At 71.0% G+C, this 54751-nt stretch carries 58 protein-coding genes (1 of these 58 cut by a window edge); 30 read left to right on the forward strand and 28 right to left on the reverse strand.

What is annotated here, in order from left to right:
* Positions 1-184, reverse strand: a 184-nt coding sequence (locus ACFQQI_RS04100) for a transposase (RefSeq protein WP_378558362.1), incomplete at its 3' end; no start/stop codon positions are given.
* A gap of 377 nt (positions 185-561) precedes the next feature.
* Between ACFQQI_RS04100 and ACFQQI_RS04105 the strand changes: the two genes are divergently transcribed.
* From ACFQQI_RS04105 to ACFQQI_RS04115, 3 genes are all read left to right on the forward strand, one after another.
* Complete coding sequence (locus tag ACFQQI_RS04105) at positions 562-987, forward strand: DUF5994 family protein (RefSeq protein ID WP_378558365.1); 426 nt, start codon at positions 562-564, stop codon at positions 985-987.
* Positions 988-1129: 142 nt separating this feature from the next.
* Positions 1130-1327, forward strand: a complete 198-nt coding sequence (locus ACFQQI_RS04110; protein WP_378558368.1) for a hypothetical protein — start codon at positions 1130-1132, stop codon at positions 1325-1327.
* A 359-nt stretch (positions 1328-1686) separates the two neighbouring features.
* The gene (locus ACFQQI_RS04115; RefSeq protein WP_378558371.1) at positions 1687-1812 is read left to right on the forward strand and encodes a hypothetical protein; all 126 of its coding nucleotides are present in this window, start codon (positions 1687-1689) and stop codon (positions 1810-1812) included.
* Positions 1813-2039: 227 nt separating this feature from the next.
* Here ACFQQI_RS04115 and ACFQQI_RS04120 read toward each other — a convergent pair whose 3' ends face one another.
* From ACFQQI_RS04120 to ACFQQI_RS04135, 4 genes are all read right to left on the reverse strand, one after another.
* Positions 2040-2540 (reverse strand): hypothetical protein, encoded by a 501-nt coding sequence (locus ACFQQI_RS04120; RefSeq protein ID WP_378558374.1) that lies wholly within the window; start codon positions 2538-2540, stop codon positions 2040-2042.
* A gap of 182 nt (positions 2541-2722) precedes the next feature.
* Complete coding sequence (locus ACFQQI_RS04125) at positions 2723-3487, reverse strand: response regulator (RefSeq protein WP_378558377.1); 765 nt, start codon at positions 3485-3487, stop codon at positions 2723-2725.
* A gap of 572 nt (positions 3488-4059) precedes the next feature.
* Positions 4060-4383 (reverse strand): STAS domain-containing protein, encoded by a 324-nt coding sequence (locus tag ACFQQI_RS04130; RefSeq protein ID WP_378558380.1) that lies wholly within the window; start codon positions 4381-4383, stop codon positions 4060-4062.
* A 54-nt stretch (positions 4384-4437) separates the two neighbouring features.
* Complete coding sequence (locus ACFQQI_RS04135; protein ID WP_378558383.1) at positions 4438-4971, reverse strand: LuxR C-terminal-related transcriptional regulator; 534 nt, start codon at positions 4969-4971, stop codon at positions 4438-4440.
* Positions 4972-5240: 269 nt separating this feature from the next.
* On the opposite strand from ACFQQI_RS04135, the gene ACFQQI_RS04140 reads away from it, so the two are divergent.
* The 3 genes from ACFQQI_RS04140 to ACFQQI_RS04150 all read left to right on the forward strand — a co-directional run bounded on the left by ACFQQI_RS04140 (position 5241) and on the right by ACFQQI_RS04150 (position 7575).
* Positions 5241-5414, forward strand: coding sequence for a CsbD family protein (locus tag ACFQQI_RS04140; RefSeq protein ID WP_378558386.1), 174 nt, complete (start codon positions 5241-5243; stop codon positions 5412-5414).
* A 17-nt stretch (positions 5415-5431) separates the two neighbouring features.
* Positions 5432-5704, forward strand: a complete 273-nt coding sequence (locus ACFQQI_RS04145) for a GlsB/YeaQ/YmgE family stress response membrane protein (protein ID WP_378558389.1) — start codon at positions 5432-5434, stop codon at positions 5702-5704.
* A 1163-nt stretch (positions 5705-6867) separates the two neighbouring features.
* Positions 6868-7575 carry a prepilin peptidase gene (locus tag ACFQQI_RS04150; protein ID WP_378558392.1) on the forward strand — a complete coding sequence of 236 codons (708 nt, stop codon included), beginning with the start codon at positions 6868-6870 and terminating at the stop codon, positions 7573-7575.
* A gap of 85 nt (positions 7576-7660) precedes the next feature.
* Here the strand turns inward: ACFQQI_RS04150 and ACFQQI_RS04155 are convergent, their stop codons facing one another.
* The 12 genes from ACFQQI_RS04155 to ACFQQI_RS04210 form a co-directional block, all read right to left on the reverse strand.
* Positions 7661-8875, reverse strand: a complete 1215-nt coding sequence (locus ACFQQI_RS04155) for a peptidoglycan DD-metalloendopeptidase family protein (protein WP_378558395.1) — start codon at positions 8873-8875, stop codon at positions 7661-7663.
* A 412-nt stretch (positions 8876-9287) separates the two neighbouring features.
* Complete coding sequence (locus tag ACFQQI_RS04160; RefSeq protein WP_378558398.1) at positions 9288-9461, reverse strand: Flp family type IVb pilin; 174 nt, start codon at positions 9459-9461, stop codon at positions 9288-9290.
* A gap of 86 nt (positions 9462-9547) precedes the next feature.
* Complete coding sequence (locus ACFQQI_RS04165; RefSeq protein ID WP_378558401.1) at positions 9548-9754, reverse strand: Flp family type IVb pilin; 207 nt, start codon at positions 9752-9754, stop codon at positions 9548-9550.
* A gap of 372 nt (positions 9755-10126) precedes the next feature.
* Entirely contained in the window at positions 10127-10771 is a 645-nt protein-coding gene (locus tag ACFQQI_RS04170; RefSeq protein ID WP_378558404.1) for a response regulator, read from the reverse strand.
* Positions 10743-12332, reverse strand: coding sequence for a sensor histidine kinase (locus ACFQQI_RS04175; RefSeq protein WP_378558407.1), 1590 nt, complete (start codon positions 12330-12332; stop codon positions 10743-10745). The genes ACFQQI_RS04170 and ACFQQI_RS04175 overlap by 29 nt, the downstream gene beginning before the upstream one ends.
* A 16-nt stretch (positions 12333-12348) precedes the next feature.
* A complete protein-coding gene (locus tag ACFQQI_RS04180; RefSeq protein WP_378558410.1) occupies positions 12349-13287 on the reverse strand; it encodes a type II secretion system F family protein in 939 nt (312 codons plus the stop codon).
* Between the two features lies 1 nt (position 13288).
* A complete protein-coding gene (locus tag ACFQQI_RS04185; RefSeq protein WP_378558413.1) occupies positions 13289-15187 on the reverse strand; it encodes a type II secretion system F family protein in 1899 nt (632 codons plus the stop codon).
* Positions 15184-16584, reverse strand: coding sequence for a CpaF family protein (locus tag ACFQQI_RS04190; protein WP_378558416.1), 1401 nt, complete (start codon positions 16582-16584; stop codon positions 15184-15186). The genes ACFQQI_RS04185 and ACFQQI_RS04190 overlap by 4 nt, the downstream gene beginning before the upstream one ends.
* Before the next feature lies 1 nt (position 16585).
* Positions 16586-17797 carry a CpaE family protein gene (locus tag ACFQQI_RS04195; RefSeq protein ID WP_378558419.1) on the reverse strand — a complete coding sequence of 404 codons (1212 nt, stop codon included), beginning with the start codon at positions 17795-17797 and terminating at the stop codon, positions 16586-16588.
* Complete coding sequence (gene cpaB, locus ACFQQI_RS04200; protein WP_378558422.1) at positions 17794-18570, reverse strand: Flp pilus assembly protein CpaB; 777 nt, start codon at positions 18568-18570, stop codon at positions 17794-17796. Before cpaB ends, ACFQQI_RS04195 begins: the two co-directional genes overlap by 4 nt.
* Positions 18571-18604: 34 nt before the next feature.
* Positions 18605-20254, reverse strand: a complete 1650-nt coding sequence (locus ACFQQI_RS04205) for a pilus assembly protein TadG-related protein (protein ID WP_378558425.1) — start codon at positions 20252-20254, stop codon at positions 18605-18607.
* Positions 20255-20256: 2 nt separating this feature from the next.
* Positions 20257-20676 carry a TadE/TadG family type IV pilus assembly protein gene (locus ACFQQI_RS04210; protein WP_378558428.1) on the reverse strand — a complete coding sequence of 140 codons (420 nt, stop codon included), beginning with the start codon at positions 20674-20676 and terminating at the stop codon, positions 20257-20259.
* Positions 20677-21053: 377 nt separating this feature from the next.
* Here ACFQQI_RS04210 and ACFQQI_RS04215 point away from each other — a divergent pair, with 377 nt between their 5' ends.
* Entirely contained in the window at positions 21054-21734 is a 681-nt protein-coding gene (locus ACFQQI_RS04215) for a TetR family transcriptional regulator (RefSeq protein ID WP_378558431.1), read from the forward strand.
* A 241-nt stretch (positions 21735-21975) separates the two neighbouring features.
* Here ACFQQI_RS04215 and ACFQQI_RS04220 read toward each other — a convergent pair whose 3' ends face one another.
* Positions 21976-24012 carry a collagen binding domain-containing protein gene (locus tag ACFQQI_RS04220; protein WP_378558433.1) on the reverse strand — a complete coding sequence of 679 codons (2037 nt, stop codon included), beginning with the start codon at positions 24010-24012 and terminating at the stop codon, positions 21976-21978.
* A 383-nt stretch (positions 24013-24395) separates the two neighbouring features.
* Here ACFQQI_RS04220 and ACFQQI_RS04225 point away from each other — a divergent pair, with 383 nt between their 5' ends.
* Positions 24396-25919 carry a hypothetical protein gene (locus ACFQQI_RS04225; protein ID WP_378558435.1) on the forward strand — a complete coding sequence of 508 codons (1524 nt, stop codon included), beginning with the start codon at positions 24396-24398 and terminating at the stop codon, positions 25917-25919.
* Here the strand turns inward: ACFQQI_RS04225 and ACFQQI_RS04230 are convergent.
* Positions 25906-26265, reverse strand: coding sequence for a hypothetical protein (locus ACFQQI_RS04230; protein WP_378558438.1), 360 nt, complete (start codon positions 26263-26265; stop codon positions 25906-25908). The two genes, ACFQQI_RS04225 and ACFQQI_RS04230, sit on opposite strands and share 14 nt — an antisense overlap.
* A gap of 55 nt (positions 26266-26320) precedes the next feature.
* Here ACFQQI_RS04230 and ACFQQI_RS04235 point away from each other — a divergent pair, with 55 nt between their 5' ends.
* Genes ACFQQI_RS04235 through ACFQQI_RS04255 form a run of 5 tightly spaced genes read left to right on the forward strand, consistent with a single transcriptional unit; the run spans position 26321 to position 30384 of the window.
* Entirely contained in the window at positions 26321-26731 is a 411-nt protein-coding gene (locus ACFQQI_RS04235; RefSeq protein ID WP_378558441.1) for a MerR family transcriptional regulator, read from the forward strand.
* A gap of 36 nt (positions 26732-26767) precedes the next feature.
* The gene (locus tag ACFQQI_RS04240) at positions 26768-27343 is read left to right on the forward strand and encodes a TetR/AcrR family transcriptional regulator (RefSeq protein WP_378558443.1); all 576 of its coding nucleotides are present in this window, start codon (positions 26768-26770) and stop codon (positions 27341-27343) included.
* A gap of 44 nt (positions 27344-27387) precedes the next feature.
* Positions 27388-28527 (forward strand): aromatic ring-hydroxylating dioxygenase subunit alpha, encoded by a 1140-nt coding sequence (locus ACFQQI_RS04245; protein WP_378558446.1) that lies wholly within the window; start codon positions 27388-27390, stop codon positions 28525-28527.
* Positions 28524-29450 carry a 3-keto-5-aminohexanoate cleavage protein gene (locus ACFQQI_RS04250; RefSeq protein WP_378558449.1) on the forward strand — a complete coding sequence of 309 codons (927 nt, stop codon included), beginning with the start codon at positions 28524-28526 and terminating at the stop codon, positions 29448-29450. The genes ACFQQI_RS04245 and ACFQQI_RS04250 overlap by 4 nt, the downstream gene beginning before the upstream one ends.
* Complete coding sequence (locus ACFQQI_RS04255; protein ID WP_378558452.1) at positions 29437-30384, forward strand: 3-hydroxyacyl-CoA dehydrogenase NAD-binding domain-containing protein; 948 nt, start codon at positions 29437-29439, stop codon at positions 30382-30384. Before ACFQQI_RS04250 ends, ACFQQI_RS04255 begins: the two co-directional genes overlap by 14 nt.
* Positions 30385-30390: 6 nt before the next feature.
* Here the strand turns inward: ACFQQI_RS04255 and ACFQQI_RS04260 are convergent, their stop codons facing one another.
* Positions 30391-31869: an amidohydrolase family protein gene (locus ACFQQI_RS04260; protein ID WP_378558454.1), complete on the reverse strand. Its 1479-nt coding sequence runs from the start codon at positions 31867-31869 to the stop codon at positions 30391-30393.
* Positions 31870-31897: 28 nt separating this feature from the next.
* Complete coding sequence (locus tag ACFQQI_RS04265) at positions 31898-32974, reverse strand: LCP family protein (RefSeq protein WP_378558457.1); 1077 nt, start codon at positions 32972-32974, stop codon at positions 31898-31900.
* Between the two features lie 141 nt (positions 32975-33115).
* Here ACFQQI_RS04265 and ACFQQI_RS04270 point away from each other — a divergent pair, with 141 nt between their 5' ends.
* Complete coding sequence (locus ACFQQI_RS04270) at positions 33116-34600, forward strand: AlkA N-terminal domain-containing protein (protein ID WP_378558460.1); 1485 nt, start codon at positions 33116-33118, stop codon at positions 34598-34600.
* 1 nt (position 34601) lies between these two features.
* Positions 34602-35084, forward strand: coding sequence for a methylated-DNA--[protein]-cysteine S-methyltransferase (locus ACFQQI_RS04275; RefSeq protein ID WP_378558463.1), 483 nt, complete (start codon positions 34602-34604; stop codon positions 35082-35084).
* A 150-nt stretch (positions 35085-35234) separates the two neighbouring features.
* On the opposite strand, the gene ACFQQI_RS04280 is transcribed toward ACFQQI_RS04275, so the two are convergent.
* Both ACFQQI_RS04280 and ACFQQI_RS04285 read right to left on the reverse strand, forming a co-directional pair.
* Positions 35235-35852 carry a histone deacetylase gene (locus tag ACFQQI_RS04280; RefSeq protein WP_378558466.1) on the reverse strand — a complete coding sequence of 206 codons (618 nt, stop codon included), beginning with the start codon at positions 35850-35852 and terminating at the stop codon, positions 35235-35237.
* Between the two features lie 13 nt (positions 35853-35865).
* Positions 35866-36588, reverse strand: a complete 723-nt coding sequence (locus ACFQQI_RS04285) for an IclR family transcriptional regulator (protein WP_157340523.1) — start codon at positions 36586-36588, stop codon at positions 35866-35868.
* Positions 36589-36707: 119 nt separating this feature from the next.
* On the opposite strand from ACFQQI_RS04285, the gene leuC reads away from it, so the two are divergent.
* From leuC to ACFQQI_RS04300, 3 genes are all read left to right on the forward strand, one after another.
* Entirely contained in the window at positions 36708-38165 is a 1458-nt protein-coding gene (gene leuC, locus ACFQQI_RS04290; RefSeq protein ID WP_378558469.1) for a 3-isopropylmalate dehydratase large subunit, read from the forward strand.
* Between the two features lies 1 nt (position 38166).
* Positions 38167-38775: a 3-isopropylmalate dehydratase small subunit gene (leuD, locus tag ACFQQI_RS04295; protein ID WP_378558472.1), complete on the forward strand. Its 609-nt coding sequence runs from the start codon at positions 38167-38169 to the stop codon at positions 38773-38775.
* 301 nt (positions 38776-39076) lie between these two features.
* Complete coding sequence (locus ACFQQI_RS04300) at positions 39077-39748, forward strand: HU family DNA-binding protein (RefSeq protein WP_378558475.1); 672 nt, start codon at positions 39077-39079, stop codon at positions 39746-39748.
* An 11-nt stretch (positions 39749-39759) separates the two neighbouring features.
* Here ACFQQI_RS04300 and cofC read toward each other — a convergent pair whose 3' ends face one another.
* Positions 39760-40443: a 2-phospho-L-lactate guanylyltransferase gene (gene cofC, locus ACFQQI_RS04305; protein WP_378558478.1), complete on the reverse strand. Its 684-nt coding sequence runs from the start codon at positions 40441-40443 to the stop codon at positions 39760-39762.
* A 91-nt stretch (positions 40444-40534) separates the two neighbouring features.
* Here cofC and ACFQQI_RS04310 point away from each other — a divergent pair, with 91 nt between their 5' ends.
* On the forward strand, positions 40535-41320 hold the full coding sequence (locus tag ACFQQI_RS04310) for a lysophospholipid acyltransferase family protein (RefSeq protein ID WP_378558481.1): 786 nt from the start codon (positions 40535-40537) through the stop codon (positions 41318-41320).
* On the forward strand, positions 41317-42318 hold the full coding sequence (locus ACFQQI_RS04315; RefSeq protein ID WP_378558484.1) for an NAD(P)H-dependent glycerol-3-phosphate dehydrogenase: 1002 nt from the start codon (positions 41317-41319) through the stop codon (positions 42316-42318). Before ACFQQI_RS04310 ends, ACFQQI_RS04315 begins: the two co-directional genes overlap by 4 nt.
* Positions 42319-42526: 208 nt before the next feature.
* Here the strand turns inward: ACFQQI_RS04315 and ACFQQI_RS04320 are convergent, their stop codons facing one another.
* Positions 42527-43603 (reverse strand): trans-sulfuration enzyme family protein, encoded by a 1077-nt coding sequence (locus ACFQQI_RS04320; protein ID WP_378558487.1) that lies wholly within the window; start codon positions 43601-43603, stop codon positions 42527-42529.
* Positions 43604-43635: 32 nt separating this feature from the next.
* Here ACFQQI_RS04320 and ACFQQI_RS04325 point away from each other — a divergent pair, with 32 nt between their 5' ends.
* Positions 43636-44769 (forward strand): D-alanine--D-alanine ligase family protein, encoded by a 1134-nt coding sequence (locus tag ACFQQI_RS04325; protein ID WP_378558490.1) that lies wholly within the window; start codon positions 43636-43638, stop codon positions 44767-44769.
* 9 nt (positions 44770-44778) lie between these two features.
* Here ACFQQI_RS04325 and ACFQQI_RS04330 read toward each other — a convergent pair whose 3' ends face one another.
* Both ACFQQI_RS04330 and ACFQQI_RS04335 read right to left on the reverse strand, forming a co-directional pair.
* Positions 44779-45273: a DUF3515 domain-containing protein gene (locus ACFQQI_RS04330; RefSeq protein ID WP_378558492.1), complete on the reverse strand. Its 495-nt coding sequence runs from the start codon at positions 45271-45273 to the stop codon at positions 44779-44781.
* Between the two features lie 30 nt (positions 45274-45303).
* Entirely contained in the window at positions 45304-45540 is a 237-nt protein-coding gene (locus ACFQQI_RS04335) for an Lrp/AsnC family transcriptional regulator (protein WP_135080071.1), read from the reverse strand.
* A 114-nt stretch (positions 45541-45654) separates the two neighbouring features.
* On the opposite strand from ACFQQI_RS04335, the gene ACFQQI_RS04340 reads away from it, so the two are divergent.
* Positions 45655-46617: a thiamine-phosphate kinase gene (locus tag ACFQQI_RS04340; RefSeq protein WP_378558495.1), complete on the forward strand. Its 963-nt coding sequence runs from the start codon at positions 45655-45657 to the stop codon at positions 46615-46617.
* Positions 46618-46787: 170 nt separating this feature from the next.
* Here the strand turns inward: ACFQQI_RS04340 and rpmB are convergent, their stop codons facing one another.
* The gene (rpmB, locus tag ACFQQI_RS04345; protein WP_011756723.1) at positions 46788-46973 is read right to left on the reverse strand and encodes a 50S ribosomal protein L28; all 186 of its coding nucleotides are present in this window, start codon (positions 46971-46973) and stop codon (positions 46788-46790) included.
* Positions 46974-47151: 178 nt separating this feature from the next.
* Here rpmB and ACFQQI_RS04350 point away from each other — a divergent pair, with 178 nt between their 5' ends.
* The 8 genes from ACFQQI_RS04350 to mutM form a co-directional block, all read left to right on the forward strand.
* Positions 47152-48804 carry a DAK2 domain-containing protein gene (locus ACFQQI_RS04350; RefSeq protein ID WP_378558498.1) on the forward strand — a complete coding sequence of 551 codons (1653 nt, stop codon included), beginning with the start codon at positions 47152-47154 and terminating at the stop codon, positions 48802-48804.
* 10 nt (positions 48805-48814) lie between these two features.
* Complete coding sequence (locus ACFQQI_RS04355; protein WP_378558501.1) at positions 48815-51052, forward strand: ATP-dependent DNA helicase RecG; 2238 nt, start codon at positions 48815-48817, stop codon at positions 51050-51052.
* Positions 51053-51058: 6 nt separating this feature from the next.
* A complete protein-coding gene (gene rsmD / locus ACFQQI_RS04360; protein WP_378558504.1) occupies positions 51059-51628 on the forward strand; it encodes a 16S rRNA (guanine(966)-N(2))-methyltransferase RsmD in 570 nt (189 codons plus the stop codon).
* A gap of 118 nt (positions 51629-51746) precedes the next feature.
* Positions 51747-52232 (forward strand): pantetheine-phosphate adenylyltransferase, encoded by a 486-nt coding sequence (coaD, locus tag ACFQQI_RS04365; RefSeq protein ID WP_378558506.1) that lies wholly within the window; start codon positions 51747-51749, stop codon positions 52230-52232.
* 286 nt (positions 52233-52518) lie between these two features.
* Entirely contained in the window at positions 52519-52896 is a 378-nt protein-coding gene (locus tag ACFQQI_RS04370; RefSeq protein WP_378558509.1) for a YceD family protein, read from the forward strand.
* Positions 52897-52955: 59 nt separating this feature from the next.
* Positions 52956-53141: a 50S ribosomal protein L32 gene (gene rpmF / locus ACFQQI_RS04375; protein WP_181644900.1), complete on the forward strand. Its 186-nt coding sequence runs from the start codon at positions 52956-52958 to the stop codon at positions 53139-53141.
* Between the two features lie 56 nt (positions 53142-53197).
* Positions 53198-53896: a ribonuclease III gene (rnc, locus tag ACFQQI_RS04380; protein WP_378558512.1), complete on the forward strand. Its 699-nt coding sequence runs from the start codon at positions 53198-53200 to the stop codon at positions 53894-53896.
* A 9-nt stretch (positions 53897-53905) separates the two neighbouring features.
* A protein-coding gene (gene mutM / locus ACFQQI_RS04385; RefSeq protein WP_378558515.1) for a bifunctional DNA-formamidopyrimidine glycosylase/DNA-(apurinic or apyrimidinic site) lyase crosses the window boundary here: on the forward strand, positions 53906-54751 show its 5' portion. The gene runs 51 nt beyond the window's last position; only the first 846 of its 897 coding nucleotides appear in the window; it begins with the start codon at positions 53906-53908; its stop codon lies beyond the right edge, outside the window.

Below are 54751 nucleotides of genomic sequence, written 5' to 3' on the forward strand. Positions count from 1 at the left end.
CGATCCCCACCCTGTCCACACCGTGGCGGCGCAGCAAGATGGTGATCTTCGCCAGACCCGGTCGCGTGTGCGACACGGTGGCTTCCTCGATGCGCTGACCGTCCTGGTCGACGATGCACAGCGCGTGGTGCTGCCAAGACCAGTCGATCCCGGCGTAGGCGGGGTTGGTGGGCGTAGCCTGCATCTGAGTGCTCCTTCCGTCAGCCCACGGATTGCGCACTCCGGTCCGGGACGTGACGGTCGGTCGCTCACTGAGGCGCTCCGGGACCTGGCAGGGTCCTTGGCGCATAGCCCTATGGCCGATCTGCACGTCCCGGGCCACCGGGGCCTGCAACTCTCAGGCAGGTCGTCCCCGAAGAGCGACTGGCTCAGCTCGGCAGTGCCCCGATAGGCCCGGGGTGCAGACAAGAGACCTACTCCTGTCTGCCCCCAACGTCCACCAGTGAGGCTCACCGAAGTTGTGGGGCCGACCCCCGTCTGCCACCGCCGAGTACCGTGGTGAGCAACCAACCTGCCGGGCCAGCTCGTCGAGCTGCAGGGCAGGACCGAAGGGCCCACGTCATGCCGACGTCACCGACCACCAACTCTCCGACCGTGGCCCGGGTGCCACTTCGGCTCGAACTCCACGACGACGCCACCAACAAGCTGCACGGCACGTGGTGGCCGCAGTCGCGCAACCTCCAGGACGAGGCCGCCGACCTGGTCGACCACTTCCCGCCCGCCCCGGGCAGGATCGATCGACTGCTCTTCTCGCGACCCGACTGGGACAACCCGACCAAGGATGGCCGCGGGGTTCGCCTCATCCAGGCACAACGCGGTCCCGTCAAGGTCGGGTCGTTCCCGAGCGACGACACTCGCCTGATGGTCCTGACGATGGCGTCCGGACGGCGCCTTCGTCTGGTCGTCGTGCCCAGTGACGTCGAGGTTGCCGAGGGTGAGCGGCGGATGCGCTCCGCTGCCGAGGAGCGTCCTCCGAGCCTCGACTGAGGGCCGGACGCCATTCCACGGAGGACCGGCGCCTGCAAGATTCCCGCAAGGGGCTGGCGGATCGCCGGCCGGATGACGCTCAATGGGGGCCTTGCCTCCGCGGGCCCAACTTCGGAGCAGCCGAGCCCGTGGGGGCACAGGCGTGGGCATCATCGAACTCATCGACCAGTCGGCCGCCACGGCGCTCGAGCACGCGGCCGAACTGCAGGATCGTCTCAGGGACCTGGGATCGGAGGCGGGGACGGAGTGTCACGCCGAAATGCACGTCCTCGTCGGCGACATCGTCTCCCTTCGCAACGCCGCCAAGCTGCTCATCCGGGAGGTCCGCGCGGCGAGCTGACACTGATCGCGCACATCGCCAACGGCATCTGAGTCGCCCGACCGCCGACCACCACTCAACAAGAGGTAACTGTGGAGGCGGCGATGTCGATCGCCTCGGGCTGGACGCCGGCCCGTCCGTGGCTTCGCGTTCGTCGACCGCCGACGAGCCAGCGGCGTACTGTTGACTCTGCCCGTCACGCTTCCGCACCGTGCGTCGGCCTTGCGAGCAGGTCGGGAGACCTGATGTTGGATCCTGGAAGTCGGCGTGGCCCGTCCGAGCGAGACCTGCTGGCGGTGTGTGTGCGGAACATCGAGGACGCACGCACTCGGCTACGTGCGGCCCGCAGAGTAGGTGTCACTGGCTTCGTCGAGCGACCGTTGCAGGCGGACCTGCTCGCGGCGCTGGAGAAGTACCAGGCGACGATCACGAAGGTCGGCGCACCGATCCCGCCCAAGCTCCGGGCCGAGATCGCACTCCGTCGCGGCCTCGAAGGCAGCCGGTGAGCGCTGAACCGTCAGGACAACAGTCGGCTCGAGTCAGCACACGCGAACTTGGCGGTTGCTGATCCAGGATGGGCGGACATTCATCAGCTCAAGAGTGCGCGCGAGATCGGGTCGCCTCTGGACGGCGATGAACGGGCCGCTGCCGGGGTCTCGTGGCAGCTCCGGTCCTCCCCGCCCCGTGATCGGGGGTCCGGAAGTGCGGTCCGTGGTCCTGGCGTTCGGAGGGTTCAGTCTGTGGACCCCTGCGGGGCAGGGCGGAGAAGCTGGGTGTCGATCTCCGCCTGACCCCGATCGACCATGGAGGCGTTCCTGTCCTTCAACGAAGCTGCTCGGTCACCGGCGGCGTGCTCCCGGTTTCTCTTGCTGGCCTCGCGGTCAGCTGTCGCTTCGTGCCGATCCTGGCGGGCCTCGTCAGGCGTGGCGCGCAGATCTTGCTGCGCTAGTTCCTTGGCAGAGGCCGCCACCTCACGGTCGATCATGGCCTGCTCGAACGCAGCGGCTGGGTTCCCTTCCGGTCGCGCTAGCCATTCCCGCAGGTCTCGCGCTTCCGTCCGGAGGTGTTCGGCCCACAGGCGGTCGCTGACCGCCAGATCCCTCTGTCGCGCCCATTCATCGCGTTGTTCCGCGTACTTGTCACGATCATCCGCCTCGTGGTCGCGACCGGACGCTGCCAGGTCCCGACCTTCCGCGAAGTCGTCGCGCTCGTGCGCATCTCTGACCCCGCTCATGTGACGACGCTACTCCTCGAGCAACGGCAGTGCGACCGGGTCACTATCCGGAGAAGACCGGAAGGTTGGGACCGTCCACGGCGCGGGTGGAGTGAACGTCGATGTCGGTGCGTGCGTGTGCGCCCGCGAGGTCGTCCGCCCCCGCATGTTGGGACCGACCGTCTGTCGGTTGCGAATCGACGTCACGCGTCGAGGAGCTCGGCCCAGACGATCTTGCCCTCTCCCAGCGAAGGCAAGATGCCCCAGGAGACCGCCAGGGCAGCGACGATGAACAGCCCTCGTCCTCGTTCGGCGTCCAGGGATGGCGCCTGAGGTTCGGGGGTGCCGATGCCGTGGTCGCCGACCTCGATGCGGAGCACCCGCCGATCTCGGAGTTCCAGACGGAGGTCGAAGCCAGGACGGCCATGCTCGATGGCGTTCGTGACGAGTTCGCTGACGATGGCGACCGCGTCGTCGGTGAGGCGCGGGATGCTCCAGTTGCCGGTTTGGCGCCGCACGTGCTCTCGCGTCAGTGCGACGCTCGCCGGGTCCGAGGGTAGCGACAGATGCGAAGCCGCGCTCGGCGGTGGAGTGGTCAGCGACTCCAAGGTCTCGATCAGTTGGTCGAACTGGCCCTTGCGGACGTAGGCCGCCAATCGGTCTGCGAACCAGGCCGGATCATCGGCCGCGGATCCGGTGAGGATCACGACCTTCGAGTGCGGCGATGCCGCGCGGATGCGGTTCACCAGACCGAGTCCGCTGACGTCGGGTAGGCCGAGATCCAAGATGATGATGTGTGGCTTGATTCGCTCCACCAGAGCGATCGCCTCCATCCCCGTAGCCGCCTCACCCACGGTCCTGAAGCGTGACCGGAAGCGCAGTGCGGTCCGCAGCATCCTGCGTGTCTCGGGGGCGTCGTCGACGATGACGACATCGAAACTCACCAGCGGCCGCATGTGCGTCGCCACCCAATCGTCATAAGACCGCGTAGCCGCACCGGCAGCGCCTGGACCCTGAATGTACCCGGCGCGACTCGCATCAATCGCGTCCACCGGCGGCGCCCTGCGCGTCGTCACCGGTGCCGCGCCCGCCGTAGCCTGAACCAGTCGCTCCAACCCCACGCGCGCGTTGGCGCTGTCGTCAAGCGACTGGGCCGAGGCGAACAGTCCGCGGTGGCCATCTCGGGCAACACTGGGGCAACAAGAGAGCCAGAAATGGCCCGCGACCACCAAACATCACAAACGGTCAGATGCGGCCCTGACCTGCAGTTTCACCGTTTGTCAACGTCGTCCGGTAACCCGTCGGACGCTCTCTCAAGGCGGTAGCGCCGGTTCGAATCCGGTCGGGGGTACAGACGAAAGGCCCCAGCCCTACGGGCTGGGGCCTTTTGCGTGCTGGCACGCCGTGCCGGGTGCTTTCGGCGTCACCGGGCGACGCAACTCGAAGACGACGGGATCCCGGGGCATCGGCCCGGGTCTCAACGTTCCCGGGGGACCAGCCTCCGTCCTGGGACCGTGGCCAACCGACCGCGCCGGGACCGTCAGGCCGCCACCGGTGGAGGCGTCGGTTCGGCAACGGTGGTGACCTGGTCGGCCTCCGCCGCCAGGCTCGTGTAGCCCGCAGCTCGGGCCACCAGGGCGAAGCAGACGGAGGACGCCGACAGCTCCAACCGCTGGCCGCGGAGGGTGAACCGTTTGCGCGCCTGGTCGATCAAGCGCAGACAGCGCACGTCGATGTAGCTGACCCGTGCCACGTCGAGCCGAACGGTCGAGCAGGCGACCCTGTCGAGGTCGTGCAGCCGCCATGCGAGCTCTTCTCGCGACAGAACGTCGAGCTCGCCCTCGATCGAGAGCGTCGCGGCCAACTCGAGCCCTCTTGTCGTGCGCCGAATCCTGCCTGGTGACGGTATCCGATCCGATCAGGGGGCGGGCGGTGCGAAGCCGTGCAGCAATGCCCACGCGACCGCCTGGGTGCGCGAGGTCGCGCCGATCTTGGCGTACGCGGACCGGAGGTAGGTCTTCACCGAGTTGATGGAGAGGAAGAGCCGCTCGGCGATCTCCTGGTTGCTCAGACCCTGCGTGACCAGGGCGACGACCTCGACCTCACGAACGGTCAGGCCGACCTCCTGGCCGAGCCGGTCACCAGGATCGGCGAGCTCGAGCCCCGCGGCGGCGGCCTCCACCGCCGCGGCCAGGTCCTTGGCGTCCGCGCTCATCGAGATCCAGCCGTGGGCGCCAGCAGCGAGGGCTTGCGCCCGCAGGTCGGGGCGCAGGTCACGGCTGACCGCGATCACCGTCGCGCAGGTCTCGCGCCGGATCCGGGCCAGATCCTCGCCGCCGCAAGTATGGATTCCGAAGACGTCGTAGAGGATCACCTCGGCCCGGAGCGGTTCCACCAGATCGAACCGCCCCGGGAACTCCTCGAGCATCGCGATCAGCCCCATGCCGACCATGTCCTGAGAGCACACGACCCCAACGCGCAGTGGTTGACCGGACATGGTCACATGATCGCGCCGCCCTCCGTCGGTGTCAGCATCCCCGAGCAGACGTTGCCGGTCCAGCCTCGTGACGTGGACCGGATCCCGTGTGCGTCGGATCGGTCGAACTTGGAGTCAGCCGCAACCAACTGCAGGCGGCTGCAGCATCGCCATGCATCGCTCTTCTTCTGGGTACAGATCGAACGGCGGCTTCCGCCGTCGCGCAGGAGAGGGAGGGATCGGCGATGGGTGCTGCAGACAAGGCTCGCCACGCGGCCGAGAAGGCGAAAGGAAAGGCCAAGGAGGCCACGGGCAAGGCCACCAACAATCCGACCAAGACCGGCCGGGGTCAGCGCGAGCAGACCAAGGCCGACCTGAAGCAGGCCGGCGAGAAGGCGAAGGACGCCTTCAAGAGCTAGATCGGGAGGGGATCATCATGGGCTGGATATTCGTGATCGTGATGGGCATCGTCATCGGGTTGCTGGGGAAGTTCGTTGCGCCGGGCGATCGGGACAACATTCCGATCTGGCTCACCGTGCTCTGCGGCATTGCTGGGGTTCTCATCGGCTACGGCTGGCTCGGCGGCACCGAGGGCATCGACTGGCTCGCCTTCGTCGTGTCAATCGTCTTCGCCGCGATTCTGGTGATGATCGCAGCAACCCTGACGGGGCGCCGGCCTACGGGGCGCCGATCGGGGAAGGTGGCCTGAGCAAGGCGTCGACGCCGCCTCGAGGTTCGTCGTCGCTCGCGTCCTGCTCGGGGTGCCGAGTGGTTCAGTCCGGGCCGGGCCAGATCCAGGACACGACCTGGATGGGCCCGGCCCCGGTTCACCCGGAAGGGCGTTTTCCGGCCCCGGCCGACCGGCCTAGCCTCGCAACACCGGCCCCGGAGGACGTCGGCCACGACGACGCCGGAGCCGGTCTGCCGACACGGGTCGGCAGCCGGGCCATTCACTGCACATCGGGTGACCTTTCACCCGCACTGCGTGGGTGGCCCGGGACCCACCGCGGAGGCCCGGATCGGACGCGTGACGACGTCGACGGCGCAGTTCGAGCATCCGATGGGCAGCGACCTGGGCCAGCGACGGCCAAGACGATCAGTTCCCCCATGCACCGACCGCCCGGCCGTCCGTGGCCCCGAGCCGCGAGCCGACCCTAACTCCGGTCGCGGCGGTCCGCGCTCACCCAAACGGCCAGTGTTCGTGCTCGGTTCGTGACCGTTCGCGTCCGAAAAGCTCCGTTCGGCGGGACGTGAGTGGGAGAGCTCGGAGGGACGGGGTGTCGGAAGGCCCAGTCGGCCAGTACGCGCCCCACATCGGCAGGCCGTCTCGCACCCACCTGCAGCCGGTCCGTCAGGCGCTGGACCGCGGTTGATCCCGCGACTCATGCTGCGAACTGACGCGGCCCTCACGATCCTCGATCGCGCTCGCTCGGGGTGCCGAGCTCGGGGGGACGACGACGCGTCCATCGCGTGTCCCGGCGTCGTCGCCCGGGTCGATCTGGCAGCAGGTCAGGCTGGACGCTTTTCGGGGGCAGCACCGTGTGGGTGCCGTCGCACCACGGGTAGGACGCAGACCTCTTTGCAACGACACACGGCCGTGACGGGCCGGCAGTGAAGCGTCTCCGGTTGATCTGAGTCGCCGGCGCTATCGTCGACTCCGTTCGGGTGCAATTCGCGGTGTCAGGACGGCGGGCGAGCGGGGTTGGTGGCAGTGACGAGGCCAGTGATCGTGAATCGCGTGGATCGGGTGCGACTACTCGCTTCGGCGACCGAGCCACAGAAGGGTCCGCGGCAGCCCACGTATCTGCCGCTTGATGACCCGCTGCCCACAGGGATGCCCGCCCCGCTGACCGCGAGTGGGCGGACTGCGCGGTGAGCGGCGACGAGGGTGCCGTCGTCTTCGGGGCTGCGCTGTGCGGTCTCGCCGGGATGCTGGTCCCGCGGCTGGTGGCGCGGATCCCGGAGCGCTTGCCTGTCGAGGAGCAGGGGGTCTCCTACGCGGCCGTCTCCCGGCGCCCCGGCCTGGCCTGGCACTGCGCGGTCGCGGCTGCGACGGCCGGCGGACTGGTGGGGTGGTCGGTCGGCTGGGCCTGGCCGCTGCTGTTCCTCCTGCCGTTGGTCCTCGTGGGCGTCACGCTCGCCGTCGTCGACTGGCACACCCGCCTGTTGCCGACCGTGATCATCTGGCCCGCCCTAGCAGGTACGGCGCTGCTGGCCGGTGTCGCGGCGTTACTCGACGCGGACCCGGGCGCGTGGGTCCGCGCCGCCATCGGAGCGGCCGTCGTGGGCGGCTTCTTCGGGCTGCTGTGGCTCGTGTACCCGGCCGGCATGGGCTTCGGCGACGTGCGGCTGTCCACGCTTCTCGGCTTCGCGCTCGGCTACCTCGGCTGGGCCGAGCTGGTCACGGGGATCTACGCGGCGTTCCTGATGTTCTCGGTCCCGGGTCTGCTGTTGGCGGTCATACGACGTGACCGGAACCTGTTGCGCACGTCGTACCCGTTCGGTCCGTTCCTGCTGGTCGGAGCGCTCGTCGGGATCGCCGCCGGTCCCTGGGTGTGGGGCCATCTCACCGGACCATGACCGCGGGCCACGTGGTCGAGACCTGGGCGGGTGCCGGTTCGATCTCGGTCATGCCCGTGTCGTCGTGGGTGCCTCTCGAGAGAGTTCAGGCGCCGTCGGGGTAGGCGCTGACAGTTCGTAGCCACTGCCCGGGGTCGGTGTCGTCCTGGTAGATGGTTCCGCCCGCGGGGTGGACCTCGAGGTGCAGGTGGCAGCCGGTGGCGTTGCCTTCCTCGCCGACCTGTCCGAGCCGGTCGCCCGCCTCGACCAATTGCCCGGGGGTCACGTCGAGGGTCTGCATGTGGGCGTACCAGGTCGTGAGCGAGCCGTGGTCGGTGGCCACCATGACGAGCCAGCGGCCTGACCAGGCCTGGTCGGTGCGGACCAGCACGGTGCCGGCGGTGACCGCCCGGACCGGAGTTCCGCAGACGGTGGAGAAGTCGTCGCCGGTGTGGGTCGAGGCCCAGCGGGCGCTCTGGTGACCGAAGTTGTCCTGGTCGACGAACGTCGCTCCCGACTCGAGCGGGAACGTGACCCGTCCGGCGTACCCGCCTGCCGCCGCCTCTCGCACGGAGCGGTCCTGGAGCACGAACGCCCGTAGCAGGAGGCGCGACGTGCGGACGTCCTCGAGCACCGAGCGGCGGGCGCGGGCGGCGTCCGCGAGTGCGGTGCGAGCGTCTTCCTGTCGTCCGCGTGCCTCTGACTCAGCCTGCCCGAGCGCGACCGTCGCAGCTCGGAGCCGGTCCCGCGCCTGCTCGGCCGCCTGGACAGTGGCCGACTGCACCCGTGCCATCTCCTGCAGCAAGGTCAGCTCGCCCACCACATCGTCGCCGGGCTCGGCGGTCAGGACCGCCGACAGCGGCGCCAGCTGGGTGCCGACGTAGTCGTTGGTCAGCACCGACACGAGCAGGTGTCGGCGTGCACGGTACGACTTCTCCGCTCGTCGCTGGTCAGCCCTGGCTCCGGACAGACGGTTCCGGGCGGCCCGCGCGGCGCAGTCGGCACGGAACGCGCGGTCGCGAGCGTCGTCGTAGGTCGCCATCACCCCGTCCAGCCGCTCGTCGATCGTGGCCAGCTCCCGTCGCGCAGCAGCGGTGGTAGGGCTGTCCGTCGCGTGTGGCCGCAACAATGCGCGGTCGAGGTGCCACGTCGAGGCGAGCGCGATGTCCCGCGCTGTCCGGGTCGCCCGTGGGCCCGCATCGGCCGGGCGCGAGCCACACATGGTCTCGTGCGGCCGCCAGTTGTGGCCCGGCGGGTCCGCCGGCTGGCCCGAGGCCGGCGCACCCACCGCGACGGCGCCGCTCAGCAGGGACCCGAGCATGCACGCGAGGAGAGTCGCCCTCAGCCGACTCACCCCGGCCCGTTGACCTCCGGGCCGTCCCGGGCGTATTCGGATCCTCATGTGTGTCCTTCGATCGCTGTCGTTGCCCGGGATCGCCGTGCCGACACGGCCCCTCCGATCGAAGGGTTCGGTCACGCGGCTCCCGCGCGGCGTTTGCGTGTCCGGCCAGAGCAGGGCGCCCTGCGGGCCGGGCGCCGACATGAACACCCGCTGGGAGCGCGATGACTCGCACGAGACAACCCGGGTACGACGGGCCGCACCTGCTCCCCCCCATACGAGCAGGTGCGGCCCGTCGTACCCGGGTCGTGGGCCAGCCTGCGGTGCAGGACGATGCCCCCGTGTCACACGACAGCGGCGCCGAGAGCCGTGCCGCGCGTGGGCGGTGCCGAGGTCACCACGGATCGGGGATGCTGTCGAACAGATCCGTCACCGCGACGCCGAGGACGAGGACGACCCCGCCGATGACCGCCGCGACGAGCGACACCAGGAGGCCGTACTCGACGGCGCTGGCACCGCGCTCCGAACGACGACGAGCCGGCTCGTTCCTGCCGTTTCGGCTGTTCATGTGTCCTCCCGGGACTGATATGAGTCGAGCAAAGCCGAAGGCCAGTGCCGCCCCATGTGCGACACCGGCCTTTCTGACGGCCTAGATCACGGCGCCGTCGGCCCAAGCTCGTCGACGACCGTCTGGAAGGCGTCGTCGATCTGGCCGCCCAGGGTGACGACGGTGCCGACGATGACCGCGGCGATCAGCGCAACCAGAAGGCCGTACTCGACGGCGGTGGCGCCCTTCTCGTCGCGGGCGGCCTTCAGGTTGCCGATGAACATCAGGGCCATGAACTGGAACTTCTCGAGCATTGGAATTCCCCTCCGGGACGTAGTAGCAGAGTGTCGGTGCTGCATCCCGAGCCCCCACAGGACTCGTTCTGAAGACAATTCTTCGTGGGTTCCCGGCTCCGCGAATCGGATCTTCGGCTCGGGCTGGATAGTCCTTTCGGGCCATGTGGCAACCGGTCCGAACAGGCCATGCAGTCGCCGATCGGGCAGGCCGTGCCGCCGAGCTCTCCCGCGCAGCGACCCGCGTCGAACCGATCGAGGGCTCTGTCAGCCGCCTGACGCCATGGCCGAGCTCGTCCTCGCGAGTCGCCAGACACGGTGTTCGTGTCGTCCAAGGCGAGCCGACGCGGCCGCGCAGGTTCGGTCTTGCGATGCTCGGCCGGGCGAGCCCGGTCAGCCGGCGGCCGGCACCGGCCCGGGGAGCAGTCCCGTCCGCATCGCGGTGACGAGGGCCTGGGCGCGGTTGCTGGCGCCGAGCTTGTCGTAGATGTGGGTGATGTGGGTCTTGGCGGTGGACTCGCCCATGTAGAGCCGCTTGGCGATGCCGGCGCCGCCGAGGCCGTCGGCCAGGAGCTCGAGCACCTCCTGCTCCCGCGGGGTGAGCCGAGTGGGTGCGCTCGAGGCCCGGCGCATCATGGCGCCCGGCAGACCGGCGCACAGGAAGCTCTGTGGTGCCTTCACCGCGTGGAGGGCGGCGTTCACGACATCCCCGGCTCGGGTGTCCTTGCCGATGAAGGCCGAGGCCCCGGCCTCCATGGCGGCGAAGATCTGGTCGTCACCGGAGTGCATCGTGAGCATCACCACGCCGGTGTCGGCCGACTCCGCGCGGATCGCTCGGACCACGTCCAGTCCGGTGCCGTCGGGGAGCTGGAGGTCGGTGACCACGACGTCCGGTCGGAGCGCCCGGAAGGCGGACAGGGCCTCGCCGACGGTTCCGGCCTGGCCGATCACCCTCATCGCGCCGTCTCGCTCGAAGGCCCGGGCGAGCCCCTGGCGGATCAGCTCGTGGTCATCGACGAGCAAGATGCTGATCGTCATGGTGGTCACTTTCGTTCGTGGTGATCATGGTGTGCAGCGGTGACCGGAGGGTCACCGTGGTACCGCCGTCGGCCCTCGGACCGATGGTGAGGTCGGCGTTGATGCGCGCGGCGCGTTCGCGCATGGTGTGCAGGCCGTAGTGGCCGGCCCGCGGAGCCGCGGTGCCAGACCCGTCGTCCTCGACGACCAGGCACAGCTCGGTGTCGTTGGTCGACAGGGTGACCCACAGGTTGATCGCCCGAGCGTGCTTGCGCACGTTGCCGATCGCCTCCTGGGCGATCCGCAGCAGCTCTGCCTCGGTCCCCCGGGGAAGCCGGGGTCCGCGCTCGTCGAGAAGCAGATGGGCGCGGAGGTCGCTGCGGGAGCTGATCTCGCGGACGTACTCCGCCAAGGCGCCCGAGAAGCTGCCCGCCTCGTCGACGTCGTGGCGGAGGTCGAAGATCGAGAATCGGAGCTCGCTGACGACCCGGGTGATCTCCGCGCGAAGGTCGTCGGCCCTGCGCTGGACCACGGGATCCCCGATCGCGGCGATCTCGTCCGCCAGGTAGCCGAGGGACACGATCTCCTGGGCGACTCCGTCGTGGATGTCCCTGGCCAGGCGGTTGCGCTCCTCGGCGGTGGCGATCGCACTCACCTCGCCGAAGAGCAGGGCCGTCTCGAGCCGGAGGGCCTGCTCGTCGAGCAGGTGCTGGAGATCGCTCAGCTGGGCGGTCGTCACGTGCCTCCCGCCCAGCACCACCGCCCCGAAGACGTGGTCGCCGACGCGGAGGGGCAGGGCGATCGCTTCGGCCTTCCGCATCGTCCGGCCCTGATGCACGCACTGGCCGGCCAGGTGCTCGTCCGCCGAGTCCACCGGACCGTGTCCGGCGATGAACTGCAGACCGTCCGTGGGGGATCCCACCAGCATGGCCGACCGCACGGCCCCGGCCTGGTTGCGGACCAGGTCCGCCGTGGACCCGGCCACGGACGCGGCGTCGAGGCCCATCGGGGTCTGGTGGGTCAGGGCGTGCAGCTGACCGACGAGGCGGTGGGCCGCGGCGTACGGCGCCTGGGCGGCCTGCAGGGTCCGCACCGATCGGGTCTGCCACGCGGCCAGCAGGCCGGCTCCGAGGCCGATCGTCAGCCAGGGCAGGGACGTCGCAACCGGGGTGTCGGTACCGGCGAGCGTCTGGGCCGCACCCCAGCTGGCCATCATCGCCGCCGCGCTGGCGAGCGCGGTGTTGGCGGTGGTCACCCAGCCCTGCCGCACCCCCGCAACCACGCAGGGCACGGCGAGGTAGACCAGGAGGGGCTCCACCGGCCCGGCGGTGGTCCCGAGGAGGGATGCCGCGAGGACACCCTCGACCACCGGCACCCAGGGGGTGCGGCGCACCTCGTGAAGCTCGACGACGCAGCAGGCCGCACTCACGAGGACGAGTGCCGCGAAGACCACGCCGACCGACCCGAGCGACCCGGCACTCAGGACGTGGCCGGCGGCCAGGGCCAGCACGAACACTCGGATGGCGGTGGTGACCCGCCAGGAACGGTCGCGGGGCCGCTGGCACGCAGACGTGGGCTTCATCGTCGGCTCGGCTTCGTCAGACCCGGCTGAAGGTGTCGATCATCGTGATGGCCACGGGCCCGCCGATGACGAGGAACAGGCAAGGCAGGATGAAGAGCACCAGGGGAATCATGATCTTGACAGGCACCTGCTGTGCCTTCTCCTCGGCTCGCTGCCGCCGCTTGACCCGCATCTCCTTGCTCTGCACCCGCAACACCCGGCCGATCGGGATGCCGAGGTTGTCGGCCTGCACCATCGCCAGGCAGAAGGACCTCAGGTCCTTCATCGACGTCCGCTCGGCCATCGCTCGCATGGCCTCCATCCGGCCCATGCCGATCTGCATCTCCTGGAGGAGGCGCGCGAACTCCTGCGCCAGTGGCCCGGTGGTGTTCCTCGCGACCTTGGCGATGGCCGCGTCGAAGCCGAGCCCGGCCTCCACGGAGATGGTGAGCAGGTCGAGGGCATCGGGAAGGGCGCGCTGCATCAGGACCGCACGCTTCTGCCCGGCGTTGTAGAGCAGGATGTCGGGCAGGACGTGGCCGAACGCGCCCAAGCAGGCGGTGATCACGACGACCCTGAGCAGGGGTTGCCCGGCGCCGAGCGTGTAGAGCAGAGCCAGGCCGGACAGCACTCCGAGCCCGAGCACCTTGAGCCCGATGATCCGGCTCACGTCCCAGCCGGGCGGGTTCCCGGCGATGTCCAGCCGGTGCTGGATCCGTTCGGCCGTGTCGGCGCGGACCAGGCGTCGACCGATGCCGGTCAAGCGCTCCCCGAGCGGTGCGACGACGCGTTCGGAGAAGGGCCGCTCGAGCTCCTGCTTGACGACGTCCGGCGCCTGGTCCAGGGCGCGGACCATCGCCAGTGACCGGGCCGCGCCGCGGCGCTCGGTGGTCACGACGCTGATGACCGCGAGCGTCAGGGCCAACGCGCCGAAGACCAGGACTCCGCCGCCGAGCAGGGTAAGCGTGGGTGACATCTCAGACCTCGACCTTCACGAGCTTGGACATGAACCAGCTCCCCACGGCCAGGAGGCACATCGCGACGCCGAGGAAGGCCCAGCCGAGGGCCTCGGTGTACAGCGGTCGGATGAACTCGCGGTTCGCCACGAGCATGTAGAGGAACATCCCGACGGGAAGGGCACCGAGGATCCAGGCGGAGAGGCGGCCTTCCGCGCTCAGGGTCTTGACCTGCCGACGGAGGAACTCCCGCTCCCGCAGCGTGTCCGACACCGTGTGGAGGATCTCCGCGAGGTTGCCACCGACCTCTCGCTGGATCCGGATCGCCATGACGACCCACCCGAAGTCCTCGCTCCCCATCCGCTCGGCGACGCCGTCGAGGGCGTCCTCGATGTCAACCCCCAGGCGCTGTTCCACCAGCGCCCGCCTCAGCTCACCCGCCATCGGCTCGTTGCCCTCCCGCACGACGGTGTCGACGGCCTGAGGCGTCGACAGGCCCGCCGAGAGCCCTCCCGCGATGAGCGAGAGCGTCTCCGGAAGCTGGGCGCAGAAGGCGCGGAGGCGACGGCCGTGCTTGATCTTCAGGTACACCCAGGGGACCACGACACCGGCGACGAGCAGGACGACCATGGGGACAGCGCCGCCGAGCACCAGCCCGATCAGGCCGGCGGCGAACGCGATCCCGGCGTGGAGCAGGACCCACTCCGCTGCAGTCAGCCCGAGCCCGGCAGCAACGAGCCGGTGGGCCAGTCGGGTCTCGAGGTCCCCCCGGATCAGGTTCGACGTCAGACCGACCGCCGAGTCCTTCAGGCTGGACTGGGCGGGTGTTCCATCACTACCTGGCTGGGGCTCGCCGAGGTAGGCGGAGATCACCTGCCGGGAGTGGCTCTCGCCTCGGTAGCGGACCAGCACCAGGGCCAGGACGCCGGCCAGGCCGACGCCGAGGGCCGCGGCTCCGACCAGCATCATGGTCCTGCTGACCAGCGGCGTGCCGACGTCGACAACCGACGGTCCGCCGTCTGTCACCGTGGCGAGCGAGACGTAGGCGGAGTCCTCGTACGTCGCGTCATCGGTGGTGAGGGATACGGCCAGGTTGGCCTCCGCGGAGGCCCGCTCGGGCTGGGGGAAGCGGACCAGGACCTGGCTGGCGAGGGCGTCCGCCTGCGCCTTGAACACCGCCTCGAGGGCGGCGGGGTCGGCGGCCTCGATGACGTCGCCGCCGCTGGCGTTCGCGATCTGGTCGAGCAGCGCTCGGTCCTCGGCGTTCTGGTCGAGCGCCACGGCGTCGATGACGACGTCGCCCTTCTCGGCAGCGGCGACCGCGTCATCGAGAGACGAGCCCCCTCCCTGGTCCTTGCCATCAGTCAGCACGAGCACCGAGCGTGCTCCGGTGTCGCCGGCCAGCGCCACCGACTGGACCACCGCGTCGTACACGCGGGTTCCCCGGGTCAGCTGGATCCCGTCGATCACGTCGGCTAGCGCCGCGTGATCGGTCGAGGGCGCGATGACTTCCTGCACGGTCCCGGAGAAGGTCACGAGCCCGACCCGGACGTCCGCGGGCGCGGAGTCGAGGAACGCCAGGGCGGCCGCCTTGGCGTCCTTGATCGGCGCCCCAGCCATGCTCTCGCTCGTGTCGAGCGTCAGCACCGTGGTGCGTTCGATCTCGCCGGACCGGACCCTCTCCGCGACGGCCTCGACGGGTTCACCGTCGAGGGTGACCTCGAGGTCGGCGAGGTCGGGAGCGGCGGTGTTTCCGGGAAGGTGGTCCACGCCCACCAGCACCGAGACGGTCCCGTCCTCGGCCATCTCGACGTGGTCGATGTCGACCTCGCCGGCCGCGTGCGCCGACGGCGCCAGCACCAGCGCGGAAGCGAGCACGGCCCCGGCGGCGGCCAGACGAAGCAGGCGTCCCCCCGTCATCGGCCCATCCCGTTGATCGCGAACACGGCGGGGTCGATGCGGATGTTCTGGTCGGCGAGCCGCTCGAGGAACCGTGGCCGCAGCCCGGTCGACCGCAGGTGGCCCAGCGACCGTCCGTGCTCGTCGTACCCGGCACCGTAGTCGAAGAGGAAGACGTCCTGGAGCGTGACGATGTCTCCCTCCATGCCGACGACCTCGCTGATGGCGGTCAGCCTGCGGGTCCCGTCCTTGAGCCGGGTCTGCTGGATGATCACGTCGATCGCGCTCGAGACCTGCTCGCGGATGGCCCGCACCGGCAGGTCCATGCCGGCCATCAGCACCATGGTCTCCACGCGGGAGAGTGCGTCGCGCGGGCTGTTGGCGTGCACGGTCGACAGCGACCCGTCGTGGCCGGTGTTCATCGCCTGCAGCATGTCCAGGGCCGCGGCGTCCCGGATCTCACCGACGACGATGCGGTCGGGGCGCATCCGCAACGAGTTCCGCACCAGGTCCCGGATCTGCACCGCACCCTTGCCCTCGATGTTGGCCGGTCGCGACTCGAGTCGCAGGACGTGGTCCTGGTGCAGCCGCAGCTCCGCGGCGTCCTCGATGGTCACGATGCGCTCGTCGGGGGGGATGAACGACGACAGCACGTTCAGGGTCGTGGTCTTGCCGGCGCCGGTACCTCCCGAGACCAGGATGTTCAGGCGCCCCCTCACGCAGGCGTCGAGGAGGTCCGCGGCCGGCCGGGTCAAAGTGTCGAACGAGACGAGGTCCTCGACGGTGTACGGGTCCGCGGCGAACTTGCGGATGGTCAGCTTGGAGCCGTCCAGCGCGAGCGGCGGGATGATCGCGTTGACCCGGCTGCCGTCGGGGAGCCGAGCGTCGACCATCGGGCTGGTCTCGTCGACGCGTCGCCCGATCTTGCCCACGATCTTGTCGATGGTGCGACGCAGGTGCGACTCGTCGGCGAACGCGGCGTCGACTCGGGTCAGCTTGCCGTCCCGCTCGACGAAGATCTCCTCCGCGCTGTTCACCATCACCTCGGTGAGGGTGGCGTCGCGCAGGAGCGGCTCCAGCGGCCCGTACCCGAGGATGTCGTCGGCGATCTCCTGGGTGATCCGAGTTCGGTCCGTGCCCGACATCGGCTGGTCGGTCGCTGCCACGGCGGTCTGCAGGGCCGCCCGCACCTGCTGCTCGAGCTCGCTCTGGGTCATGTTGACGTCGTAGAGCGTCGGGCCCAAGGTGCCGACCAGTTGGGCATGGACGATGCGCTTCAGCTCGGCGAAGGGGTCCCGCGGCGCGATCCGGCGGATTCGGCGGCCGCCGGGCGCGGGACCGTCGGGAGCCTTCTGCGCGAGAGTGGTCGAGCCCGCGCGGGAGCGTTGGGCAGCGAGCAAGCGTTCTGAGAGGTCCATGTCAGCCGACCTTCCTGAGCCGAAGACCGCGCCGGGTCGTCGCCTTGGGCTCCGATTCCGCGGAGGCCGACGGCTGCGTCGCGTGGAGGACGGGGGCCGCATCGGGAGCGAGGGAGGCCGCGAACGCCGCGAGGATCTTGCTGACCTGGTGGCCCGGGTTGGCGCGGACGATGGCCTCGCCACGGTTGACCGCGGCGAGGACGTCGCGACTCGACGGCACGCTGGCCGCGACCTCCACGCCCAGGGTCTCGGCGAACTCCTTGGCGGAGAGCCCGACCTTGGCGTCAGCCCTGTTGAGCAGCACTCGCCACCGTTGACGCGAGACGTTGAGCAGGTCCAGGGTCCCGGCCGTGAGCTTGAGGCTCTTGAGGGCAGGGATGTCGAGGGTCCCCACCAGGACCAGCAGATCGCTGCGGTCGATGGCCGGCAGGGCATAGTCGTCGAACGCGCCCGAGGTGTCGACCACCACGGCGTCGAACATCTCCATCAGCACGTCGAGCACCCTGTCGATCGCGTCGGCGGGCACTGGCGCACCGAGCTGCACCGGCGCTGCCAGCACCGACAGGTTGGCGGAGTGCTCCGTCAGCAGCGACGCCATACCGCTGGAGTCGATCCCGCCGGTGAGCTGGGAGAGGTCGGCGAGAGTGTGGTGAGGAGTCAGCTGGAGCATGATCGCCACGTCGCCGCTGTGGACGTCGAGGTCGACGACGCACACGCGGTGCCCCCGGTCGGCCAGTGCGGCAGCGACGTTGATGCTCACCAGGCTCTTGCCCACGCCACCCTTGGTGGAGAAGACGGTGAGGAGCGAGCCCCGCACCGGTGCGTCCGGCGCGGTCGCGGCAACGTCGACCTTCCGCGAGATTGCCACGGCGAGACCCTGGACCCGCTCGACGGCTGCGGCGAGACCCCCGAGGTCGTCGACCTCGACGACCTCACGCATGCCGGAGCGCATGGCGCCGGCCAGCACGTCGTGGTCCAGCTGTGCACGCACCAGGATCACACCGAGCATCGGGCGCTGGATGCGGCTGCGCTCGGCGAACAGGCTCGCGGCCTCGATGTCGACCCCGGGCCCCAGGACGACGGTGTGCTCGTCGGGGTGGCGCTCCAGGTGATGGTCGAGAAGGTCGATGGCCTCCACGACGATCAGATCCGGGGCGAGGGCTTCCCGGAAGGACTTGACGAGGGAGGTGTCACGCTCGACGACGACGGTCATCGCGCACCCCCGAAGGCCTCAGGCATGACGTCGGTCGCCGTGACGCCCGCGTTGTCATGCACCTCAGACTTGTCGGTCTGCAGGGCGAAGGAGAGCTCACCGTTGCGCTGGCCGTAGATGACCTTCTCGGCCTGTTCCTGGTCGACGGCGACGGTCAGGATGGTCCGCGGGACCTGCTCCGTCGTCTGCTCACCCTCGTCCGATGTGACGGTCTTCGAAGTGACGGTCGTGGTCCCGACCCCGATGACCTGCACCTTCGGCAGCAACAGCCGGGTGTACGGCGGCAGCTCCTGCTTGGCGCCGTCGGGCTTCATCAGGAACGGGTCGGCCGAGACGAAGATGGCGACCTCCGAGCCAGGGTTGACGAAGCCGGCGACCCGGGCGGGGTCGGTGAGCTCGACGCTGATGGCGAGCTTGTCATCCGGGATGGTCAGGGTCTCCGCAGACCCGGGCTCGCCGAACTTGAGGCTGATGATCTGCTCGCCCGGGTAGATCGTGCCGAGCGAGACTTGGTCCTCGATGGAGGTCGTGGAGGTCAGCGCTCCATCGACCATGTCCTCGCGGACCACGTCGGTCATCTCGAGCTTGCCGGCTGCCTGCGCTTCGGCCACGGTCTCCCCGGATTCGATCACGTCGGCGGCGGTGAGGACCTCGACCAGCTCCTGGCCCTCGGCGGCCCGGGCGTCGATGCCCTGCACGTAGAGCACGATCATCGTCGTGCCCAGCGCGGCGACGATGAGGGCGACGCTGAGCAGAATTGAACGTCGAGACATGCGGATTCCTTAGTCCTTTGTTGTGGTGTCCGCGTCAGTCGACGAGGACGATGACCTTGGTGCCGGAGCCGGTGTACTCGACCTCGCCACCCACTGCCGGAGCGGTCTCGGGGAGCGCCGCCTCGTCGAAGAGCACGACGTTGAGCTCTTCCACGTGATTGGAGTGGAAGTGGACGCCGTTGTGTCCGGTCACGGCGCCCGGGCTGCCGCTCGTCGCGGCCAACGACTCCTCGGTGATGAAGCCGGGCCGGAAGTCGACGATCGGGTAGGCGCCAGACGCGCCGTTCGCAGCCTGCACCGGGATGACCGGCAGCATGAAGAACCGTGGGGACCGCAGGATGTCCGCCGAGAGGATCTGCGGCACCCCGGCCACCACGTCCCCGATGCTGTGACCACCTGTGATGAAGCAGCTCAGGACGTCGTCGTTCAGGGCGGGTGCCGTGTTGGTTCGCGAGCTTCCTCCCGTGCGGTCACAGCCCGGTGTGGTGTCGTGGTCGAGCCTGCCGGGCCGTCCTCCGGAACCGTTGACCAGCCCATCGGTGGCGGCCTCGTTGGGAAAGCCCGGGTCGGTGCCCAGGCAGTCCGTGGGGCTGGTCGGCGTGTGGTCGGAGTCCACCGGAGAGCACGGGACGGCGTTCGATGCGTTGATCTGCAGCGCCGGCTCGATCCCGTCGATCATGTTCATCTCCAGCCATGTGGACGGGCTGCCTGAGCTGCGTGCGATCTCCAGCGTGCCGAAGTTGCCGCTCACCATGCCGCCGCAGAAGAGCAGGTCGCCGACGGTGAACGGCTCGGCCTCAGCCGTGGGCGAGAAGTCCGTGGTGGCGCCTGTCACGACCTTGACGCGGACCCACGAGATCCCGTTCGCGTCCAGGACCGCCTGAGGCACGGTCGGCAGGTTGATGGTGAAGTCGTTCCAGCCCCCGCCGCCGGTCGGCAGCGTCACCGGGGTGCCCGCAGGGATCGAAGCCCCGCCGGCGGCGTCGTTGAAGGTGACCTGACCAGTGGCGCCGGCCGCGATGCCGCCCTTCACCTGGCCCGTGACCGTGACGGCGAAGGGCGCCACGGACCCGGCCGGAGCCTCGGAGGGGGTCACGACGAGGTTCCTGATCTGCGCGGTCCCGTCGGGGACGAGTGCCGGGGGCGTGACCGCCGGCGGCGGGCCGGGGGGCGGGTCGCTGAGCTGCTGGTGGCCGGTGTCGCAGCCCGCCACGGCGTACATGGGTAGGGAGGCGGACTGACCGGGCGACATGATCTGAGCGGATGCCTGGGCCGCGACATCGACGTGGTCGTCGTCGCTCACGGCTTCCGCCAGCGTGTAGTCGACCCGGCTGGCTGGCGCCTGGAGCGTCACCTTCCAGCCCTCGCAGTGGATCCAGCCGTCTCCGTCGTCCTGGCCCCCGCCGAGGTCGATCGGGTACTGACCGGCGACGGTGTTCTCGGTCTTCGTGACCAGGAACTCTGTGGCCTTGTCGACGACCTCGGGGTTGCAGGCCCCGTCGCTGGTGAGCTCTGCGGCCGCGGCCATGACGGCGAGGTCGACACTTGTCTGCAGCAGGGAGCGCTTGGCCCACGCCTGCCCGACATCGACGACGACGGCGCCGAGCCCGAACATGACCAGGGCGAGCAGTGCCGCGAGCAGCGCGGTTGCGCCTCGCTCGTCACGCTCACGGTTCCGAAGCATCCTCAGCACCCCGCCCCGGCCGGCACGTTCTCGATCCGCGAGGTGGCGCTCTTGTCGATGACGCCGTCGAAGCCGAGGGAGCTGAAGAACCCGATGTCGACCGCCTCGAAGTGCACGGTCACGGTGACCTGGTCGCCCACCTGAGGTCCGGTCGGGGTGCCTGGGTCAACGGTGCCGTTGTCGCCGGGCGTGCCCGCAAGCGCGTCCGTCCCGGCACTGACGACCTCGCCGCCGGTGTTGCACGGATTCACCGCGGCGACTCGTGATGCCTCGCGGGCGGCGTGACCGGTGGCCTGCCAGGCCCAGAACCAGAGGCCGAACTGGATGATGCCGAACAGCAGAGTGAAGAAGACGAGGGCGACGAGACCGAACTCGACGGCCGCAGCACCGCGCGAGTCGCGCTGGGTCCGGATGTGCGTCATCGAACGCTTCGTCCTTCCACGATGAGACCGATGTCACGGAGGTGGGCCTCCCGACGGACGTCGTGTCGCCAGGAGGAATCGATAAGGGAACGGTACGGCAAAAGTGCGAAAAGCGCAGATTTTCTCAAACAGAGCCATTGATTCAGTCGCGCGATCGCCGACCGGCAGCCGCAAATCGCACACCGGTGGACCCCAAGTTGCCTATCAGAACGGGTCCATCGCCTCGATGGTGAAGGACCTTCGACCCTGGTCGTGACTCGACCGGCGACGAACAAGGGGTGCTGCGAGGCGGTTCCTGAGCGTGGCCTAGGAACTTCCCGAAGTTTCCCTGAAGCGCTAGATTGCGCTGACGGCAATCAGAGCCCTAGGTTTCACGCATGAGCCAGCCAAGCATCGGTTTGCGTGCCCTCAAGAAGCAGATGACGCGCAGCTCGATCGCTACTGCCGCCCTGGAACTCACGCTCGAGCGGGGACTCGATCACGTAACACTCGACGAGATCGCCCATCGGGCGTTCGTCTCCCCACGCACCGTGTCGAACTACTTCTCCGGCAAGGAGGAGGCCATCGCCGCGGCAGGCCGGGACCTCAAGGACACGCTCCTCGACGACCTGGCCCGGCGATCGGCCGACGAGTCGCCGCTGGAGTCGGTGCACCGGATCGCCGTCGACTTCGTCCGCTCTCTGTCGCCAGAGGAACTCGAATCGCAGCGGCGAAAGCGACTCCTCGGTGAGCAGCACCCCAGCATCAAGGCCTACCTGACGGCGCGGTACGAGTCAGTGGAGGAGATGCTGCGTCCCGCGCTCGCCAGCCGAATCGGCGCCGACGACGACTACGACATCTACCCGTGGCTGCTGGCCGCGTCGGCAGTCACGGCAGTCCGCATTGCAGTCACGCGATGGGTGACGTCGCACGGTGACCTCGACAAGCTCATCGACCTGCTCGAGGAGGCTTTTGCCCATCTCCGCGACGGGCTGGAAACGCCACCACCCGCGCCAGGCAGGAGCGCGGTTCATGGGACAGGCACCAACCGCAAGCAGCGCCGCCGTCCGTCAAGCTGACACCTTCAAGGTCGAGTCTGGGTCCTCTTGTGTGCCGCGAGCGAGCTCGGGCGCACGGAAGCCGAAGGGCCCGGTCCGCCAGGAGCGGGCCCTTCGGCATTCCCCCGTTTCCCATGGGGTCGGCCTGCGGCCGTACGTCGGGAGTTCCGCACGGCAGCGGACCGTTTCCCATGGGTCGGCCTGCGGCCGCACGCCGGGAGATGCGCACGGCCGCAGGATCGGTCAGGCTCTCCTCACCACGTCACGGATCGACCACGATCGTGCACACGAGGGTGGTGTCGGGAGCCGTCGGGAGGAGGTCGTCCACGTCGAGCGAGCCGTCACCGTTGGCGCCGGTGCTGGTGTCGCCCTTGTCGGCGCCTTCGCCGTCGACACAGCTGATGGTCGACGCGGTCCCTCCGGGGACCTGGGAGTCGACCGAGACCGTGACGTTGGTCAGCGGTGTGTTGTGGAAGCTGACCTGCGCCTCGTTGTCGGCGCCGCCGCAGGCGTCCTCCGTGGTGACGGAGACCGTCTTCTCGGCGTCGTCGCTGACGTAGCCGGCAGGAACCGACTCAGTGACCGTGTAGTTGCCGACGGAGGAGCTCAGCGGCAGGTTGTCGAGGCAGGCGATCCCGTTGGCGTTGGTGGTCACGGGGATCCCCGCGGCCGGCAGCTCGCCACCAGTGATGGTGAACGTCACGCCGCTGTGCGGGTGGTCACCGGATCCGTCGGCAGCGTGCTTCCGGGTCTTCACGATCTCGATCGCGCCCTTCTCGCGCGCGTCGTGGAACGTGCAGGTGACGGTCTCCCCGGCGCTCAGCCCGATGGCGGCGGGGTTGGACCCGTCGTCACACGTGGCCGAGACCAGGTTCCACCCGGCCGGCACGGTCTCCGCGACGTCGTACGTGCCGACGGGCAGGTCGTTGAACGCACGCGAGTCCTTCCCTGCCGCACCGGCCGCCGTCGTGGTCAGCGTGAACGACGCCGGCGTCAGGGTCCCTGACGTGAAGGCGAACGAACCCTGGCTGTCATCGGTGATCTTCTCGACGATGATGTCGCCGAGCGCCCGGTTGGTGTAGGTGCAGTCGAGCACGTCGGTGTCGGCGTTGATGTCGAAGGTCACCGTCGCCCCGTTGATCGTCGGTGTGACGCCGCTGCTCGCGCTGCAGTTGACGTCCACGAACTCCCATCCGGACGGCACGGCGCCCTCGGTGACGGTGTAGCCGCTGCCGAAGAGGACGGTCTTGCCGTAGTCCTTCACCCCGTCGTCGGTGAGCTGGAACGTGTTGACGGACGTGGGGTCGGTCGCGAACGCCTTGGTGTAGTTGAACAGCGTCGTGTTCGGGTTCTCGTCGGGGACGGTCTGCTTGCGGATGATCACCTGGCCGCAGTTCTGCAGGTTGATCCCGACGGGTGCGACGAAGTCCTTCAGCTGGGAGGTGAAGGAGTCCGAGGACCGGCTCTTGAGCATGGCGCTGCCGAAGGACGCGCACTTGTTCGGCTGGAAGAGCAGTCGCAGGTCGATCTGCGCCTCGCCGAAGGTCCGCGCCTGCTTCTGGCCCGAGGCGATCAGGCCGTCGGAGTCCGCAGCCGGGATGGGGGAGGAGTTGATCGTGCCGACTGCGCACGGGCCGCCGCCGCAGGTCGGCGACGGTGCGTCGATGTCGGTGGCCGGACCCCACTCGGCGCCGTTCCAGGTGCGGGCGGTGATGGCGGCGCGGGCGCCGCCCTGGTCGATGGCGTACTCGATGAGCAGGTCACCGGCGGTGCGCACGACGTTCGGACCGGACGCGCACTTCGTGGCGGACTGGTTGAACTCGAAGTCCATCAGCGTGGTGCCGGAGGGCTCGCTGACCCGGCTCCAGGCCAGGTTCAGGAAGCCCGGGTGGGTGCCGACACCGGCCTCACGGTAGACGTGGAAGCTCAGCAGGTCGCTCTTGTTGGGCGGGATCGAGTCGGTGGTCGCGCCCGGACAGGTGGTGTCCTCCTTGACGCCGCCGGCGTACGAGTCGTCACCGGTGCCGTTGACCTTGTCGGTCGCGCGGATCTCGGCCACGTTGGCCCAGTCCAGCGACGGCGGCGTGGGGTCGTCGACCTTCAGGTTGGCGTCCTCGTCGATCTCGAAGTTGCTGCCCGAGAGGCTCGCCTCGGGGTGGGCGGCGGTGGCGAGGGACGGGATCAGCGACGCGACGAGCAGTACGCCGGCGAACATCAGTGCGTAACGGCGTCGACGACGCGGGGTGCGCGTGGGGACCGGCGCACCGTGGCCACGGCGCGCAGGGGTGGTGAGTCCCATGAGGGTTCCTTCCGAGAGTCCGCAGCGCACGGTGGGGGCCGCCGCGGTCCGTCAGAGGACTTCCATTCCGGCAGAGCCGGGTGGAGGGGCAAGGTCCAGGCGTCCATGCGTCCAGGCCCCGTCATGGATAGGCACAACGGCCGGAACAGGCCGGCCGCACCCCAAGCCCGTTCGGCACGTTGCCGAACCCGGGCCCAGAAGTGGAGGTACGGCGCCGTACTTACCGAGGATTGGGGGTGAGGAGGACCCGGAGGCCTACCGGCCGGTTCGCCCAACTCGTGCGGTGGAGTTCAGTGCCGGCGGCGGAGGGGTTCACCACGAGTTCACACCGCGACGCTGCGATGCCTGTGCCCACATTCCTCTCGGTCAGGAGCAGGCCTTCCATGAGCGATCACGTCCACCCCCACGATCACGACCAGCCGGAGGGCGGGTGGCAGGAAGTCTCCGGCGATGACGCCTCCGGGCTGACGGCGTCGCGGCGCCAGCTGATGAAGGTGGGTGGGGTCGGCGCCACGCTCGCTGCCGCGTCGGCGTTCTCGGCGGCGCCCGCTGCCGCCAGCAGCAGGTCGAGCGGTCGCGGCCGAGCATGGCGGTCCGGCGACCACCACATCCACTCCGAGTACTCCGGCCGCTTCGACACCACGACCAACCCGCCGACCTTCACCAAGGGTGCGGACGCGGTCTACCCGATCGTCACCAACGCCATCATGGCGAAGAGCTTCGGTCTGTCGTGGGTGATGTGCACCGACCACGGCGGTCCGACGCACTCGAAGGTCAACCTCGAGCTGGCGTACCCCGACCTCCTGAAGTCGCGCGACATCGTGCCGGAGGTCCTTCAGTTCTGGGGCATGGAGTTCGACGCGCCGGCGATGGACCACCACACGCTGATGGTCCCCCAGCGCAGCGACGAGGCCCAGCTGCTCCACGACCTCGAGTCCAGGTACGCGAAGTTCGACGCGTTCCCGTCGGACCCGGCGCGGGACACCGAGGCGAAGATGGTCGAGTTCCTGAACTACGCCAAGACCCTCAACGGCAAGCCGCTGGTCATCGCCCACCATGCGGCCCGGTCCGCGACCGGCCTCGGCGTGTGGGGCCAGTCCACCCCGGCTGAGTTCCGCAACAACCAGGACGCCGCGCCGGACGTGTACGTCGGGTTCGAGGGCGCCCCCGGTCACCAGGCCGGGCCGCTGAGGGGCGGGGCCCGTGGTGGCTACGGCAACTACCCGACGCACGGTGGCTTCGACCAGATGACCGCGGTCGTCGGCGGCCTGTGGGACTCGCTGCTCGGCGAGGGCCGCAGGTGGTGGATCACCGCGACCTCGGACTCCCACGTCCACTGGACCCGGGGCGGCTCCGACTTCTGGCCGGGGGAGTACTCCAAGACCTACGTCAACGCGCGCCAGGAGTACGCCGACATCATGGAGGGCCTCCGGTCAGGGCGGGTCTTCGTCACCACCGGTGACCTCGTCACCGGGCTGGACGTGACCGCCTCGAACGGTCGCCAGACGGCCGCCGTCGGAGAGACGGTGACGGTGACCGACAGCCGGAGCAACGACGTCGACATCGAGGTGCGCTTCACCCCGTTGCACGGTGAGAACGCAAACGGGGACCGGCCCGAGATGAACCGCGTCGACGTCATCGTCGGCGACATCACCGGCCCGGTGTCGGACCGCAGCGCCGCCAGCAACCCGACGACGAAGGTGGTCGCCCGCTACGGCAGGTCGGACTTCCGCAGCTCGGGCCGGCAGCAGGTCGTCCGGTTCACGCTGCGCGACGTCACCAAGGACTGCTACATCCGCGTGCGCGGCACGAGCACGGACGAGATGGAGCCGGCCGCGGACGGCCTCGAGTCGCCGTGGGAGGACCTGTGGTTCTACTCGAACCCCGTGTTCGTCACGGTGAGGTGACGTCGGGTACGACGACGGCGAGGACCTCGTCGAGCACCGCCAGGTCGGAGGCGCGCAGCCCGGACGTCGTCCACACGACCTGGTCGTCGTCCGCGTCGACCTCGTAGGACAGGAACGGGCAGCAGGCCGCCTCGCGGCGGACGAGGTCGAGGACCCGGTCGCGGACGCCGGGGCGCGCCGCGAGCCGGAACGTGGTCGACGAGTCGGTGGAGTCGCGGCCGAGGAGGGCGCGGTCGAACAGGCTCCGGTACTCGGACATGCGCTCGCTCAGGGAGTCCTCCGCCGAGGACATGTCGCAGGCGACCGGGGCGTCTGGCGTCGCGGTGATGGAGAGCAGGTTCGTCATGTCCGGCACCGTAAACTCTGGACCACGGTCCAGAGTCAAGACGCGGAGGTGCAGGATGGCCGGGCGATCGATCGAGAGGCGGGTGCGGATCGGTGCGTTCGCGGACGCCGCGGGCGTCTCGGTGGACGCGGTCCGCTTCTACGAGCGGCGCGGCCTCCTGCGTACGGCGCCCCGCACCGGCGGCGGGTACCGGACCTTCGACCAGCATGACCTCGACCGCGTACTGCTCGCCCGCCAGCTCCAGACCCTGGGCCTGACGGTCGACGAGGTCGTCGACGCGCTCGCTGTCCATGCCGGTCGGGACGCCTCGTGCGCGTCGCAGCGGTGGCGACTGGAGGCCGTCGAGGCGCGGGTCGAGCAGCGGATGGCCGAGCTGCGGCGTACGCGAAGGCTCATCCGCGAGACCCTCGCGGCCTGCGACTCCGGCGACTGCCTGCTCGCCGCGGATGGCGACGGGCTCGGGTAGGCGATCACGCGGCGACCGCTTGGCTAGGGTGCCCGCGTGGGCGACGAGCGCGGCGAGAGGCCGGACCGGCACGAGCGGATCCTGGAGGCGACCATCGCCCTGCTCGGGCGCGAGGGCATCTCCGGTGTGAGCATGCGCGCGGTGGCACGCGAGGCCGGCGTCGCGCTCGGCCTGGTGAACTACCACTTCGCCGACAAGACCTCGCTCATCGCGGCGGCGCTGCGGCGCGTGGAGGAGCAGGACCTGGCCATGGTCGAGCCCGACGACGCGCTGCCGCCGGAGGAGCGGCTCCGTGCCGCACTGCGCCGTGTCGCGGAGCCGGCGTACCTGACCACCGACTACCTCTCGCTCCGCCTCCAGCTCTGGGCGCTCGCCCGGGCGAACGAGGAGTTCGAGCACATCAACACCGCCGCGCAGAAGCGCTATCGAGCCGGCCTGGCCCAGCTGATCCGGGACGCACGACCCGAGCTGTCCCGCGCCGAGTGCGGCAGGCGGGCGGCCGACATCGACGTCGTGCAGAACGGCATCTGGCTCACCGCGCTGCTCGGGCTCGACCGCGCCTCGATCCGGCGCAGCATCGCGCGCTGCGAGGAGATCGCCCTCGAATCCTGAGCCGACTCTTGAACGATCGTTCAATCCGGGCTTACGCTGCCGGCATGAGCGTGGTGACGGCGCAGGACCTCGAGCGGATCGCCTCCGGCTACGACCCCGACCCCGGCCGGTCCTGGTCGCTGCGGGCCGAGGCGTACACCGAACCCCGGTGGGCGGAGGCCGACATGAAGGCGGTCTTCGCGCGCTCGTGGCAGTGGATCTGCCACGTCGAGAAGCTGCGCGCGCCGGGGGACTACGTGTCGGCGACCGTGGCGGGCATGCCGGTCGCGGTCGTGCGCGGCCGGGACGGCGACCTCCGGGCGTTCTACAACGTGTGCAAGCACCGCGCCCACGAACTGCTCTCCGGCTCGGGGACGGCGCGCAACATCGTGTGCCCGTACCACGCGTGGACCTACGGCCTCGACGGGCAGCTCAAGGCGGCCCGACGCGCCGAGCGGATGGAGACCTTCGACAAGGGCGACGTCTGCCTCGACCGGATCCAGGTCGAGGAGTTCTGCGGCATGGTCTACGTCAACCTCGACCCGGCCGCTCCGGGCCTGCACGAGCAGGCCGGCGACCTCGCCGAGGAGATCGCCTTCTGGGCGCCCGACGTCGCGGACCTGACGTTCGCCAAGCGGCTGACGTACGACGTGAGCACCAACTGGAAGAACGTCATCGACAACTTCCTCGAGTGCTACCACTGCCACATCGCCCACAAGGAGTTCGTCGACCTCGTCGACATGGACACCTACGACGTGAAGACCCACGGCATCTGGTCCAGCCACTTCGCCGAGGCCGGCAAGCACGAGAACGCGGCGTACGACGTCTCCGGCGCCACCGTCACCCAGCACGCCGTCTGGTGGCTGTGGCCCAACACCTGCCTGCTCCGCTATCCGGGCCGCGGCAACTTCATGGTCTTCCAGGTGCTGCCGGCCGGTCCGGAGCGGACGCTGGAGACCTGGGACTTCTTCTTCGAGACGGCCGACCTCGAGGCCGCCGAGGTCGAGTCGGTGCGCTACATCGACGATGTCCTCCAGGTGCAGGACATCCACATCGTCGAGAGCGTCCAGCGCGGCATGCGCACGCCGGCGTACGACCAGGGCCGCATCGTCTACGACCCGGCGGGCTCGGGACTGTCCGAGCACGGCGTGCACCACTTCCACGGGCTGGTGCTGGAGGCCTACCGGACGTGGGCGCGGTCATGAAGCCGGTCATCATCACGTGTGCACCGACCGGCGGCATCCACACCCCGACCATGTCGCCGCACCTCCCGGTGACGCCCGAGGAGATCGCGACGGCGTCGATCGAGGCGGCCGAGGCTGGTGCGGCGGTCATCCACCTGCACGCCCGCAACCCCGAGACCGGGCAGCCCGACCCGCGGCCCGAGCTCTTCCAGGACTTCATGTCCCGCATCGCCGCCGGCACCGACGCGGTGATGAACGTGTCCACCGGTGGCGGCCTCGGCATGACGCGCGAGGAGCGGCTGCGCGCGGCCGTCGCGACGTCGCCCGAGATGGCCTCGCTCAACGTCGGCTCGCTGAACTTCGGCATCTTCCCGATGCTCGAGAAGTTCTCACAGTGGAAGCACGAGTGGGAGCCGGAGTTCCTGGAGATGACGCGCGACTTCATCTTCAAGAACACCTTCGCCGACCTCGAGTACGTCGTGAAGGAGCTGTGGCAGGGGCACGGGACCCGGTTCGAGTTCGAGTGCTACGACCTCGGCCACCTCTACAACCTGGCGTGGCTCATCGACCAGGGCTGGCTCGAGCCGCCGTACTTCGTGCAGATGGTCTTCGGCGTCCTCGGCGGCGTCGGCGCCGACCTGGACAACCTCGTCCACATGCACACGATCGCCGAGAAGCTCTTCGGCGACAGCTACGAGTGGTCGGTCCTCGCGGCCGGCCGGCACCAGATGACGTTCGCGACCGAGGCCGCCATGCTCGGCGGCAACCTGAGGGTCGGCATGGAGGACAGCCTCTTCATCGGACCGGGCGAGCTCACGCCGTCCAACGCCGCCCAGGTGCGCAAGATCCGCGGCATCGTCGAGTCGCTCGGGCACACGGTGGCGACGCCCGCCGACGCACGGGAGCGCCTGCGGCTGAAGGGAGCCGACCGTGTCGACGTCTGACGGCTCCCACGTCGCGGCCCTCGGCGGCGGACTGATCGGGCGCAGCTGGACGGCGCTCTTCCTCGCCGCCGGACGGAACGTCGTGGTCTTCGACCCCGACCCCTCCGTCGAGGAGTCCGTTCGGGCGGAGGTGGAGCGGGCCTGGCCGGTGCTGCGGCAGCTCGGCCTCACCGATGCCGACGGTCCCGAGGCCGCTCTCACGTTCTGCTCGGACGCGCGCGTCGCCGTCGACGGCGCGCAGTTCGTGCAGGAGAGCATCCCGGAGCGGGTCGGGCTCAAGCACGCGCTGTATGCCGAGATCGAGGACGCCCTCGCCGACGACGCGGTCGTCGCCACCTCCGCGTCGGGGCTGACGCTCAGCGAGCTGCAGGCCGGCTGGCGGGACCCGGCCGGCTTCGTGCTCGGCCACCCGTTCAACCCGCCGCACCTGATCCCGCTCGTCGAGGTGATGGGCAACGACCGCACACGCCCCGGCGTGGTGGAGCGGGCCCGCTCCTTCTACGAGTCGGTCGGCAAGGTGACCATCGAGGTCCGGCGCGAGGTGGCGGGCCACGTCGCCAACCGGCTCCAGGCGGCGCTCTGGCGGGAAGCCATCCATCTCGTCAACGAGGGCGTCGCCTCCGTCGCCGACGTCGACAGGGCCGTCGCCTCCGGCCCCGGCGTGCGCTGGGCGGTCATGGGGCCGACCCACCTCTTCCACCTCGGCGCGGACCAGGGGCTCGCGCAGTTCTGCGACCACTACGCCGACAGCTTCAACCGCTGGTGGGACGACCTCGGCCAGCCCCACCTCGACGCCGCCACCACGGCCAGGCTCGTCGCCGGCATGGCCGAGGCCGCTGGCACGACGCCGTACGCCGACCTCGCGGCCCGCAGGGACGCGGGGGTCGCCGCGGTCGTCGCCGCGACCCATCCGCCGCCGAGCCGAGCAGGCTGACAGGTCTCAGCGAGGGACGCCGCGCACCGGCCGCCCCGGGTAGGCGCCCGTGTCGAGCACACCGTCGCGGATCACGAACGTGCCGCCGACCAGCAGGTGGCGGACCCCGCCCGAGGGTCGGACCGGGTCGGCCACGGTCGCGTGATCGGTGAGCGTCGCCGGGTCGAGGACGACCAGGTCCGCGTCGGCGCCGGGGGAGAGCAGGCCCTTGCTGCGCATCGCCGGCGCGACCTCGTCGAGCACGCGCGCCGGCAGCCACGAGCAGCGCCGGAACGCCTCCGCCCAGCCCCAGATCCCGTGCTCGAGCACCATCAGCCGCAGGCTGCGCGCGAACGTGCCGGCGGTCCGCGGATGGGTCGCCGCACCCGGCGGCAGTGGCCACTCGCGGGTGTCGTCGCGCCGGTCCGACCACTCCAGCGGCATGGCGTCGCTCGCGACGATCGCGTCCGGGAAGGCCAGTGCGCGCCGCAGCAGCTCGCGGTCCGCCTCGTCCCGCTCGTCGAGGAACTCGATGACGCACGTGGCACCCGGGTCGGTCGCGCGGACCTCCTCCAGCCGGCGTACGTCGGCGATGCGCTCGCCCGACCCGACCATCACGATGCTCGACGGCGTCAGACCCCAGGCCGGGAGCCGGTCGGGCTCGAGGAAGAAGGCACCGACGCTCGTGCTGCCCATGGAGTACGGATAGGCCTCCACGGTGACCCGGGAGCCGGCGGTCTGTGCGTCCTCGAGCGTGCGCAGCACCCGGTCGACGTGCCGCCGCGACGTGCTGTTGACGTGGCAGTGGTGCATCGCGGCGCCGGTCTCGGCCGCCGCGATCGCGACCTCGCTCGACCCGTCGACCGGGGTGGCCGGGTCCGCCTCGACGAGCTCACGGACGTGGGTGAACGTCGGGGCGCCGGCGGCAGCGGCCAGCCGCGCCACCGCGGTGTACTCGGCCGGGTCCGAGCGCGGCGCGTAGCCCATCAGCACGCCGATGCCGAGCGCCCCGTCGGCGAGCTCACGCTCCAGCAGCTCCAGCCAGGCAGCGAGCTCGGTCGGCGTCGAGGTGCGCTGCCAGTCGAGGTTGCCGAGCAGGCCGGTCGACGAGTCGAACCGGGCGGTCGGCGTGACTCCGGCCAGCACCTGCCCGCGTGCGTCGGCCCACGACGCCGAGAACCCGTAGTTGAGCACCCGCCCCGCGGCGGCGGCCTCGGCGTACGCCCGCTCGATCGGCATCAGCCCGGCCTCGAGGTCGAGGTTGGTGGTGACGCCGTCGAACGCCTGCACGCGCTGCCCGGCGATCGAGTGGACGTGGCTGTGCAGGTCGACGAAGCCGGGGCCGACGACGAGGCCGGTCACGTCGACGACGGTCGCGTCGGCGTCGAGGACGGGCGTCGTCGAGACCTCGGCGACGGAGCCGTCGCGGATCACGACGTCGGCCACGACCTCGGTGCCGGCCGCTGGGTCCACGACGCGGCCGCCGCGCAGGATGATGGTGGTCACCTGCGCATTGTTGCCCAGGGGATCAGACTCAGGCGCAGAGGCCGTTCGCGGCCGCGTTCTCCTTCGAGCCGTTCGGGTTGCGACCGCTGATCGCGCCGCGGCCGAGGGACCCGAGTGGCCGGTCGTCGATGACCTTCTGCCACAGCAGATCGGCCTGGGCGGTGAGCTGGACGCGTCCGTAGTGCGGGCTGTCCAGCGGGAAGTCGAGCACCGGCGCGGTGACGAACCGGATCTTGTCCAGGTCGGCCTCGCGCACCGAAGCGGCCACGTCGACGAGCTCGCCGACGCTGGCGATCTCGGGGTTCGTCGTGATCGAGTCGGCCAGCGCCGTGGCGAAGCGGAAGAGCTTGTCGGGCCGCGTCAACGTGTCCGCCGACAGCACCCGCTTGAGCATCGAGGCGATGAACGCCTGCTGCCGCTTCATTCGGCCGTGGTCGGCGTTGGGGGTGGAGGTCCGCTGGCGCACGTACGCGAGGGCCTCGTCGCCGAAGAGCTTCCGCGTGCCGGCGTCGAGGTGGATGTTGTGCTCGGTGTCGTCGATGTCGGCCGGGATGCACATCTCGACCCCGCCGACGGCGTCGACCATCTCCTTGAACCCGCCGAAGTCGATGACCATGTAGTCGTCGACGTAGATCCCGGTGACCGCCTCGACCTGCGCGACGGTGCAGGCGGGCCCGCCCACGGCGTATGCCTCGTTCCACATCACGTCCGTCGCGGGCGGCACCCGCTTGCCGTCCACGTGGCAGGCCGGACGGTCGACGAGCGTGTCGCGGGGGATGGAGATGCCGTACGCCGTGCGCCGCCCGTCGGCCACGTGCAGCAGCATCGTCATGTCCGAGCCGCCGAGGCCGCCCTCGCGGTCCAGCCCGCAGCCCTCGCAGTCCCGGGTGTCGATGCCGAGGACGAGCATGTTGAAGGCACTCGTCGGCAGCTTCGGCTCCGGACGCTTCACCTTGTGGGGGATCGGGGCACCCGTCTCGATCTTCCGGTCGACGTGGTTGTAGGCGAACACGACGCCGGCGCCGGTCAGCATCGCGATGACCAGCTCGGCGACCACGATGACCAGCAGCACCGTGCGTCGCTGCCGACGGGTCGCCTTGGCCACGTCGATGCTCCCTCCCCGTTCCGAGATCAACGCTGTGCGCGAACCCTACGCCCTTACCCGTGACGGGTATGGTGCGAAGGGCCGATGCCGGTGTCCGATTCCCGCCAGTAACTGTCGGCGGCGTCGGGGAGGATGTGAGGCATGAACCAGACTCCGGAGATGCGGCTCGACCGCGAGTCCTGCTACCGCGCGGTGAAGTCGCGGGACCGCCGCTTCGACGGCGTCTTCTACACGGCCGTCCGCACGACCGGCATCTACTGCCGGCCCTCGTGCCCGGCCCGCCTCCCGGCGTTCCACAACGTGACGTTCCACCCGAGCGCCGCCTCCGCCCAGGCCGCGGGCTACCGCGCCTGCAAGCGCTGCCTGCCCGACGCGACGCCCGGCAGCCCCGACTGGGACGTCGCCGCGACCGCGGCCGGCCGCGCGATGCGGCTCATCGCCGACGGCGTCGTCGACCGGGAGGGTGTCCAGGGCCTGGCCGCGCGCGTCGGCTACACGCCGCGACACCTCGGCCGGATCCTGGCCACCGAGCTCGGTGCCGGGCCACTGGCGCTGGCCCGGGCGCGGCGCGCCCAGACCGCCCGCGTGCTGATCGAGACGACGGACCTGACGTACGCCGACATCGCGTTCGCGGCCGGGTTCGCGAGCGTCCGGCAGTTCAACGACACCATCCGCGAGGTCTACGCGTCCTCGCCGACCGACCTCCGCGGCCGACGCGGTGGCCGCCCGGCGACCGGCACCGTGACGATGCGCCTCGCGGTGCGCACGCCGTACGCCGGCCGTGCCCTGCTCGACTTCCTGGCGGTGCGTGCGGTGCCCGGCGTCGAGGGGGCGGGGGAGGGCTGGTATGCCCGCAGCCTGTCGCTCCCGCACGGCACCGGCACCGTCCGGCTCGAGATCGCCGACGAGCCCGAGCCCGGGCGCACGGCGTTCGTGTCCGCGACCTTCGCGCTCGAGGACCTGCGCGACATGAGCGCGGCGACCGAGCGCGTGCGCCGGCTGCTCGACGCCGACTGCGACCCGATGGCGGTCGCGGACGCGTTCGCCGGCGACGCCGTGATCGGGCCGCTCGTGCGGGCCCGGCCCGGGCTGCGCGTGCCGGGTCACGTCGACGGCCACGAGATCGCGGTGCGCGCCGTGCTCGGCCAGCAGGTCAGCGTCGCCGGGGCGCGCACGGTCGCGGCCCGGCTCGTCGAGGCGCACGGCCGTCCGCTGCCGCAGCCGGTCGGCGGCCTCACGCACCTGTTCCCCGACGCCGCGACGCTGGCCGCGCTCGACCCCGAGGAGCTCCCGATGCCGCGGGCCCGCGGCCGCGCGCTGATCGCGCTCTGCGCGGCGCTCGCCGACGGCACGATCGCGCTCGACCGCGGGCCCGACCGCGACGACGTACGCCAGGCCCTGCTGGCGATCCCGGGCATCGGGCCCTGGACCGCCGACTACGTCGCGCTGCGCGCGCTGGGCCATCCCGACGTCTTCCTGCCGACCGACATCGGCATCCGCGACGCGCTGCGCGGCCTGGGCCACGACCCGGGCGGGGCCGCGACGCTCGCCGAGGCGTGGAGCCCCTGGCGCTCCTACGCCCAGCTCTACCTCTGGAACACCCTCACCACCCCGAAGGAGCACTGACATGTGGACCGTGATGGAGTCCCCGATCGGGCCGCTGCGGCTCGTCGAGCACAACGGGGCGATCACCGCGATCGAGTTCTCGCCGTTCCGTGACTCGGACGGCCGCCCGCGCGGTGACCGCCAGGACGACCACCCCCTGCTGGTCGAGGCCGCGCGCCAGCTGACGGCGTACTTCGACCGCGACCTCAAGGAGTTCGACCTGCCGCTCGCCCCGGAGGGCAGCGCCTTCCAGCAGCGTGTGTGGGAGCAGCTGCTCGGCGTCGGCTGGGGCGAGACCGCGTCGTACGGCGAGATCGCGCAGCGTCTCGGCATGACCAACGCCGCGTCGCGGGCGGTCGGGCTGGCCAACGGCCGCAACCCGATCCCGATCGTGATCCCGTGCCACCGCATCATCGGCGCCAACGGCACCCTCACCGGCTACGCCGGCGGCCTGGACCGCAAGCAGCTGCTCCTCGGCCTCGAAAGGGAGGATGCCTTGTTCTGAGCGGCCGGCGGAGCCGGCCGCTCAGCCGGACAAGGCAGGTTGAGGGCGCCCGCGACCGACGAAGGAGGTCGCGACGGCGCGTCTCGATACCCGGCGAGCCGAGAAGCAGCCCGTGCCCCGGCACCAGCCGGGGTGAGGCAGGAGTGATGCTCAGGCCGCCAGCAGCTCGAGCAGCTCGTCGCGGGTCCACGCGGGCGCGGCGCCCGGGCAGTCGAGCAGGTAGTCCGCGAGGTCCACGTCGTCGAGCTCGTGGGCCTGCCGCAGGCCGCGGGCCATGGTCGCGACGTACGCAGCGGCCGGGGCGCGCAGCCCCAGCGGCTCGACGTCGGGGGTGCTGAACGTCAGGACCGGCCGCCCGTCGAGCTCGCCGGCCAGGTGCACGGTCTCGTAGTGGCCGGGCCCGACCGCGTGCCGGCCGCCGGCCAGCACCTCGCTGAGGTCATGGTCGACGCCGGGCTCGCGCCCCATCTCCTGCTCGAGCACGTCGGCGAACTGGTCCGCCGTGACGAGGTAGGCGCGGGCGAGCGTCTCGCCGTCCGCGTCGGGGTCGTGGAACGCGACGCCTCCGCCCCAGGTCGGCGATCGCCACGCGAAGTGCACCCGGCCGGCCATCGTGAACGGCCGGTCGTCGAGGGGTTCCGCGGGCTCGCGCGCGCCGGGATAGGTGCGCGCGGCGCCGGGCGGGCAACCGCCCAGGAGGTAGCAGCGGAAGCGGTCGGCGTCGAGGTTGGAGCCGTAGGCGGCGTACCAGAGGGTGTCGAGGGGCACGAAGTCCTAACGATCACTCGGCCGCAGCGCGACGGAGTGATTCGGAGAGCCGCTCGGCCGCGGCGAGGACTGCGGGTGCGTGCATCCGGCCCGGCTGGCGGGAGAGCCGCTCGAGGGGGCCGGAGACCGACACGGCGGCGATGATCTTGCCGCCGGGCGAGCGCACCGGCGCGGACACCGACGCGACGCCCTGCTCGCGCTCGCCGACGGACTGCGCCCAGCCGCGACGGCGTACGCCGGAGAGCGCGGCGGCCGAGAACGCGGAGTTCTGCAGCCCTCGGTGCATCCGCTCGGGGTCCTCCCAGGCCAGCAGGACCTGCGCCGCGGAGCCGGCGCGCATGGTCAGCTGCGAACCGACGGGGATCGTGTCGCGCAGCCCGCTGGGGCGCTCCGCCGCGGCGACGCAGACGCGGTGGTCGCCCTGGCGGCGCCACAGCTGGGCGGACTCGCCGGTGATGTCGCGCAGCCGGGCGAGCACCGGGCCGGCGGTGGCGAGCAGCCGGTCCTCGCCGGCCGCCGCCGACAGCTCCGCGAGCCGGGGGCCGAGCACGAAGCGGCCCTGCATGTCGCGCGCGACGAGGCGGTGGTGCTCCAGGGCGACGGCCAGCCGGTGGGCCGTCGGTCGGGCCAGGCCGGTGCCGGCGACGAGGCCGGCCAGCGTCGCCGGGCCGGACTCGAGAGCGGTGAGCACGAGTGCGGCCTTGTCGAGCACGCCGACGCCACTGGAGTTGTCCATATGGCAATACTGCCGTCTCAGATCATGGGATGCAAGCGTTACAGTGGTCACGCACGGAAAGCCGTGTCCGCACCGACAGCGATGTCGGTCGGGAGTCGAGACACGAGGGAGCGAGAGTCATGGGCAAGACCCTGGCGGAGAAGGTGTGGGACGAGCATGTCGTCCGCTCGGTCGACGGGGAGCCCGACCTCCTCTTCATCGACCTCCACCTCATCCACGAGGTGACCTCGCCCCAGGCCTTCGACGGGCTCCGGCTCGCCGACCGCGTCGTACGCCGGCCCGACCTCACCATCGCCACCGAGGACCACAACGTGCCCACGGTCGACTGGGACAAGCCGATCGCCGACCCCGTCTCGCGCACGCAGGTCGAGACCCTGCGGCGCAACTGCGAGGAGTTCGGCGTCCGCCTGCACCCGCTCGGCGACGTGGAGCAGGGCATCGTGCACGTCGTCGGCCCGCAGCTCGGCCTGACCCAGCCCGGCATGACGATCGTGTGCGGCGACTCGCACACCGCGACCCACGGCGCCTTCGGCGCCATCGCCTTCGGCATCGGCACCTCCGAGGTCGAGCACGTGCTCGCCACGCAGACGCTGCCCCAGGCGAAGCCGAAGACGATGGCGGTCACCGTCAACGGCTCGCTCCCTGAGGGCGTCACCGCCAAGGACCTGATCCTCTACCTGATCACCCGCACGGGTACGGGCGGTGGCCAGGGCTACATCGTCGAGTACCGCGGCGACGCGATCCGCGCGCTCTCGATGGAGGGCCGGATGACCGTGTGCAACATGAGCATCGAGTGGGGCGCCAAGGCCGGGATGATCGCCCCGGACGAGACCACGCTCGCGTACCTGAAGGATCGCCCCGAGGCGCCGAAGGGCGCCGAGTGGGACGCCGCTGTCGAGCACTGGAACAGCCTGCGCACCGACGACGACGCCGTCTTCGACGAGGAGATCGTGATCGAAGCCGCCGACGTCACCCCGTGGGTGACGTGGGGGACGAACCCGGGTCAGGGCGCGCCCCTGGGCGGCACGATCCCGGCGCCGACCGACTTCGAGGAGGGGACCGACCGGGTCGCGGCCGAGAACGCCCTGCGCTACATGGCTCTCGACGCCGGCACGCCGTTGCGCGACGTGCACATCGACACCGTGTTCGTCGGGTCCTGCACCAACGGACGCATCGAGGACCTGCGCCTGGCGGCGGAGGTCATCAAGGGCCACAAGGTCGCGAGCGGCACCCGGATGCTCGTCGTCCCCGGGTCGGCGCGCGTCCGCCTCGAGGCCGAGGCCGAGGGCCTCGACCTGGTCTTCAAGGAGGCCGGTGCCGAGTGGCGCGGCGCCGGGTGCTCGATGTGTCTGGGCATGAACCCCGACACGTTGTCGCCGGGTGAGCGCAGCGCGTCGACGTCCAACCGCAACTTCGAGGGCCGTCAGGGCAAGGGTGGCCGCACCCACCTGGTGTCGGTGCCGGTCGCGGCCGCGACCGCCGTCCGCGGCACCCTGTCCTCGCCCGCCGACCTGGCCCTTCGAGACGCCTCGTCCCTCGGCTCCTCAGGGACCGAGTTCGCCCAGGGAGGAAACTGACATGGACAAGTTCACGACCCACACCGGCGTCGGCGTCCCGCTGCGCCGCAGCGACGTCGACACCGACCAGATCATCCCGGCCGAGTACCTCAAGCGCGTCACGCGCACCGGCTTCGAGGACGGGCTGTTCGCGGCCTGGCGCAACGACTCCGCGTTCGTGCTCAATCGCGCGGAGTACGCCGCCGGCACCGTGCTCGTGGCCGGCCCCAACTTCGGCACGGGGTCGTCGCGGGAGCACGCCGTGTGGGCCCTGCAGAACTACGGCTTCAAGGTCGTCATCTCGCCGCGCTTCGGTGACATCTTCCGGGGCAACTCCGGCAAGGCGGGCCTCCTGGCCGCGCGCGTCGACGACAAGGTCGTGCAGCGTCTCTGGGAGTACCTCGAGGAGAACGTCGGCGCGACGGTCACCGTCGACCTCGAGGCCCGCACCGTGCGGGCAGGCGAGGGTCCCGATGCGATCGAGGACTCCTTCGACATCGACGACTACACACGCTGGCGCCTCCTCGAGGGTCTAGACGACATCGGCATCACGTTGAGCCACGACGACCAGATCGCGGCCTTCGAGGCACGTCGTCCGAGCTGGAAGCCGGCCACGATCAAGGCGAGCTGAACGCGTCACCCGCAGTCCCGGCTGATGCCGAGATTTCCCAGTCCTGGTTGGGAAATCTCGGCATCAGTCGATTTCGGCCGGGCTCTGCGAATGGCCGCAGAATGCAGCTAATCGCCCGCCGCTGAGCGGGTCTGAGCGCCCTCGACACGGCCGTTGCGGCAGTGATCCGCCGCAGAGCGCCCGCGAAAAACACTGCGCAAAACGCCCTCCGGTGATTGTGACTATCGCTGCGTTTACCTAGCGTGCATTGAAGAAAGTCGAGCATGGGCTCGACCACAAGCGTTCATTGGAAGGGAAGACAGTGAACAAGTCAGAGTTCATCGAGGCGCTCTCGGCCCGTTTTGACGGGAACAAGAAGGCCGCTGCCCACGCCCTCGAGTCCGTGCTCGACACGATCACGCGCGAGGTCTCGAAGGGCGAGAAGGTCGCGATCACGGGCTTCGGCTCGTTCGAGAAGCGTGTCCGCGAGGCCCGTTGGGTCCGCAACCCCCAGACGGGCGCACGCATCAAGGCGAAGAAGACGGCGGTGCCGAAGTTCACCGCCGGCGCGGACCTCAAGAACGTCGTGTCGGGTGCCAAGAAGCTGCCGAAGCTGACGCTGGCCGCCGCGCCTGCTGCGGCCAAGAAGGCGACCAGCGCCGCGGCGAAGAAGACCACGGCCAAGAAGGCGGCGCCCGCGAAGAAGGCGGCACCGGCCAAGAAGGCGGCACCCGCGAAGAAGGCGGCCGCGAAGAAGACCACGGCCAAGAAGGCCACCGCGAAGAAGGCGGCACCGGCCAAGAAGACCGTCGCCAAGAAGGCACCGGCCAAGAAGGCCACCGCGAAGAAGGCGGCACCGGCCAAGAAGACCGTCGCCAAGAAGACCACGACGGCGAAGAAGGCACCCGCCAAGAAGGCCCCGGCCAAGAAGGCACCCGCCAAGAAGACCGCCGCCAAGAAGGCCCCGGCGAAGAAGACCGCCAAGAAGGCCTGACGCCAACGGCATCAGGACGGGCCGCCACCCCCAGGGGTGGCGGCCCGTTCGGCATTTCCTTCTGCGATCGCCAGCGACGTGGCGGGGCCGAGCCCCAGACCGGCGGCGTCCGCGAGGTCGTCGGTGTCGTCGACATCGCGCCGTACCGACGCGGGTGCGTCGACGACCTCCGCGGCGCCGGCGTCGAGGTGCGCCGCGCGGGAGCCGTGGCCGAACCGCGGGTCGAAGCGGTCGTACGTCGCGGCGTACATCGTGGTCCCGACGGCCGCGGCGTCGGGAACGAAGCCGGGCCGCGTGCGGACCGTCGTCGCCAGGCCGTCGAGCACCACGTCGAGGTCGTCGGGCCGGAGTGCGGGCAGGTCGGCGCAGACGGCGATCGGCACCAGGTCGGGCCAGCGGCGGTGCGCCTCGGCGGCGGCCTGGCGCAGGCTGCCGTTGAGGTCGCCGGCGACCCCGTCGGGGATCGCGTCGCAGCCGAGGGCCGAGAGCACGACGGAGAAGTGGGCGTCGTCGGTCACGACCAGCACCCGGCCGACGCGGTCGGCACGCAGGCAGGCGAGCACCGTGTCCTGGGCGAACGCCTCGGCCAGTCGGCGTCGGGCCTCGCCCTCGACGGCGGCGAGGCGGGACTTGCCGACCGCCGGGGGCTTGACCGGGACCAGCACGGCGTACCGGATCGGGGGCTGGGATGACATCGGTCCGATCCTGTCAGGTCCGTCGGGGGTCGTCGGCACGGCGTCCGCGGCGCAGACCGGGACCGGGCATCCGACCGAGTAGCCTGCGCACGTGGTCGTTCGCAAGATGCAGGAGAGTCGCAACTGGGCGTGGCGCTTCGCCGAGCCCATCGTGCGTGGCGCGCTGGTCGCCACCACCACCCACGAGTGGATCGGCGGGAAGAAGATCCCGGTGACCGGCGGCTGCATCATCGTGCTCAACCACGTGTCCCACGTGGACCCGCTGACCGCGGCACACTTCGTCTACGACCACGGCCGGCTGCCGCACTACCTGGCCAAGTCCGGGCTCTTCAAGAACAAGGCGCTGGCCTCGTTCCTGACCGCCGCCGGCCAGATCCCGGTCGAGCGGCTGAGCAGGAACGCCGCCGGCGCGTTCGACGCGGCCGTCGCCGCGGTGCGCGACGGCAAGTGCGTCGTCGTCTACCCCGAGGGGACGATCACGCGCGACCCCGACGGGTGGCCGATGACCGGCAAGTCCGGGGCGGCCCGGATCGCGCTGGAGACCGGCTGCCCGGTGATCCCCGTGGGGCAGTGGGGTGCGCAGCAGCTGCTGGCGCCGTACGCGAAGAAGCCCGATCTCTTCCCGCGCAAGAAGGTGACGATGCTCGTCGGAGACCCCGTCGACCTGTCCGACCTCGCGGCGGAGCCGCGGACCGTGGCGGTCATCCAGCGGGCCACCGACCGGATCATGGCGGCGATCACCGCCCTGGTCGAGGAGGTCCGCGGCGGTACGGCTCCCGCCGAGCGCTTCGACATGAGGAAGAAGGGCGTGCGCGAGACCGGCAACCCCAACAAGCCCGAGCCCAAGGGCACCATCCCGGGGGAGGACCCCTCATGAGCAAGATCGCTGTCTTCGGGGCCGGCTCGTGGGGCACGGCGTTCTCGATCGTGCTGGCCGACGCCGGCAACGACGTCACGCTGTGGGCGCGACGCGACGAGGTCGCCGCGACCATCAACGACCAGCGCGAGAACACCGAGTACCTCCCGGGCATCGAGCTCCCGCCGGCCATCCAGTCGACACACGACGTCGAGAAGGCGCTCCACGGCGCCGACGTCGTCGTGCTCGCGACACCCTCGCAGTCGCTGCGCGCGAACCTCACCGAGTGGGCGCCGTACGTCGAGCCCGGCGCGGTGTTCGTGTCGCTGATGAAGGGCGTCGAGCTCGGCACGCTCGACCGGATGAGCCAGGTGATCGCCGAGGTCACCGGCGCCGGCCCCGATCGGATCGCGGTCATCAGCGGGCCCAACCTCGCCAAGGAGATCGCCCGCCGCGAGCCGGCCGCCTCGGTCGTCGCGTGCGAGGACGAAGAGGTCGCGCAGCGCCTCCAGGCGCGCGTGCACTCGCCGGCGTTCCGGCCCTACACGAGCGTCGACGTCCTCGGCTGCGAGCTGGGAGGCGCCTACAAGAACGTCGTGGCGCTGTCGGTCGGCATGGCCGTGGGCCTGGGCTTCGGCGACAACACCACCGCGTCGGTCATCACCCGCGGCCTCGCCGAGACCGCCCGCCTGGCGATGGCCCTGGGCGCCAACCCGCTGACGCTGATGGGCCTCGCCGGCCTCGGCGACCTCGTCGCGACCTGCTCGTCTCCGCTCTCGCGCAACCGCACGTTCGGCGAGAAGCTCGGGCAGGGCATGACGACCGCGGAGATCATCGCGTCCACGCGCCAGGTCGCCGAGGGCGCGAAGTCGTGCTCGTCGCTGCGTGCCCTCGCCGAGCGCACCGGCGTCGACGCCCCGATCGCCGAGCACGTCGACGCCGTCGTCGACGGCCGCATGAACGCGCCCCAGATGATGGACGCCTTCCTGACCCGGGACACCAAGGCGGAGACTGACTGACCGAGGAACGAGGTCAAGTCAGTCTGTTGGTGGTCGATCAAGCGACGCGTGTCGGGACCCGGTGACGGAAGGCGGCGTCGCGGAGAGCCCGACGTCCGGCTGATGGGCCCGGCCGCCCGCGGACTTCCCCGACGAAACTCGTGCTCCTGTTGTGCAACTGCAGCCGGGAAGCACGAGTTTCACCGGGTGCCCGGTGAAACTCGCGCACTCACACCACCAGGTCGTCGAGCGCCTTCGCCAGGTCGGCCCAGAGGTCGTCGACGTCCTCGATGCCGACCGACATCCGGACCAGCGCGTCGGGGATGGTGGCCGGCTCGCTGCGCCAGCGGCGGCGGCGCTCGAACGTCGACTCCACGCCGCCGAGGGAGGTGGCGTGGACCCAGAGCCTCGTCTTGCGGGTCAGCAGGTCGGCTGCCATCGGCCCCTCGGCGAGGACGATCGAGACGATGCCGCCGAAGCCCGGGTAGCGGACCTCCGAGATCGCGGGGTGCGCCTCGAGCCGGGTGACCAGCTCCCGGGCGTTCTGCTGGGCACGCTCGACCCGCAGGTGCAGCGTGCGCAGGCCGCGCAGCGCCAGCCACGCCTCGAGGGTGCCCGGAACGGCGCCGACCAGGTCCCGTCGTCCCTTCAGCACGGCGTACAGCTCGTCGTCGCGGGTCACGACCGCGCCGAGCAGGGCGTCGCTGTGGCCGGCGAGGTACTTCGTCGCCGAGTGCACCACGAGGTCGACCTCGTCCTCGAGCGGCCGCTGCAGCAGGGGAGTGGCGAAGGTGTTGTCGACGACGACGTACGCCCCGGCCTCGTGCGCGGCCGCGCGGATCGTGGGGATGTCGGCGATCTCGAGGGCGGGGTTGGTCGGCGACTCCAGCCACACCAGGGCGGCGCCGTCGCAGGCCGCCACGACGGCATCGGTGTCGGTGATGTCGACGAGCTTCGCCGTCACCCGACCCCGGGCCTCGAGGTCGGCGAGCTGCATCACGGTGCCGTTGTAGGCATGCTGCGGCGCGACGACGGTCGCGCCCTGGCCGACCAGGTCGAGCACCGTCGAGACGGCCGCGAGGCCGGTCGAGAACGCCAGCGCCCGGCCGCCCTCGAGAGCACCGAGCGCCTCCTCGAAGGCGGTCCACGTCGGGTTGCCGTAGCGGCCGTACTCGAGGTCGCCGCCGGCGACGTACGTCGACGCCATCACGATCGGCTGGTTCAACGGCTGGTCGGGCTCGTGCGGCGGCCGCCCGGTGGTGACGGCGACGGTGGCGGGTCGGAGGTCGCTCGGGGCGTCGGTCATGGGCAGCACGCTAGATGGATAGGGTCATGCCGATGAACTCAGCATCCGATCGGGCACCCCGCAAGCCCCGCGTCGCCGTCGTCTTCGGTGGCCGGTCCAGCGAGCACGCCATCTCCTGCGTCACCGCCGGCAGCGTGCTCGCCGCGATCGACCCGGCGCAGTACGACGTCGTGCCGATCGGCATCGCGACCGACGGACGCTGGGTGCTGGAGTCCGGAGACCCCGACCGGCTGCGCATCCAGGCGCCCGACCGACTCCCGTCGGTCGACGGCAATCGGGCGACGATCGCGCTCGCACCCGAGGCCGCCTCGACCGGCCTGGTCGTGACCGAGCCGTCGCAGCCGCCCCACATGCTGGGCGAGGTCGACGTGGTGTTCCCGCTGCTCCACGGGCCGTGGGGCGAGGACGGCACCATCCAGGGCATGCTCGAGATGGCCGGGGTCCGCTACGTCGGCGCCGGGGTGCTCGCCTCGGCCGTCAGCATGGACAAGGCCTACATGAAGGTCGTGCTGGCCGCCGCGGGGCTGCCGGTGCTGCCGTCGGTGACCGTGACCGCGCAGCAGTGGGCGCGCGACCCGCTCGCGTGCCGGGAGCGGGCCGCAACGCTGGGCTACCCGCTCTTCGCCAAGCCCGCGCGCGGCGGCTCGAGCATCGGCATCTCCAAGGTGCACGACGAGTCCGAGCTCGGCACCGCGGTCGAGGAGGCGTTGCGCTACGACCCCAAGGTGCTGCTCGAGGCGTACGCCGACGGCGCCCGCGAGATCGAGTGCGGCGTGCTGCAGGGGATGGACGGCGCGCCGGAGGCCAGCCTGCCGGCGGAGATCCGGATCTCGGGCGACCACGAGTTCTACGACTTCGCGGCGAAGTACCTGCCCGAGGAGCACACCGAGCTCGACGTACCGGCGAAGGTGCCCGACGCCGTGACCGCCCAGGTGCAGGAGATGGCGGCGCAGGCGTTCGAGGCGGTGGGTTGCGAGGGGCTCGCCCGGGTCGACTTCTTCGTCTTCCCCGACGGCCGGGTCGTCGTCAACGAGATCAACACGATGCCGGGCTTCACGCCGACGTCGATGTACCCGCGGATGTGGGCCGCCACGGGCGTGGACTACCCGGCGCTGGTCGACCGGCTGATCAGGCTCGCGCTCGCGCGCGACACCGGCCTGCGCTGACGGCGGCCACTAACAGCCGCCGACCCGCTCCAGCTCGCGGGAGATCACCTTGGTGAGCGCCCCGGTGGCGTTGCCGAACCCGTCGGGGCGGTAGTCGGACGGCAGCCGCAGCTCGATCCGCGGCCGGTGGTTGACCTCGGTCGCGGTCACGTCGACGTCCTGGTCGCCCTCCGACGCCGCGGCCATGACGTCCTCGGGGACGAACCAGGCCGCGTCGTCGACCTCGACGCAGTTGGCGCCCGCGGTGAGGTCGGCGGGCTCGCCGACCCCGCAGGTCACGATGATGGCGGGGTCGCCCCAGGCGGCGCCGTACGCAGAGTCACCGGTCGTCTCCCTCCGCTCCTGGCCGGCGAGGGTCTCCGGGAGGCTGTCGACGAGCCGCCGGCACGCGTCCGCGTCGCTCGACGACAGGTCGGGCGCGTCGATCTCGACCGGCCCGGCGGAGCAGCCGGCCAGCAACGCCGCCACCGCACACACGACGACGCCCCGTGCCGCGAACGGCACGGGGCGCTGAAGTCTGCTGCGGCGGACCACTCAGATGTGGACGACCGGGCAGGTCAGCGTGCGCGTGATGCCGTCGAGGTTCTGCACCTTCGAGACGACCAGCTTGCCCAGCTCGTCGACGTTGCGGGCCTCGGCCCGCACGATCACGTCGTAGGGGCCGGTGACGTCCTCGGCGAGGGTCACGCCCTTGACCTGGGCGATCTCACGCGCCACCTCGGCGGCCTTGCCGACGTCGGTCTGGATCAGGATGTACGCCTGGACGACCATCGAGCTCTCCCTCGGGTTGTTGCTGGGCGGGGACGCCCAACCTACCGTGCGGTTCTCGCGTGTCGATAGGTGGTCGTGCATGGCGGACCTCAGGCATCTGGTGGGATGGGGTCCATGGCCGCTCCCGCTCCGTTCCCGCCCGACGCCACGCTCGCCGACGCGGGGGAGTTCGGGCTGATCTCGGCGCTGGTCGACCTGTTCCCGCAGGGCGAGCAGGTGCTGGTCGGTCCGGGCGACGATGCCGCGGTGCTGCGCGTCCGCAACGGGCATGTCGTGGTCTCGACCGACCTGATGGTCGAGGGTCGTCACTTCCGCCGTGACTGGGCCAGCGGTGAGGACGTCGGGCACCGGGCGGCCGCACAGAACCTCTCCGACATCAACGCCATGGGCGGTCGCGCCACGTCGCTGACGATTGGCCTGGCCGCGCCTGCGGACCTGCCGGCGCAGTGGGCGATGGACTTCGCCCGGGGCTTCGCCGACGAGTGCGCGCTGGTCGGCGCGAGCATCGTCGGCGGCGACCTCACGGCCGCCAGTGAGGTCGTCGTCGCCGTGACGGTGCTCGGCAGCTGCACCCAGGCGCCGGTGCTGCGCTCGGGCGCCCGCCCCGGCGACGTACTCGCGATCTGCGGCCGGCAGGGCTGGGCCGCCGGCGGGCTGACCGTGCTCAAGCGCGGCTTCCGCTCCCCCCGCGTCCTCGTCGAGGCCTACCGGCGCCCGGAGCCGCCGTACGACGCGGGCCGGGTCGCCGCCGAGGCCGGTGCGACCGCCATGATCGACATCTCCGACGGCCTGCTCGCGGAGGCGCGACACCTGGCCGAGGACTCGGGGGTCGCAATCGACGTGCACGTGTCGGCGTTCGACGTGCCCGAGCCGCTGCACGCCGTCGGCGCCGCCCTCGGCGCGGACCCGATCCAGTTCATCCTCGGCGGCGGCGACGACCACGCCCTGCTCGCCACGTTCCCCGACGTCGGCTCCGTGCCGGACGGCTGGGCGGTCATCGGCGCCCTGGGGGAGGGCTCCGACGTGACGGTCGACGGCGCGGCGTACGACGGCCCGACGGGCTGGTCGCACTTCTAGGCGAGACCCAGTCAGCCGTCAGGAACGAAAAAGACCGCCACCCTGCTGGGTGACGGTCGTCTCTCGTCTCACCGGATCTCGACCCGGCGGTTCGTCCCGCTCGCTGCGCTCCCGGAACGACGCCTTGCTCGATCTCCCGCGCTGACGCGGCTCCGGCTTCGCCGGATCCGCTAGCGCGTGACCTTCCCCGCCTTCAGGCAACCGGTGCAGACGTTGAGGCGCTTCGGGGTGCCGTTGACGGTCGCCCGGACACGCTGGATGTTGGGGTCGAAGCGACGCTTCGTGATCTTGCGCGACCACGGCCGGTTGTTGCCGAAGCCCGGCTTCTTGGCGCAGATGTCGCAGACGGCAGCCACGAGGTACTCCTGAAACGAATCGATTGAACAGAGCGAGGGCCCGCGAACGGGCAACCGCATCAGCGTATCCGACGAGCCCGCGGACGCGGAAATCGTGCAAGTGCCACTAGCCTGTGGCACTCATCTCCAGCGGCGCCGCACGCGGCACCCGGACCAGTCTCCCCGATCGAGGACGGCGATGGAAACTCCCCGAGGCGGCGTGATCACGGTCGAGGTCGTGCTCCGCTTCGTGGACCTCGCGACCGACGCGCTCGCCGCCGCCCGGGAGGAGATCGACGCGCTCAACGTCTTCCCGGTGCCGGACGGCGACACCGGCACGAACATGTACCTGACCGTCTCCGCGGGCCGGGACGCCATCCGCGGCGCGGTCGAGGCGGACCCCGGCGTCGACGTCGGCGCCGCGCTGGCGACGTTCAGCCGCGGTGCCCTGCTCGGCGCCCGGGGCAACTCCGGGGTGATCCTCAGCGAGATGCTCGGCGCGCTCGCCCGACGGGTGTCGCAGGCGAGCCCCGACGAGCGCAACGCCCGCGTCATGGCCGAGGCACTGCGCTGCGCGGCGGAGGCGAGCTACGCGGCCGTGGGCACGCCGGTCGAGGGCACGATGCTCACGGTGATCCGGGCAGCGGCCGACGCGGCGGTGGCCACGGTGGACGGGTCCGCGACCCGGGCTCGCGACGTGTTCGCGGTCGCCGCGGCGGCGGCGCGCGCGGCGTTGGCGCGTACGCCGGAGCAGTTGCCCGCCCTCGCCGCGGCGGGTGTCGTCGACGCGGGTGGGCGCGGCGTCAGCGTGATCCTCGACGCGGCCGAGACGGTGTTGACGGGGCGCCGTCCGGTGCCGGTCACGGCTCCCCTCGGTGCGCGGCACATCCCGGTGCCGGCGCCGGCGCAGGGCGACCTGAGCGCCGACGGCCCGTCGTACGAGGTGATGTACCTGCTCGACGCCGACGACGCCGCGGTGCCGGACCTCCGTGCGGCGCTCGCGCCGCTCGGCGACTCGCTCGTGGTCGTCGGCGGCGAGGGCCTGTGGAACGTCCACGTGCACGTCGACGACGTCGGCGCCGCGATCGAGGCCGGCATCAAGGCCGGGCGGCCGCACCGGGTCCGGGTGACGCACTTCGCCGAGCAGGTGGCGGCGGCCCGCACCGCGACGACGCGCACCGGCCGACGCGTGATCGCGGTCGCGGCGGGCCCCGGACTCGGGAGTCTCTTCGAGGAGGCGGGCGCGGTGATGGTGCGCGGCGGACCTGGCCAGCGCCCCTCCACGGGCGAGCTCCTCCAGGCGATCACCGCCTGCGGCGCCGCCGAGGTCGTGGTGCTGCCCAACGACGGCGACACCATCCGCGCAGCGGAGATCGCAGCCCGCACCGCGGAGGCCGACCTCGACGGTGCGATCCGCGTCGCCGTGATCCCGACGCACGCGCAGGTCACCGGCCTCGCCGCGATCGCCGTCCACGAGCCCGGGCGCGGGTTCGACCAGGACGTGCTCGAGATGACCGCGACCGCCCGCCACGCCCGCCAGGGCGCGGTCACCGTCGCGGCGAAGCAGGCGATCACGATGGCCGGGCCCTGCGAGCCCGGCGACGCCCTCGGCGTCGTCGCCGGCGACTTCGCGGTGGTCGGTGCCGACCTGTTCGACGTCGCGCGGGACGTGCTCGAGCGGCTGCTCGCGGGCGGCGGCGAGCTCGTCACGATCGTCGCCGGCGCCGAGGACGCCGAGGGCGCGCTCGCCACCCGGTGCGCGGCGTACGTCGAGGAGCGCCACCCGGCTGTCGACGTCGTGGTGTACGACGGAGGTCAGCCGCGCTACCCGCTGCTGATGTCCGCGGAATGAGAGCCCCAGCATGATCTCGCTCGACTCACCCGTCGCCACCGTCCTGGGCGACCAGAAGAAGAAGCGCGACGCCATCGTCGAGCGCCTCGGGCTGCGCACCGTGGGCGACCTGCTCCACCACTTCCCGCGGCGCTACATCAAGACCGGCGAGCTCAGCCGGGTCGAGCGCCTGCACGAGGGGGAGATGCTGACCATCTCGGGCCGCCTCGGGAGGCCGCAGAAGAAGACCTACACCGACCGGCGCACCGGGCGCGCGGCGTACCGCGTCGACACGGTGGTGCACGCCGACGGCGCCAGCCTGCGGATGTCGTTCTTCGCCCAGTCCGGCCGGATCGCGGACTGGAACCTCAACCGGCTCGCGGAGGGGCGCCAGGGGATCTTCCTGGGCAAGGTCGGCAGCTTCCGCGGCGACTGGCAGCTCACGAACCCGCAGATGGTGCTCTTCGGCAGCGGCGGCGAGGACCTCGCCGAGCTCTCGCTCGAGACGCTCCGTGCGTTCTACCCGATCTACCCGCTCACGAAGGGCGTCGACTCCTGGGACATCCAGAAGGCGATCGCGTTCGCGCTGACGGTGGTCGACGAGGTGCCCGACGTGCTGCCGGAGCCGGTGCGCTCGGAGTACGACCTGCTCGACGCCCGCCGCGCGCTCGAGCTGGTCCACGCGCCCGACAACCACGCCGAGATCACCAGCGCGCAGCGCCGCTTCCGCTTCGAGGAGGCGCTGGTCACCCAGCTCGTGCTGGCCCGCAGGCGGCGCGAGGTCCGCGCCCTCGGCGCGCAGGCGCGCACCGGCGACCGGGGCGGGCTGCTGGCTGAGTTCGACGGGCGGCTGCCGTTCGAGCTGACCGCCGGCCAGCGCGAGATCGGCGCGCAGATCGAGTCCGACCTGGCGGAGAGCCACCCGATGAACCGCCTCCTCCAGGGCGAGGTCGGCTCCGGCAAGACCGTGGTCGCGCTGCGCGCGATGCTGCGCGTCGTCGACTCCGGCGGCCAGGCCGCGCTGCTGGCGCCGACCGAGGTGCTCGCCCAGCAGCACCACCGGTCGATCACCGCGATGCTCGGCGACCTCGCCGCCGGGGGCATGCTCGGCGGCGCCGCCGACGCCACCAACGTCGAGCTGCTCACCGGGTCGATGACCAAGGCGCAGCGCACCGAGCCGATGTCGCGGCTCGCCACCGGCGAGGCCGGCATCGTCGTCGGCACCCACGCGCTGCTGGAGGAGAAAGTGATCTTCGCCGACCTCGGTCTGGTCGTCGTCGACGAGCAGCACCGCTTCGGCGTCGAGCAGCGCGCCGCGCTCACCGACAAGGCCGGCAGCCCGCCGCACGTGCTCGTCATGACCGCCACCCCGATCCCGCGCACGGTCGCGATGACGGTCTTCGGCGACCTCGAGACCTCCACCCTCACCGAGCTCCCGGCGGGCCGCGCGCCGATCCAGACCAACGTCGTACCCCTCGCCGAGCACCCCGGCTGGTTCGGCCGCGTGTGGGAACGGGTGCGCGAGGAGGTCGACAAGGGGCACCAGGCGTACGTCGTGTGCCCGCGCATCACCGGCGACGAGCAGGAGCAGGGCGAGACCGATCAGGTCGAGCTCGACGAGGACGGCAACGCGGTCACGCCCGACAGGCCCGCCGGCGGGCTGTCCGCCGTCGAGGAGGTGGCGGTCCAGCTCGCCGAGGGCCCGCTCGCGGGGCTCCGCGTCGAGAAGCTCCACGGGAAGATGCCGCCCGACGAGAAGGACCGCGTCATGCGCGCCTTCGCGGCCGGCGACATCGACGTGCTCGTCTCGACCACCGTGATCGAGGTCGGCGTCGACGTCGCCAACGCCACCGCGATGGTGCTGCTCGACGCCGACCGGTTCGGCGTCTCCCAGCTCCACCAGCTGCGCGGCCGCGTCGGCCGGGGCGGGCACCCCGGGATCTGCCTGCTGGTCTCGCACGCCGAGCCGGCCAGCGGCGCCCGCGAGCGGCTCGACGCCGTCGCCGCCACGACCGACGGCTTCGAGCTCAGCCGGGTCGACCTCGAGCAGCGCCGCGAGGGGGACGTTCTCGGGAAGTCGCAGTCGGGATACCGCTCCGGGCTGCAGAATCTCCGCGTGCTCCGCGACGAGAAGACGATCATCCAGGCCCGCGAGGCCGCCAACGCCCTCCTGGACGCCGACGCCGACCTCGCCCACGCCCCGGACCTGGCCGTGCAGGTCGCCGACCTGGAGGCCTCCGTGCAGGCCGACTTCCTCGAGAAGTCCTGAGCCGGCATGACGCGCATCATCGGGGGGCAGGCCGGGGGCCGGCGCATCCAGGCGCCGCGCGGATCGGCCACGCGTCCGACCAGCGATCGGGTCCGCGAGGCGCTCTTCTCCGCGATCGAGTCGTGGTGCGGCTCGCTGCACGGGCTCCGCTTCCTCGACCTGTACGCCGGGTCGGGGGCGGTCGGCCTCGAGGCCTGGTCGCGCGGCGCCGGGGTGGTGACGCTCGTGGAGCAGGACCGGCGCACCGCGGCACTCATCGCCGGCAACGCCCGGGCGATCGGCTACGCCCGGGCCAACGTCGTCATCGGCTCGGTGGCGGCCGCGCTGCGCAAGCCGCCCACCGCGCCGTACGACGTGGTCTTCCTCGACCCGCCGTACCCGCTCGACGAGGACGGGCTCGCCGACGACCTCCGGTCGCTCGTCGAGCACGACTGGCTGGTGCCCGGGGCGCTCGTGGTCGTCGAGCGGTCCTCGCGCAGCCCGGAGCCGACCTGGCCCGACGGGTTCGTCGACGGCCGGACGAAGCGCTACGGCGAGACCACGCTCTGGTACGCCGAGTCCGGCCCGGCGATCTAGTCTCGACACGCCGGTCGCGGCTTCGTTCCTCAGCCGCGCGGCTTGCTCCTTGCGTTGAGCCCGTCGAAGCGACAACCGACATCGGATCCGCTGCCGCGTTTCCGATAGCCTCCACGCCATGACGCGCGTCGTGTGCCCCGGATCGTTCGACCCGGTGACCAACGGTCATCTCGACATCATCCGGCGGGCCGCCGCGATCTTCGACGAGCTCGTCGTCGCGACCGGCGCCAACCCGTCGAAGTCGCGGCTCTTCGACCCGGAGGCGCGGCTGGAGATGCTGCGCGAGGTGTGCGCGGACCTGCCCAACGTGACCGTGATGGGCTTCACCGGCCTCATCGTCGACTTCTGCCGGGAGATCGACGCCCAGGCCATCGTCAAGGGGCTGCGCGGCGGCAACGACTACGAGTACGAGCTGCCTATGGCCCAGATGAACTCCCACCTCACCGGCGTCGAGACCGTCTTCGTGCCCACCAACGCGTCGTGGGGCTACGTCTCGTCCAGCCTGGTCAAGGAGGTGGCCTCGCTCGGCGGGGACGTCTCGTCGCTCGTGCCACCGGCGGTGCACGCCCGGCTCACGCTGCGGCTGGCCGAGCGAGGGGTGTGACGGTTTCTTTCTCGCAGGCTCGGCCCGCGCTACCTCGGGTTTGGTCGGGCCGACGCCCGACCGGTACGCTTCTCGCTGATCTGTCGTGCCTGAATCCGGAAGTAGAACCCTGAGCAGCCTGGACCCGAGAGCGCCGCTCGTGCTCGACACCCGCGAGCTCGGCCGCCGCCCGGGGTCCCAGCATCAGGTGACGCGGACGGTTCCGGCACCGGCAGATCTGGGCATCGAAGTCCTCCGTGTCCCCGAAGGTTCGCAGGTCGAGCTCGACCTGCGGCTGGAAGCGGTCATGGAGGGGGTGCTGGTGACGGGCGCGGCCTCGGTCGAGCTCGCCGGTGAGTGCGCGCGGTGCCTGGACGAGATCTCCGACGAGATGGAGATCGACTTCCAGGAGCTGTTCGTCTACGAGGACCAGCGCGAACCCTCCGAGGAGGACGACGAGGTCAGCACGCTCGAGGGAGACCTGGTCGACCTCGAGCCCCTGCTGCGGGACGCGGTGGTGCTCGCACTGCCGTTCCAGCCGTTGTGCGAGGACGACTGTCCCGGGTTGTGCCCCGAGTGCGGGGCCCGGCTCAAGGACGACCCGGACCACGCGCACGACGAGCCGGTCGACCCGCGGTGGGCCGGATTGGCCGCCCTGAAGCAGGACCAGCAGGACCAAGACTGACGTACCGAGTTTGTTGGCAAGACCGGGGAGACACCCCGGTCCTGGTAGAGGAGATAACAGTGGCTGTCCCGAAGCGGAAGATGTCGCGCAGCAACACGCGTCACCGTCGCTCGGCCTGGAAGGCCGTGGCGCCCCAGCTGGTGACCTGCGCGAACCCCGCCTGCGGTGCCAAGCACCTCCCGCACCGTGCGTGCGGCGAGTGCGGCCAGTACGGCGCGCGCGCCGACCGTCGTCAGGTCCTCTGACCGGTCTCGGTCCGCTGACCAACTACGCCGCGCTGCGGGCAGCGCTCGGGGACCCGGTGCTGGACCCCGAGCTGCTCGAGCGCGCGCTCACCCATCGCTCGTACGCCTACGAGAACGGCGGGCTCCCGACCAACGAGCGCCTGGAGTTCCTCGGTGACTCCGTGCTCGGCGTGGTCGTCACAGAGACGCTCTACCGCACCCACCCGGACCTCTCCGAGGGCCGGCTGGCGAAGCTCCGTGCCGCGGTCGTCAACGCTCGTGCCCTGGCCGAGGTCGGCCGCGGCATCGGCGTCGGCGAGCACGTGAAGCTCGGCCGCGGCGAGGAGACCACCGGGGGCCGCGAGAAGGCGTCGATCCTCTCCGACACCGTCGAGGCGGTCATCGGCGCCGTGCACCTCAGCGGCGGCTTCGAGGTCTCCGCGCCCGTGGTGCACCGGCTCTTCGACCCGCTCATCCTGGCCGCGTCCGCCATGGGCGCCGGCCTCGACTGGAAGACCTCCCTCCAGGAGCTCTCGGCCGAGCACGGCCTCGGCGTCCCCGAGTACGTCATCGCGGACGAGGGCCCCGACCACATGAAGACCTTCACGGCCCAGGTCCGGGTCCGCGGCCAGCTCTACGGCAACGGCGTGGGCCGGTCCAAGAAGGAGGCCGAGCAGGCCGCCGCCGAGACGGCGTACGGCGAGATCGCCGCCGAGCTCGACGTCGCCGATCCGGCGACCGCCGCGGCGGAGGACGCCGCCGCCGAGCAGGGCTGACCGGATCCGGTGCCCGAGCTCCCCGAGGTCGAGGTCGTCCGCGCCGGCATCGAGCGCCACGTCGTGGGCGCCACCATCGCCCGGGTCGACGTGCTGCACCCGCGCCCGGTTCGGCGCGACCAGCGCGGCCCGGCGGGCTTCGCCGCGGCCCTCGCCGGGCGCCGGGTCGAGGGCGCCCGCCGGCGCGGCAAGTACCTCTGGCTGCCGCTCGACAGCGGCGACGCGCTGCTCGGCCACCTGGGCATGAGCGGCCAGATCCTGGTCCAGCCGGCCGGGGCACCCGACGAGCGGCACCTGCGGGTGCGCTTCGTGCTGGAGGCCACCGACGTCGAGATGCGCTTCGTCGACCAGCGGATGTTCGGGGGACTCAGCGTGTCCGACGGCGGCGCCGAGCTGCCGCCCGAGATCGCGCACATCGCCCGCGACCCGCTCGACCCGGAGTTCGACGACGACCTCTTCGTGCGCAAGGTCCGCAAGCGCACGTCCGGCGTCAAGCGGCAGCTGCTCGACCAGAACCTGATCTCCGGCGTCGGCAACATCTACGCCGACGAGGCGCTGTGGCGGGCCCGGATCCACGGCGAGCGGCCGGGGGACCGGCTGAGCGCCGCGCAGGTGCGGGAGCTGCTCGGCCACGCCCGCGAGGTGATGGTCGCGGCGCTCGGCGAGGGCGGCACGTCGTTCGACGCCCTCTACGTGAACGTCAACGGCGAGTCGGGCTACTTCGACCGCTCCCTGCACGCCTACGGGCGTGAGGGGGAGCCCTGCGACCGCTGCGGCACGCCGATGCGGCGGGTCGCGTTCATGAACCGCTCGTCGTACTTCTGCCCGGCCTGCCAGCCGGCCCCGCGCCGCCGT

Source organism: Nocardioides sp. GCM10030259, from assembly GCF_042666375.1.
Taxonomy (GTDB): Bacteria; Actinomycetota; Actinomycetes; order Propionibacteriales; family Nocardioidaceae; genus Nocardioides.

Excerpts from the sequence above, each read along its gene's own strand:
- ACFQQI_RS04120 (WP_378558374.1), bottom strand. The coding sequence starts at position 2,540 with ATGAGCGGGGTCAGAGATGCGCACGAGCGCGACGACTTCGCGGAAGGT.
- ACFQQI_RS04185 (WP_378558413.1), bottom strand. The coding sequence starts at position 15,187 with ATGACGGGGGGACGCCTGCTTCGTCTGGCCGCCGCCGGGGCCGTGCTC.
- ACFQQI_RS04340 (WP_378558495.1), top strand. The coding sequence starts at position 45,655 with ATGGCCGCTCCCGCTCCGTTCCCGCCCGACGCCACGCTCGCCGACGCG.
- ACFQQI_RS04285 (WP_157340523.1), bottom strand. The coding sequence starts at position 36,588 with ATGGACAACTCCAGTGGCGTCGGCGTGCTCGACAAGGCCGCACTCGTG.
- leuC (WP_378558469.1), top strand. The coding sequence starts at position 36,708 with ATGGGCAAGACCCTGGCGGAGAAGGTGTGGGACGAGCATGTCGTCCGC.
- ACFQQI_RS04225 (WP_378558435.1), top strand. The coding sequence starts at position 24,396 with ATGAGCGATCACGTCCACCCCCACGATCACGACCAGCCGGAGGGCGGG.
- leuD (WP_378558472.1), top strand. The coding sequence starts at position 38,167 with ATGGACAAGTTCACGACCCACACCGGCGTCGGCGTCCCGCTGCGCCGC.
- ACFQQI_RS04215 (WP_378558431.1), top strand. The coding sequence starts at position 21,054 with ATGAGCCAGCCAAGCATCGGTTTGCGTGCCCTCAAGAAGCAGATGACG.
- ACFQQI_RS04270 (WP_378558460.1), top strand. The coding sequence starts at position 33,116 with ATGAACCAGACTCCGGAGATGCGGCTCGACCGCGAGTCCTGCTACCGC.
- ACFQQI_RS04175 (WP_378558407.1), bottom strand. The coding sequence starts at position 12,332 with ATGAAGCCCACGTCTGCGTGCCAGCGGCCCCGCGACCGTTCCTGGCGG.
- ACFQQI_RS04190 (WP_378558416.1), bottom strand. The coding sequence starts at position 16,584 with ATGGACCTCTCAGAACGCTTGCTCGCTGCCCAACGCTCCCGCGCGGGC.
- ACFQQI_RS04250 (WP_378558449.1), top strand. The coding sequence starts at position 28,524 with ATGAAGCCGGTCATCATCACGTGTGCACCGACCGGCGGCATCCACACC.
- ACFQQI_RS04370 (WP_378558509.1), top strand. The coding sequence starts at position 52,519 with ATGGAGGGGGTGCTGGTGACGGGCGCGGCCTCGGTCGAGCTCGCCGGT.
- ACFQQI_RS04145 (WP_378558389.1), top strand. The coding sequence starts at position 5,432 with ATGGGCTGGATATTCGTGATCGTGATGGGCATCGTCATCGGGTTGCTG.
- ACFQQI_RS04245 (WP_378558446.1), top strand. The coding sequence starts at position 27,388 with ATGAGCGTGGTGACGGCGCAGGACCTCGAGCGGATCGCCTCCGGCTAC.
- ACFQQI_RS04105 (WP_378558365.1), top strand. The coding sequence starts at position 562 with ATGCCGACGTCACCGACCACCAACTCTCCGACCGTGGCCCGGGTGCCA.
- cofC (WP_378558478.1), bottom strand. The coding sequence starts at position 40,443 with ATGTCATCCCAGCCCCCGATCCGGTACGCCGTGCTGGTCCCGGTCAAG.
- ACFQQI_RS04210 (WP_378558428.1), bottom strand. The coding sequence starts at position 20,676 with ATGACGCACATCCGGACCCAGCGCGACTCGCGCGGTGCTGCGGCCGTC.
- ACFQQI_RS04135 (WP_378558383.1), bottom strand. The coding sequence starts at position 4,971 with ATGGTCGGCATGGGGCTGATCGCGATGCTCGAGGAGTTCCCGGGGCGG.
- coaD (WP_378558506.1), top strand. The coding sequence starts at position 51,747 with ATGACGCGCGTCGTGTGCCCCGGATCGTTCGACCCGGTGACCAACGGT.
- ACFQQI_RS04170 (WP_378558404.1), bottom strand. The coding sequence starts at position 10,771 with ATGACGATCAGCATCTTGCTCGTCGATGACCACGAGCTGATCCGCCAG.
- ACFQQI_RS04155 (WP_378558395.1), bottom strand. The coding sequence starts at position 8,875 with ATGCTCGGGTCCCTGCTGAGCGGCGCCGTCGCGGTGGGTGCGCCGGCC.
- ACFQQI_RS04315 (WP_378558484.1), top strand. The coding sequence starts at position 41,317 with ATGAGCAAGATCGCTGTCTTCGGGGCCGGCTCGTGGGGCACGGCGTTC.
- ACFQQI_RS04205 (WP_378558425.1), bottom strand. The coding sequence starts at position 20,254 with ATGCTTCGGAACCGTGAGCGTGACGAGCGAGGCGCAACCGCGCTGCTC.
- ACFQQI_RS04355 (WP_378558501.1), top strand. The coding sequence starts at position 48,815 with ATGATCTCGCTCGACTCACCCGTCGCCACCGTCCTGGGCGACCAGAAG.
- ACFQQI_RS04335 (WP_135080071.1), bottom strand. The coding sequence starts at position 45,540 with ATGGTCGTCCAGGCGTACATCCTGATCCAGACCGACGTCGGCAAGGCC.
- ACFQQI_RS04320 (WP_378558487.1), bottom strand. The coding sequence starts at position 43,603 with ATGACCGACGCCCCGAGCGACCTCCGACCCGCCACCGTCGCCGTCACC.
- ACFQQI_RS04180 (WP_378558410.1), bottom strand. The coding sequence starts at position 13,287 with ATGTCACCCACGCTTACCCTGCTCGGCGGCGGAGTCCTGGTCTTCGGC.
- ACFQQI_RS04350 (WP_378558498.1), top strand. The coding sequence starts at position 47,152 with ATGGAAACTCCCCGAGGCGGCGTGATCACGGTCGAGGTCGTGCTCCGC.
- ACFQQI_RS04165 (WP_378558401.1), bottom strand. The coding sequence starts at position 9,754 with ATGCTCGAGAAGTTCCAGTTCATGGCCCTGATGTTCATCGGCAACCTG.
- ACFQQI_RS04230 (WP_378558438.1), bottom strand. The coding sequence starts at position 26,265 with ATGACGAACCTGCTCTCCATCACCGCGACGCCAGACGCCCCGGTCGCC.
- ACFQQI_RS04275 (WP_378558463.1), top strand. The coding sequence starts at position 34,602 with ATGTGGACCGTGATGGAGTCCCCGATCGGGCCGCTGCGGCTCGTCGAG.
- ACFQQI_RS04140 (WP_378558386.1), top strand. The coding sequence starts at position 5,241 with ATGGGTGCTGCAGACAAGGCTCGCCACGCGGCCGAGAAGGCGAAAGGA.
- ACFQQI_RS04325 (WP_378558490.1), top strand. The coding sequence starts at position 43,636 with ATGAACTCAGCATCCGATCGGGCACCCCGCAAGCCCCGCGTCGCCGTC.
- rsmD (WP_378558504.1), top strand. The coding sequence starts at position 51,059 with ATGACGCGCATCATCGGGGGGCAGGCCGGGGGCCGGCGCATCCAGGCG.
- cpaB (WP_378558422.1), bottom strand. The coding sequence starts at position 18,570 with ATGTCTCGACGTTCAATTCTGCTCAGCGTCGCCCTCATCGTCGCCGCG.
- ACFQQI_RS04235 (WP_378558441.1), top strand. The coding sequence starts at position 26,321 with ATGGCCGGGCGATCGATCGAGAGGCGGGTGCGGATCGGTGCGTTCGCG.
- ACFQQI_RS04220 (WP_378558433.1), bottom strand. The coding sequence starts at position 24,012 with ATGGGACTCACCACCCCTGCGCGCCGTGGCCACGGTGCGCCGGTCCCC.
- ACFQQI_RS04195 (WP_378558419.1), bottom strand. The coding sequence starts at position 17,797 with ATGACCGTCGTCGTCGAGCGTGACACCTCCCTCGTCAAGTCCTTCCGG.
- ACFQQI_RS04160 (WP_378558398.1), bottom strand. The coding sequence starts at position 9,461 with ATGAACAGCCGAAACGGCAGGAACGAGCCGGCTCGTCGTCGTTCGGAG.